Here is a 54,980-nt window from a genome sequence, read left to right as displayed (position 1 = left end):
GAGGACGGCGAACGCGAGGCCGTTGGCGAGCCGGGACGTCTCGGCGAGCTGCGCGGTGACCGCCGCGACGCCCGCGAACACCAGCCCGGTGCCGAACCAGGACAGGCCCAGCGCGGCGGATCCGGCGGCGGGCAGCCCGAAGAGGACCAGCACGGCGGTGACCGCGGCGGCTGCGGCGGCGGCCGCGGCCGCGGCGGTCACCAGCGCGGCGGTCAGCGGCGCGCGGCGCCCGACGGCGGCGGCGCCGACCAGCTCCAGCCGCCCGGTCTCCTCCTCGGCGCGGGTGTGCCGCACGACCAGCAGCACGCACATGACGGCGGTGAACGCGGCGCCGGTCGCGCCGACGCGCCACACGCTGAGCCCGGCGGCCGTGTCGCCGTTCAGGACGGGCCCGTACAGCGCCCGCGTGGACGGGTTGCCGTTGACGCCGCGCGCGAAGTCCGCGATGGCCTCCGGCGTGTCGTACTCGTTCTTGAAGCCGTAGGCGCTGCTGGACACGTACGCGGTCAGCCCGTAGATCCACGCGGGCATCATGATCCGGTCGCGGCGTAGCCACATCCTCAGCAGCGGAGCGGCGCCGGACAGGCCGCCTGCGCCGCGGGCGGCGCGGGCCGGCGGGCGCAGGGTCGTGGCGGTCACGACGCCGCCTCCCGGGCGAGGTCGTCCTCGTAGTGGCGGAGGAAGAGCTCTTCGAGCGTCGGCGGCCGGCTCGTCAGCGCGCGGACGCCGATCCGCGTGAGCTGCTGGAGCGCGGCGTCCAGCTCGGGGGTGTCGACCTCGAACGCGATGCTGTTGCCGTCGATGCGGACGTCGTGCGCCCCGGGCAGCGGGACGCCGCCGGGCGGCCCCGCGAGCTCGGCGCGGACGGACGTGCGGGTCAGGTGCCGCAGCTCGCCGAGCGTGCCGGTCTCGACCGTCCGGCCCTTGCGGATGATGGTGACGCGGTCGCAGAGCGCCTCCACTTCGGACAGGATGTGGCTCGACAGGAGCACCGTCCGGCCGCTGCGCCGCTCCTCCCGGACGCACTCCTGGAATACCTCCTCCATGAGCGGGTCGAGGCCGGAGGTGGGCTCGTCGAGGAGCAGCAGCTCCGCGTCGGACGCGAACGCGGCGACGAGCGCGACCTTCTGCCGGTTGCCCTTGGAGTAGGCGCGGCCCTTCTTGCGCGGGTCGAGCTCGAACCGGTCGAGCAGCTCGGCGCGGCGGCGCGGATCGAGGCCGCCGCGCAGCCGCCCGAGCAGGTCGACGACCTCGCCGCCGGACAGGTTCGGCCACAGCGTGACGTCCCCCGGGACGTAGGCGAGGCGGCGGTGCAGGGCGGTGGCGTCGCGCCAGGGGTCGCCGCCGAGCAGCCGCGCCCGTCCGGCGTCGGCGCGCATCAGCCCCAGCAGCACGCGGATGGTGGTCGATTTCCCCGCGCCGTTCGGGCCGAGGAAGCCGTGCACCTCGCCGGCCTGGACGGTCAGGTCGAGGCCGTCCAGGGCGCGCGTCCGGCCGAACGTCTTGACCAGGCCCTCGGCCGCTATCACGTCATTCATCGTTCCGCTCCTCGGCGAGTGCCGCTTCGTAGGCGTCCAGCGCCGCGTGGCCCCGCGCGGCGATCTCCGGGCTGATCATCCGGCTCGCGAAGACGTCCAGGAGGGCGCGCCGCAGCCGCAGCGAGCCCTCGGTCGTGAAGGTGTCGGCGCCGAGCACCCGCGACAGGTGCTCGTGCAGCACCTCGACGCCGACGGTCATCGCGACGACCGCGGCGGCGAAGGCGTGCGGGTCGCGGGTGCCGGGGACGCCGAACCCCGGCGGGGGGTTGGCGATGTACCGCTCGGTGGTGGCGACGAGGTCGTCGAACAGCCGGGCCGCCGCGGGGGAGCCGTCGACGATCGCGCGGGCGAGGTAGCGGCGCACCGGCAGGCCGAGCCGCTCCGCCCAGGCATGGAAGCCGGGTTCGCCGGCGCCGCCGGTGGCGGCGCTGAGCCGGCGGACCGTGTCGAGCGCGTAGGCGTCGCACGCCTCGCGCAGCTCGTCCTTCGACCCGAAGTGGTGCTGGACGAGCCCGACCGACACGCCGGCGGCCTCGGCGATCCCGCGGAACGTCGCGCCCTTCGTGCCGCGCTCGGCGAACTGCAGGAGCGCCGCGTCCCGGATGCGGGCGCGGGCGGTCAGATCCTCCGGCGCGGGGTTCCTCTCCGCGGTCATCCACTCTCCAATACAAGCGTTCAATCTCCGATAAACATGTATACCATACGTGTGTATTGCCAATGGGCATGTGGAGGACGCCGCTTCCCCCGCGGCCCGGTGGGCGAGATCAGCAAGAAGGCACTGGCGTCCCGCGTCCACTGGCCCCTGGGCATCGGCCGCTGGGGGGCGCCGGTGCTCGCGCGTTCCCCGTCGAGGGGGAGGGCGCGGATGGCTCACGCGATGGATGTGCGGCCGGTCCGCCGGTACCTATCGTGACGGCATGATCACAAAGAAATCCATGCTCAGGCATGCCGCGGTGGTGAGCGCGGCCGTCGCGGTGGCGGCATCCGCAGGCCCGGCGGCCGCGGACGGGCGCGACCGGCTGCGGCCGGTGGTGGAGCGGCTCACCGGGCCGGGCGGGTCCCCCGGGGCCCTGGCGCAGGTCGACGGCCGGGGCGGCCGCCATGTGGCCACCAGCGGCGTGGCCGACATCCGGACGGGCGCCCCGGTCGACCCCCGCAGCCGCTTCCGGATCGGCAGCATCACCAAGACGTTCACCGCCACCGTGGTGCTCCAGCTCGCCGGCGAAGGCTGGATCGACCTCGACGCCCCTGTGGAGCGGTACCTGCCGGGGATGGTGCGCGGCGCCGACAACGACGGCCGGGAGATCACCGTCCGCCAGCTCCTCCAGCACACCAGCGGCCTGCCGGACGTCCTGGACTACCTGTCGCCTCTCGACATCCTCAACGACCCGCTCCGGCACTGGGACGCGCGGGAGCTGGTGGACATCGCCCTGCCGCATCGCCGCGAATTCACCCCCGGCCGGGGATGGGGCTACTCCAACACCAACTACCTGCTGGCCGGGATGATCATCGAGAGGGTGACGGGCCACACCTACGCCCATGAGGTCCGCCGGCGGATCATCGTCCCGCTCGGGCTCGACGACACGTTCCCGCCGAGCGACGCCCCCGGCATCCCCGGGCCGCACCCGCGCGGCTACGTGCGCCCCGCGGCCGACCTGGTGGACATCACGCGCCTCAACCCGACCGTCGCCGGAGCCGCGGGCGGGATGATCTCCAGCGCGTCCGACCTCGACCGCTTCCTGGCGGTGCTCCTGCACGGCGGCCTGCTGAAGCCCGCGCAACTGCGCGAAATGCTGGACACCCGCCCCACCGGGCGCGATTCGGGTTCCGAGTACGGCCTGGGGCTGGAGTGGCTCCCCGCGAAGGACCGCCCGGGCTGCCCCCGCGGCTTCTGGGGCCACGACGGCGACATGCTCGGCTTCAGCGTCCGGGCGGGCGCCGCCGCCGGCAGGCAGGCCACGGTCATGGTCAACCTCAACCCCGGCGGCGGCCAGGCCCTGGACGAGGCCATGGGCGACGCCCTCCCCACGGCCCTCTGCGGCCCCGCCCGCTGACCCCGCGCCCGGCCGCGGGCGCGAGCGGGCGGACCGGCCGCGACTGCCCGGGGCCGGGCGGATGTGACGACCCCGCCGGGGTCCCGGTATTGGCGGCGGCGGTGCTCGCCGCGGCCGCGCTCGGCGCGGGATACGGCGTCTACTTCGCGATCGACCAGGCCCTGGTCACCGAAATCCTGCCCCGGGAGAACGACCGCGGCCGGCGGCTCGGGGCGATGAACACGGCGGGCAGCGGAGCGGTCGCCGCCGCTCCGCTCATCGCGGCGCCGATCATTCCGGCGGCCGGATGTTCGACCCTCTCCGTCTTCGCCGCGTGGCTGCCGCCGTGCTCGTGCGGCCCATCAAGCTCCGTCGCGTGGATCGCACAGCTGTTTTGATCGCACAACGAAAGTGCCAAATGATCATTTTTGAGATTGCCGGGTAGCGGTTCGCGGGGCGCGGCCGCGACAGCGGCGACGAAGCACCGCGGAACGGCATGTCGCATTTCTGGTCGAGACGGTCGGGCCCGCGAAATCAACCCTCAAACGTTGCAGTCAGGAGTGAATAGGACGGTGTTGATGTAGCGGCGGCCGGGGCGGAGGGCTCGGCTGACAAGACTGCGTTGGAGTTGGTGGACGGTGGCTTGCTGGTGGCCGATCAGATCGAATCGGTCGAGGGGGGTCCAGCGGTCGTCGGCGAAGACATGGCCGGTGTAGCCAAGGATGGTGAGCAGGTCGAGCACGAGTGCGACGTCTTGGTGGCGACTTTCGAGTTCGAGGAGCAGATGGGGGAGGTCGCGTTCAATGGTCTGGCGGGCGCCGTGCAGGGCCGCGAGCTCGTGGCCTTCTATGTCCATCTTGATGAAACGGACGTTCTTGAGTTCGAGGCTGTCCAGAGTGATCTCGGGGACGGTGATCGGTGTTCCTGAGATCGTCCGCAGCGTCGAGGTGCCGGGGTAGGGACCGGTGCGCGGAATCCAGATCCGTGTTCGTCCGCACTGGTCGGAGGCGGCGGCCTGGACGACCTGAGCGTGCGGGAAGGTGCGGCGCAGAAGGTCGGCCATGACGGGGACGGCCTCGATGGTCACGACGCGGTCGGCCAGGGTGAGGAGGCGCTGAGTCCAGGGGCCGAACCAGCCGCCGACGTCGACGGCGGTGCCTCCGCGCGGGAGGTAGTCGGAGAGTTTCGCCAGTTCCGGCTCGACGCGCGGGTAGATGGCCCTGACGGCGCGGCCGACGAGGGAGGCGGGCATGCGCGCGGCGAGCGCGTTCCACGTCGGTCTTGCGGCAACCGGGCCGGTGTCCATGGGCGGCGAAGGGGGGTCGTCCGCCGCGGGTGTCGTCGTCATTCAGGCCCGTTCTGCAGCAATGAACACGATGGGAAACGCGTCCCCGCGCCTCTCGTCTGGCTGTGCAGGCAAGATCGTAACAGCCCGCTCGCCCTCCGCTCGCCGGGCGATGCAGAGACACCAAAACGACACATACCAACCAGCCGGTTGGTTATCTAGTCCGCGTGCAGATCGTACGTGTCACCGGAACGAATATTTCGAGACCATTTCGTTGCGGGGAGGGTATTCCGAATCTCTGTGGAAGATCGTCCGCCGGACTATCAAGCGCGAACACGGGTCGCCGTACTCGCTGGACGTGCCGACCTCAGTACGGCGTTGACTCGGCGCCCGGGCGGGACTCCGCCACGGCGACATCACGCTGCGCCTGACACGCGGCGGAAGCCCCCGGGCATGGTCCGCGGCGGCCACGCTGATAGCCCAGGCGGTGGCCGCGTCCATGCCCCGGCGCCGTCGAGCCGCTGCTCCGCGACTACCAGGGACTCAGCCGCGACTACGTGTGCCTCAGCGCCGTCACCGACGTGATCGCCGACACCGCTGTGGCTCCGGCACGGCGCCCAGTTGACGGCGGAACGTCCGCGGAGCACAGTGCGTCTGACCAGAAAGCGTTCGAACTGTCACAGCCTTTGTTGAAAGTGGAACTGATGCGCGATCACACCGAGCTCGGCCCCTACGAGATCGCCTACCTGTGCGGCGGTCCCGAGCGTGTCGCGATGACCGTGCTGGTCAGGTTGGCCGGAGACGGTCAGATCAGGGTCTCGCCGGATCGGCACCGGGTGTACGCGGAACGCCGCGAACCCCGCGACCCCGTCGAGACCGCCGCGCTGAAGGTCGTACCGAAGGTCGGCAGGGTGCTCGGCCGGACCGTGCTGATGATCGCGGCCTCCCCGGCGGTCGAGGAGGTCGGCCGGCGGCTTCGGGCCGAGCGGCTGCTGCCGGGCTCCCGCGTCCGGGCGCTGTGGCAGTGGGGCCGGGTCCGGCGGGCCCGGCGGCTGCGCCGTGCGCTGGACCGGGCGCTGTCGCTGGACGCCCTGTCCCGCGTCGCGGCCACCGGCGCCGCGGGCATCGCCGACCCCGAACTCCGGACGATCTTCGAAACCCACAAGTGGGAGCCACCGGTATCAATCGAGATCAGCATCCCGAAGCCGCGGGTCAACGATCCGCTTCCCGAAGTGCCCTACCGGTCCGGCCTGTACAGCGTGTACTCCGACTTCGGGGGTTTCTGAACCCAGACCCGCGGGGTTGAGCGGTCCGGCGGCGGGTCCCGAACCCGCTGCCCGCCGGTCCTGGCGGACGGCCTGGCACATCTTCTCCAGGGCGGTCTCGCGAGGATCGGACAGGTAGATCTCTTGGCGGCGACCTGCCGCTGGCCGAGCACGATCCTGGCGCGCGTGGCGGCGGCCACCAGGTGCCCAGGGCTGCCGCCGGCCCGGCATCGGTCGCATCGCCGCTGGTCAGCGCGGCCATGTAGCCGGCCGGGTCGTCATCAGGGATGAAGCCGAGCCTTGCCAGCCAGCGCTAAACGTCGTCATGCCGCCGCAGGCAGCATCGGCATCTCGTGCATCGTTCCCCGCCGCCCCGGCCTATTGCGGCTCACCTGCTTCGAGATTCGGCCTGCCAGGCCGTAAGCCACTCAGTGGCGTACTCGGTGGAGTCCTTGACGAGCTGTTCCAGCTCCGCATCATTGAGATCCATCTCAGAGATAAGCCCGAGGAGGAGGTAGATCTGGGCGCGCACCATGGTCACCTGATCAGCGCCGAACGGTGGCCTGCTAATCAGAGTTTTGTCCCCGAGCGCGTACCGAAGAACTCCCTCGGCAACACGTGGGTTCAACTCATGCGCGTCTTCCTCAAGACTGAGACGAAGGTCTGCGACGTACCGGATGATCTGCGGATGGGAAAAGGTGGGCGAGAACCTCCGGTGCGCCGCTTTGGCGAGTGCGCAGTACATCAAGAATAAGAACCCGAGGTCATCCTCGCGCTTGAGTTGCTCCTCGTACCGTTCCGCCCAGACATCGGGACCCTTGATGAGGAACGTGCGCAATGCCGCCACGTGCATATCGCTGAACGTGATGGAAGGACTATCCATCTCCTGCCTCCGGGCTGGTTATCGGCCCTTCAGGCGATATGTGCGTCCGCCTCGGCCCGTGCCTTGGCCAGGAAGGCTTCGAGTTCGGCCTCGCTGAGATCGGCGTCAGCGATCAAAGCCGCAAGCAGCAGGATCTTTGTGCCGAGAAGCGTCTCTCCATCGACGTTCTCGCTTATCGACCCCTTGCCCAAGGCGTGCAGGACGACCTGCTCGGCGACATCCGGATCGAGTTGCTCCGCCGCGACAGGATGGGCGGAGCGCTGATGGGCGATGAAGTCGATCACCTCGGCATTGTCGGCGATCTTGCCGTTGGTGATGAACCTGCGGTCAACGGCCTCGAAGAACGCCCCGGTCACCAGTGCGATATAGCCGGACTGTGCCTCTGGGGTGTCCAGTTGGTCCAGCAAACGTTCGTGCTCGTCCAAGCGACCCGCGAGTTGAGCGCGCAGGGCGGCAACCTGATCATCAGTTATCGGCATGCTCTCTCCGTCTGGAACTCATAAATTTTCGATATGTTTGCATCGCCCAGCCTGCGACTGTGAGCGTGACTATGATGGCGTTGCCTACGGTGTCCGCAGGATTCCCTACGTGAGTATCAGGCGCGTGCATGGTGGTATCGGTTCTGACTTCGGCGTGCCCTGTCGGCGGTGGTTTCGCCTGGAGGTCCTTCACGCCTTTGAGGACCTTGTGGGTAGCCTCAAATGCAGTATTGACGCGGTCGTAGTTCTCCCACCGGCCCCGTCGCCCGTCCTCCGGGTCGGGATTTCGATCGGCGGGATCGTCCTCAGGGGAGATCGGGTCGCCGCGGTCGGGAGTTCCGGCCGGAGTGCGGTCGGGTAGCCGGCGGTATTTGTTTGTTTCGTCGTCGGTTGTGGCCGGGGTTTCCGGTCGTCCCTCGGCATTCCTATCACGGTTCTCGACTCGGGTGCCGGGGTCTCTCCCGCCGACCTGGACGACCGGGGACGCCCAGCGGGTGACGCCTTCTTCCGCCTCCATTGGCCAGGTCATCCCGTTTCCGGGCGTGCCGGACTGTTCGGACGACTCGGCAGGTGTGAATTGCCCGTCTGCGGTCCGCTGCATGTCCCCTTCGGCGGGCGGCTGGACTTCCGAGGTGCCCTCTGGCTGCCCGGCGGGGACGAGCTCGTCTCAGCGACCAAGACCTGCCTCGTGGTCGAAGAGCACATCCAGGAAGACCATGGTTGTGCGGACGTCGTGCTCATCACGCTCACCTACCGGCAGCCCCGGGCCTTGCGGTACGAATACAAGCTCACGAACACGCGCGGGGCGGGCACGCTAGCCCCGGCGTGACCAGTTCGGTACCAACCTCCACCAGGTCAGGCAGCGCCAGAGCCATTCAAGAGGACCATATCGGGCTCGGCGTAGCCACAGCAGGCTGAAAGCGATCTCGATGACGAAGACTCCGGCGCCTACGGAGAGGGCCATTCCGTAGTCGGCTTCGCTCCCGATATGCAGGACGTGATCGGCCGCCAGGATCAGCAGCGTGGCGGCGACGTAACCCGTCAGTGCCATCCGTCCTACGGGCGCCAGCGCGCACAACGCCCGCCGCAGCCGTGTTCGCATGAGCAGCACGACCGCCGCAACGTAGGTCGCGGCCGTCGCCAGCCCCGCCACCGTCGCCGACCATGAGCCGGACTCCGCTTCCATGCCGACCTGCTGAGCATTCAGGGCGATGGCCAGGGCGGCGGTCAGGCCCAAGATGACGCGGATCCGGCTCGTCGGAAGCCTGAGCAGCTTCTCCGCGCCGTATCTCGCTGCCCCGAATCCCACCAGGAACAGCCCGGGAATGAGCATGCTGCCGCCGGCGGTCGACGCGGCCACCGCGGTGGCGACACCACCGAGGGCAAGGATGACGCGCCAGCCGGGCAGGAACGACGCGGGCAGCAGGACGACGATGCCGACAACGGCATACGTCAGCAGCACCTCGCGCGGTTGCAGCAGCCGGTGCAGCGCACCGAAGGGCATCAGAAACCCCAGCCTGGCCAGCATGACCAACCGCGGACTCCGCGTCCGCTCCCGGACCGCGTCCAGGAAAAGCCCGAAACTCAGGCCGAACAAGAACGAGAAGATCGGGAAGAACCGCTGGTGTAGGAGGGTCTCGTAACCCCAGTGCCCGAGACCGCCGGCCGGGCTCGAAGTCGGCATTCCCGTGATGCCCACGGTGTTCACCAAGGTGATGCCGAAGAGCGCGCATCCGCGGAGGACATCAACCTCGGTGATGCGCGCGGGCTTCGAGGGCCGGCCCACGAATTCCGTCGTGGACGCCTGCGAAGGTGTCGACACTGCCCAACTACATCACGACTCCCCGCCGGCACGCTGGAGAGCCGTTCGAGACCAAGACCGGCTGGCCCTTCACTCGCCGCCTACCGGCAGGTCGTCAGCGGGGACGCCGACGCGTTCGTCCCGCTGGACGAGGGCCTGGCGATCCTCAGCAGGCGCGCCGAGGACGCCCTCGGCTACGACGCCCTCATCCTCGACGAGTTGGTCCTGCGGCCGACCACCCACCTCGGCAAGGCCGCGTTGGTCGCCGAGCAGGCCGGCATGAGTCGGTCGGCTGGCGGCGGTCCGCGCCGATCATCAGCTTCGTGCCGCGCCGGCGGGACCTGCGGGTACGCGTGGGGTGGGATGTGGCGGGCGCGCAGCAGACCCGCTGTTCGACACGTTGAAAGCGCCGGGACAGCCGCCCGCCACCTCATGGAACACGGATACCTTGACTGCGACGGTGGCGTTGCCCTTCATCGGTTCCGAGGCGGAGAAACGCTTCGGCCGCACCGCCGTCTTCACGTCCGAGCTCACCGTCCTCAACGGACGCACCGGGGTCGGTCGCGCCGTCCACGCGTCAATTTCTCCGCCGCCTGGCCGAAATAACGCTGGCGGCGCGGCGCCGTGGGGCTGGCGGCGGGCGTGAATAATGTGGCCCGGAAGCATTCGTTCCGCGAGCAAGGGGGTTGTGTGTCGCTGCGCTGCTGCCTCTGTATCGGCGCCACCGAGATCAACATGCTCGGGCCTGGATTCGGGCGGAAGTGTGCTTCTGGGGGCGGCCCTCTGTTCGTTGTGCTCGGCGGCTGACGTCATGGAAGCGGCTCGGAATTGGGTGCCGGGGGACGTCGTGCTCGGCCTCTACGAGGTGCTGGATGTGGTGCACAGCGGCGGGATGGGCGTGGTGCACCGCGTGCGGCATCGCGGCTGGCAGGTGGACATGGCCGTCAAGACGCCGCGTCCGGAGTACGTCCAAGACCCGGAGGACCGCAGGCGCTTCGAAGCCGAGGCGGAGACGTGGGTCGGGCTCGGGCTGCACCCGCACACGGTCGGCTGCGCCTATGTCCGCACCATCGACGGGCTTCCCCGGGTGTTCGCGGAATGGGTCGACGGCGGCAGCCTGGCCCAGGCCGTGGACGGCGGGGAACTCTACGCGGGCGGCCCGGAGGCGGCGCTGGCCCGCGTCCTCGACATCGCCGTGCAGACGGCATGGGGGCTCGCGCATGCGCATGAGGCCGGGCTCGTCCACCAGGACGTCAAACCCGCGAACGTGATGCTGGAACCCGATGGCACGGCCAAGGTGACCGATTTCGGGCTGGCCAAGGCACGGGCGGAGACCGGCGGGACCGCCACGGACCTTCCGGCGTCGGTCAGCTTCGGCGGGATGACGCCCGCCTACTGCTCACCGGAGCAGGCGGCCGCGGCGGCCGGGGCCGGGGGAGTCCGGCTGACGGCGGCGACGGACGTGTGGTCGTGGGCGGTGAGCGTGCTGGAGATGTTCGCCGGGCGGCCGCCGACACGCCGCGGCCAGGAGGCCGGGGAGGCGATGGAGGCGCTCCTGCGGGAGGGCGGTGCGCGGGTGCCGGTCCCGCCGGCGGCGGCGGCGCTGCTGCGCCGGTGCTTCGCCGCGGACCCGGCGGCTCGCCCGGCCGGTTTCGGCGAGGTCGCGGCGGCGCTCATCGAGGTGTACCGCGAGGTCTGCGGCGCCCCCTACGAGCGGCCCGAGCCCAAGGCGGCGCGGCTGCTGTCGGACGGCCTGTCGAACCAGGCCCTCTCGCTGCTCGACCTCGGCCGGACCGAGGAGGCCGAGGAGCTGTGGCGGAGGGCGCTCGGCACCGACCCGCACCATTTGCCGTCGGTGTACAACTTCGGCCTGCACAGGTGGCGCACCGGCCGGGAGACCGGCGAAGAGCTCGTCGCGGACATCGAGGCGGCGCTGGCCGCCGACCGCGGGCGGGCCGGGAACGGCGCCTTCCTCCTCGGCGCCGTCCAGCTGGAGCGGCACGAAGACGAGCGCGCCGGGGAGCTGCTGCGCGAGGCGGTCGCCGCTGATCCGGCCTCGGCGGAGGCCGCCGGGGCGCTGGCCGAGTGGGAGCGCCGCCCGCCGCAGGTGCGTGCGGAGTATGACGGTCACAAGTCCGAGGACGTGTCGGCGGTCGCGGTCAGCGCGGACGGCGGCGTCGTCCTGTCCGGCGATCGCGCGGGACGGCTGCTGCTGTGGGAGCCGCGGCGGCGCACCCTGACCAGGAGCGGGGAGGCGGTCGCCGCCCTGGCGATGGACGATGCCGGGGCCTTCGGGGCCGCCGTCCGGGAGGGCGCCGTCGAGCTGTGGGATCTCCGGCGGGGCCGCCGGCTGCCGAGTCCGCTGCAGCCGCTCGGAGCCGTCGCCGTGGCGGTGAGCGGTGACGGCCGCTACGTGGCGGCGGGGTATTCGCACGGAGTGATCCAGGTGTGGCGGGTCGAGGGGATGCTCATCGTCGCCACCCTCCACGGCCATAGCGGGCCGGTCACCTCGCTGGCGCTCAGCCGGGACGGCCGCACGGCCCTGTCGGCGTCGTTCGGCGGGGATCATGACTGCACCGTCCGCGCATGGGACGTGGCCGGCGGAGAGTGCACCGGCATGCTGGTCGGGCCCGCCCGGGGAACGCTGCACGGCAGGCCGGTGCACGGCAGTCCTCTGGACGTCGGTGCCGTGTCCTCCGACGCCGGGCGCGCCGTGGTCGCCTGGTGGGAGGGACCGCTCACCGTGTGGGACGCGCGCCGGGGCGCCGTGGTCAGCGAGGTGCCGCACTCGTGGCGGCACGTCGAGGCCGTGGCGCCCGCCTCGGCGGCGCCGACCGTGGTGACCTTGGCGGACGGCGGCGGCGACGTGCAGGCGTGGGACGCGTCCACCGGCCGCTGCCTGCGCATCCTCGACCGGGACCTGCCGCGCGACGCCCGCTGGGCGCACGCCCTCGCCGTCAGCGCGGACGGGGGCGTCGCGGTGCTCGGCCTGATCGGAGGCCGCGTCGCCGTCCGGTCACTGCCGGCCGGCGGGTACCGGGCGCCCTGGTGCTACGCGCGGCCGCGGCGGGCGCCGGAACTGGCCCGCGCGGACGAGGCGTTCCGCGAGCTGATGGACCGCGCGGACGAGCTGGCGGGCCGGGAGCGGTTCCAGGCCGCGGCGGAGGCGCTGCGGTCCGCCCAGCGGATGCCCGGGTTCGACCGCCACCCGGCGCTGCGGGCGGCGTGGGCGCGGCTCGGCCGGCACGGCCGCAGGTCCACCCTGCTGAGCGCCTCGCCGCTCTACTCCTACGACGCGGACCAGGTGTTCACGCAGCCGCCGACCGTGGCGGTGCGGGAGGACGGCGCCGTCGCGGCGACCGGCCGGTGGACCGGTGAGGTGGACGTCTGGGACCTCGCCGCGGGCGAGCGGCTGCACACCTTCGACCGCGGCGAGGGCGGCAGTGCCAGGGAGATCCGGTTCGCGGTGGACGGCATGCTGCTCCTGGTGCTGACGTCTGCGGGCACCATCCGCCGGCTGAGCCTTGAAACAGGGCAGAAGCACCTGTTCACCGACGATTTCGGTGCCATCACCGCCTTCGCCGTGAATCCGCCGGGCGACCGGATCCTGATCGGCGACGTGACCGGCACACTGCGCCTGCGCGACCTGCCCGCGGGCGAGATCCTGCGCGCGTGGCCCGCCCACGGCGGCCAGGTCCACGCGGCGGCGCTCAGCCCCGACGGCCGTTACGCGGCCACGCTGGGAGCGAGCATCCGGAGGCGAACCGGTTCGGCGGCCCGTCCAACGAGAACGAGATCCACCTGTGGCGGCTGGGGGAGGACCGTCCCGTATGGACGCTGTCGTCGCGGACGTCCGGGGAGCGCCTCGACTTCAGCGCGGACGGCCGGACCCTCTTCGTCTCCCAGAGCTGGTTCGTCGGCGCGTGGGACGTGGGCACCGGCGAGCTCCGCTACTCCTTCACCAACCGGGCGCCGCGCGGCCCGTCGGACACCGACGTCGCCTTCGGCGCGGGGGGCCGCCTGGCGGCGACACCCGACCCGGAGATGCTGCGGATCTGGGAGACCGCCACCGGGGAGGTCGTCAGGACCCTGTCGATGCCGGAGACCCCGAACGTGTTCGCCCTCAGCGCCGACGGATCGTTCGCGGTCACCGGCGCCGACCGCGCCGTGCGGGTGTGGGACGTCCGCTCCGGGCGCTGCCTGCGCACCCTGGAAGGCCACCAGGGCATGCTCTACGGGGCGGCGCTCAGCCGGGACGGCACGCTGCTGGCCACCGTCGACCTGCACTCGGTCATGTGGGTGTGGGAGATGGCGTGGGACTTCGACTTCCCGTCCGAGGCCGGCGACTGACTGAGGCGGCGGGGCTCGCGCGGTGCGGTACATCCGCAGGTACCCGCCCTCACCGGTGACGGCGAAGTTCCATTGCGAAGTTAGGTGAGCCTAACCTAAGATTCGTGATCGGCAATCCCCGATGAACCCGGAAGGACACCCGTCCGCTATATGCACCTGGACCTCGACCTCGTCGACGAGCCGTACCGGCGCGCCTACGCCGAGAAGGTCGCGGGCGCGGAGCGGCTGCGCGTCCTCAACGCCTCCCGCGTCGCGGACGTCCGGTCCATCGCCCGGCGCTCGGCCCGCGTCACCCCGGTCGCCTAGAAGAGCAGGAGGCATGATGACGAACCCGTTCGACGACCAGGACGCCGAGTTCCGCGTCCTCGCCGACGCCGAGGGCCGGCACTCGCTGTGGCCGGCGTTCGCCGACGTCCCGGCCGGATGGACGACCGTGTTCGGGCCCGCGTCGCGGTCCGACTGCATCGGCTATGTCACCGCCAACTGGAAGGACATCCGCCCCCGCAGCCCGGCCGGCTGACCGCCGGCCGCCCGGCCCGGGCGGGCGGCGTCCCCCGCGCCGCCCGCCCTCCGGTTCCCCGCCTCCCGCCCGTCAGCCTTCCGGCAGCGACGGCCGGGCGGCGAAGAACTCGCCGATCATCTCGCTGGCGTAGGGCGGCCACTCGTGCCCGCCGCGCTGCTCGGTGCACAGCGCGACGAGGAGCGGCCCGGGCCCGGTGCCGACGCAGCCCTCCGGGCCGCCCGGGACCGGCCACGACAGCGCGCCGAGCCCGTCCACCCAGCGCCAGAACTCCATGACGACCTGGACGGGGATGAACGGGAAGTGGACGTCGGCGTCCATGTTCCCGCCGCCGGTGTAGGGGACGGACGGATCCCACGTCCCGTGGAACGCCAGCACCGACACCGGCTTCGACGGCGTGCACCCGATGGCGAGCGCGCCCGACACCACGGCGATCCCGGCGACCCGCTCGGCGCGCTCGCACGCGTAGCGGTAGGCCATCCCGCCGCCGTTGGAGAACCCGGTCATGAACACCCGGCGGCGGTCGGCGAGGCCCTGCCTCACCAGCGTGTCGATGAGCGCGTCGAGGAAGGCCATGTCGTCGATGCCCGCCCAGCGGGCGAACGAGCAGCAGGCCCCGGCGTTCCACGTGCCGAGGAACCCCTCGGGATAGGCGACGAGATAGCCCTGCTCGTCGGCGACCTCGTCGAGCCCGCTCTGCTTCCGGACGTACTCGGGGTCGTTCAGGCCGCCGTGCATGGCCACGATCAGCGGCAGCGGCCTCCCGGGCGCGGCGCCGGGCGGGACGTGCAGGAGGTAGGGGCGGTCCCAGCCGTCCATGGCGATGGTGTGCTTCGTCGTTCCCGGGGCGTCCTCGGACGCCCCGGCGGGCAGGGGGCGGGCGACGAGTGCGACGAGCAGCGCCGCGATCGTCGCCGCCCGCGCAGCGATCTTCATGGCGCCGTTCTAACGCCGCCGCGCCCCCGCGGCTACGCACCGGCGTGCGGAAAAGGCCGGTGTCTTTTTGTGGCGAGATGCGTAGTAAATGAATCTTCTACGATCCCGACCCGGAGCCAGCCTCCGCCGCCTCGGTGATCTCCGCGTCCGCCTCGCCCCGGGCCGCGTGCGCGTCGGTCTCGGCCTGCGCGCGCTCCGCGTTCGCGAGGTCGCGGTGCCCGGTGGCCAGGATCCCGATGCCGAGGACGACCACGCCCGCGCCGATGGCGAACGGGACGTGGATGTCGGTGTGCTCGACGAGCCGCCCCGCCGCGTAGGGGGCGAGGCCGCCGCCGATGAACCGGACGAACCCGTACGCGGCCGACGCGACCGGGCGCTCCACCGGCGAGACCGTCATGACGGCCTGCGTGGTCACCGTGTTGTTCACGCCGATGAAGATCCCCGCGACGACGACCGCGCCGACCAGCACCGTCCGCGAGTTCACGAAGACGGCGATGACCAGCACGTTCACCGCGAACAGCGCGAGGTTGCCGTACAGGGTGCGGGCCAGCCCGAACCGGCGCTGCAGCCAGGGCGCGCCGAACACCGCGAACACCGCGACGAGCAGCCCCCACCCGGTGAACACCAGGCCCAGCTTCATGGCGCTGAGCCCCATCGGGAACGGCGCGTACCCGAGGACGGTGAAAAAGCCCCAGTTGTAGCAGAGCGCCGTCAGGCTCATGACGAGCAGCCCGCGGTGCCGGAGCGCCTTGATCGGGTCGGCGATCGAGGTCCTGCGCGCCGGTCTCGGCTGCGGCTCGACCAGCACGGCGGTGGCCAGCAGCGCGATCGCCATCAGCGCGGCGACGCCGTAGAACGGGCCGCGCCAGCTGATGTCGCCGAGCACGCCGCCGAGCAGCGGCCCGACCGCGATGCCGAGCCCGAGCGCGGACTCGTAGGCGATGATCGCGCCGCCGAGCCCGCCGCTCGCCGACGACACGATCACGGCGAGGGAGGTGGCGATGAACAGCGCGTTGCCGAGGCCCCAGCCGGCCCGGAAGCCGATGATCCCGGAGATGCTGCCGGACGTCCCGGCGAGGGCGCTGAACACCACGATCAGCGTCAGGCCGGCGATCAGCGTGCGCTTCGCGCCGATGCGGCTCGACACGAAGCCCGTCACCAGCATCGCGACCGCCGTCACCACCAGGTAGCTGGTGAACAGCAGCGTGACCTGGCTGGGGGAGGCGTTCAGATCCTCCGATATCGCGGGCAGGATCGGGTCGACGAGGCCGATGCCCATGAACGAGATGACGCAGGCGAAGGCTACGGCCCACACGGCCTTCGGCTGGCGGAACAGGCTCTGCGCCGCCCTGTCGTCGGTGACTGGTCTCATCCGTGCTCTCTGCGTTTCGGGTCTCCGGGGACGCCGAGGGCGGCGCCGGCCAGCCGGTCGAGCGCCGGCAGCGCGGCCGCGATCGCCTCCCGGTCGGCGGCGGGCAGCCCGGCGAGCAGCCCGGCCAGCCGCTTCGCCTGCGCCGCGCGCCGCCGCGCCAGCTCGGCGCGTCCCGCTTCGGTGATGTGCACCGCGACGACCCGGCGGTCACCGGGCAGCGCGCGGCGTTCGGCCATCCCCTCCCGCTCCAGCCGCGACACCAGCTGGGTCATCGCGGGCTGGGTGACGCCCTCGAACACGGCGAGCTCGGTCACCCGGCGGGGGCCGAAGCGCTCCAGCGTGGCCAGCGTCGACACGGTCGTCATCGACAGGTCGCGGGGCTGGGACAGCGCGCGCATCAGCGAGTACAGGCGCCCGAGGCCCGCGGCGAGCTCCAGCTCGTCGGCAGGGGACGGCGAATCCACGCGTTCCGGTGTATCACAGACTTATATGTTTGACAAGCTAAGTACTTTCCCGGCGGGACGCGCCGAGCCCCCGGCAGGGGGGAGGGCCCGGCCGGGGGCTCGTGTTCCGCGATGGTCCGTGGAGGTCAGTCCCTGCCGAGCGCCGCCAGCTCCTTCTCGATCGCGCGCTGGTGCGCCTCGGCGTCCTCGCGGGCCCGCCTGGGGCTCCAGCGCCCCGTCATGACGAAGATGAACGGCAGGAAGACGATCTGGCCGCCCAGGCAGACGTACCACCACGTCCGCCACTGGCCCGGGCCCTCCTCCGACGCCTTCTCGACCTCGGCGCCGTGCTCCTTCAGCACCTGCAGGTGCGGCTGCGCCTTCTGCACGGTCGCGAGGCCGGGGAGGCCGACCTCCTGCGCGGCGCGGGCCTGCAGCTCGGGCGGTGCCTGGCCCTCCGGGTACTTGCCCAGCTCGGCGAACAGCTGCGGGTGCTGGTTCACGATGGCCAGCGCCGGCGCCGCCTCCTCGGAGGCGACCTGCACCTCGTGCCCGTGCTCCACGAGCGGCGTCACCGACGTCACCACCACCGGGACGAAGGCCGCCGACCCCGCCACGACGAGCCGCAGGATCCACCCCCAGACGGCGAGCCCCGTCGCGGTGGCCGCCGGGTTGTGCTTCTCGACGGTCTCGGTGAAGCCCGCCATCCACGGTGGCGCGGCCGAGCTGCGGCGAGAAGTCCCGGATCAGCGCCGGGGTCGCGACGAGGACGATGCCCTCGATGAAGCTGAGCAGCGTGAACAGCGCGAGGAAGACGTGCCTGTCCGGCGAGTGCGGCAGCACCAGCACCAGCAGGCCGGCGACCAGCAGGCCGTACACGACGAGGTTCGCGCGGCCCCAGCGGTCGGCGAGCCCGGCGAGCAGCGAGGCGAACGCGCCGACCGCGTTGCCGACCACCGACAGCAGGATGAAGTAGGCGAACGACATCGAGTAGTGCGTCATGATCGACGTCGCGACCGCGTACTGGATGTAGAGCAGGTAGTACAGGACGATCGTGGTGGCGACCACGATCGCCAGATAGCCGTAGCGGCGCCCCGTCTCCGGGTAGCGCGGAAGGTCGCGGCGCCACAGCCGGGCGGCGGCGCCCGGTGCGGCGGCGCCCTCGGCGGCGGTGCCGGTGGTCGAGGAAACGGACATGCGGGGACTCCTCCGGGCGGTGTTCTCCCCCGAGAACCGGTCCTGAGCGGAGCGGCGAAGTGCGTCTTCACCGCCGGCCGTCCGGACACGTTAGACCCGCGAAGCATCAATGGCAATAACTCCAGACCATTGAAACCGACCAGTCGGTATGGTCTTATCTACGTGCCGAGACCTGCCCGGGAGCGGTGCGGGCCGGGACTTCGCCATGCGCGTCCGCCGCGCGTCCATCCCGGCATACCGCGCCATACCGACCGGACGGTAACAAGGCTTTGGACGGCCTGAGGAGAGACAGTGCGGGCATTCGAGGAGAGCGGCGTCCCCGGGCTCCCGCTGGACCGGTTCGGGGAGTTCTTCGCCCGCGTCCGCCCGGACGCGGGCCGCCCCCTGCGCGCTCGGCTGGTCGACGGCGGGCGGTCCAACCTCACCTACGAGGTGACCGACGGGCGCTGCTCCTGGATCGTCCGGCGGCCGCCGCTCGGCCACGTGCTCGCGACCGCCCACGACATGGCGCGCGAGCACCGGGTGATGACCGCGCTGGCCGGCACCGCCGTCCCCGTGCCGGAGACCTACGCCCTGTGCGAGGACCCGGACGTGATCGGCGCGCCCTTCTACGTCATGCAGATGGTCGAGGGCACCCCGTACCGGAGCGCCGCCGAGCTGGCGCCGCTCGGCCCGGACCGCGTCGCGCGGATCGCCGACCGGATGATCGACACGCTGGTCGAGCTGCACGCCATCGACCCCGCCGCCGTCGGCCTCGACGGCTTCGGCCGCCCCGAGGGATTCCTCGCCCGCCAGGTGCGGCGCTGGAAGAAGCAGCTGGACGCGTCGCGCAGCCGCGACCTCCCGGTCGCCGACGAGCTGCACGCGCTGCTGGCGGCGAACCTGCCGGCCCGGTCGGCGGCCGCGATCGTGCACGGCGACTACCGGCTCGACAACCTCCTCGTCGACTCGCGGGACCGCATCGCCGCCGTGCTCGACTGGGAGATGGCGACGCTCGGCGACCCGCTGACGGACCTGGCGCTGCTGCTGGTCTACATGGGGCGCGGGACCCCGGTTCCCGGCGCGCGCGACGCCTCCGCCGCGCCCGGCTTCCCCGCGCCGGACGAGGTGGTGGCCCGCTACGCCGAGCGCAGCGGCCGGGACCTGTCCGCCATCGGCTTCTACGTCGCGCTGGCCTGCTTCAAGCTCGCCGTGATCTCCGAGGGCATCCACTACCGCTACATCCACGGCCAGACGGTGGGGGAGGGGTTCGACTCGGTCGGCGCGGCCGTCGAGCCGCTGCTGCGCGCGGGCCTCGCCGCCCTGTCCGGCTGACGCGCTGGTCCACGGAAACGCCCGCAACGCATCGCTGCTGGTAGACCACGGTACCGCCATCGTGTGTGACGCATCACGGGCTGTGCGCGCTGTACAGGGTGAAGCCGGATCTCGCAGCGGTGCCGGCGGGCGCGGAGGGGAGCCCGCGCGTCACACCCGCGCCGGCGACCAGCCGGCGGGCTGGACGGTTCCGCGGCGCCGGGGCGGACGCCGCGGAACCGTCCCGTCCGCCGGCCTTCCTCCGGGCATTGCATACCAACCAGTCGGTATGTTGTCATCGAGGCGCGCGCCCGCGCGGGCGGGCGCCCGGACGGAGGTCATCCCGATGCGGACGTTCAGCGGCGTCGACGACTACGAGAAGGCCGTCGGAACCCACCTCGGCCACAGCGACTGGCACACGATCACGCAGGAGCAGGTGGACCTGTTCGCGGACGCGACCGGCGACCACCAGTGGATCCACGTCGACCGGGAGCGCGCCGCCGCCGGCCCGTTCGGCGGGACGATCGCGCACGGCTACCTCACGCTCTCGCTCATCCCGATGCTCGTCTCCCGGATCTACCGGGTCGAGGGCCTGCGGATGGGCGTCAACTACGGCGCGAACAAGGTGCGGTTCCCCGCGCCGGTCCCGGTCGGCTCGCGGGTCCGCGCGGGCGCCGAACTGCTGTCGCTGGACCGCGGGCCCTCCGGCGCCCGCGCCGCCGTCCGCGTGACGATCGAGCGCGAGGGCGGCGACAAACCCGTCTGCGTCGCCGAAATCCTCTCCGTCCTCGTCGGCTGATTGACGGCGGCCGGACCAGGAAATTATGGTGAACCGACCGGTCGGTATGTGCGGTGTCCCCGTGCCGCGCCGGCCTTTTCCCTCGCGTGTTCTCGGAGAAATGCCATGATCCCCAGCACGATGCAGGACTTCCCGCTGTCGGTCGCCGCGATCCTGCGGCACGGCGCGCGCGTCTACGGCGGCAGCGAGTGCGTCACCTGGACGGGCGGCGGCGCCCCGCGGCGGGCGACGTTCGCCGAGATCGCCCGCAACGCCGAGCGGCTGGCGTCCGCGCTGGCCAGGCTGGGCGTCCGCCGCGGCGACCGGGTGGCGACCTTCTGCTGGAACAACCAGGAGCACCTGGAGGCGTACTTCGCGGTGCCGGCCATGGGCGCGGTGCTGCACACCTTGAACATCCGGCTGTTCCCCGAGCAGCTCTCGCACATCGTCAACCACGCCGACGACCAGATCGTCATCGTCGACGACAGCCTCGTCCCGCTGCTGGCGCGGGTCGTGAAGGAACTCCCCGCCGTGGAGGCGTACGTCGTGGTGGGCGACGGCGACGCGTCGGCCCTGGAGGCCAACGACAACGGCGCCCCGGTCCTCCGCTACCACGATCTCCTCAACGCGGAGGAGCCCGGCTACGAGTGGCCCGACGTGGACGAGCGATCCGCCGCCTCCATGTGCTACACCAGCGGCACCACGGGCGACCCCAAGGGCGTGGTGTACTCGCACCGCTCCACCTTCCTGCACGCGATGGCCGTGCAGTCGGCGTCGATGGTGGGCATCACCGAGGCCGACCGCGTCCTGACCATCGTCCCGATGTTCCACGTCAACGCCTGGGGCCTGCCCTACGGCGCGTTCCTGTCCGGCGCGACGCTGCACATGCCGGGCCCGTTCATGCAGCCGGAGCACCTGACCGCGTTCATCGCCCAGGAGAGGAGCACGCTGGCCTCCGCCGTCCCCACCATCTGGAACGGCATCCTGGCCTACGGCGAGCAGCACGAGATCGACCTGTCGTCCCTGCGCTCCGGCACGTCCGGCGGCGCCGCCGCGCCCCGCTCCCTCCTGGAGCGGTTCGAGCAGCGCTACGGCCTGCGCATCATCCAGGGCTGGGGCATGACCGAGACCAGCCCTCTCGGCGGCATGGCCTTCCCGCCGCCCGGAGTGGAGCCGGGCACCGAGGAGGACATGGAGTGGCGGCTGAAGTCCGGCCGCGTCGCCGCGGGCGTGGAGATGCGCATCGTGGACGACTCCGGCGCCGAGCTCCCGTGGGACGGCGAGTCCGTCGGCGAGATCGAGGTCCGCGGCCCCTGGATCACCGGCTCCTACCACCGCGACCCGGCGCCGGAGAAGTTCGACGGCGGGTGGCTCCGCACCGGCGACATCGGCACCATCGACGGGCGCGGCTTCTTCCAGATCACCGACCGCGCGAAGGACGTCATCAAGTCCGGCGGCGAGTGGATCTCCTCCGTCGAACTGGAGAACCACCTGATGGCCCATCCCGCCGTGGCCGAGGCCGCCGTCATCGGCATCCCGGACCCGCGCTGGGACGAGCGCCCCCTCGCCTGCGTCGTCCTGCGCCCCGGCGCCACCGCGACCGCCGAGGAACTGGCCGCCTTCCTGGACGGCAAGGTCGCCCGCTGGCAGGTGCCCGAGTACTGGACCTTCATGGACGAGATCCCCAAGACGACCGTGGGCAAGTTCGACAAGAAGCCCCTGCGCGCCCACCACAAGAACGCGGCCTTGAAGATCGAGCACATAGCCCGCTGACACCGTGGTCGGCCGGCGCCGGCCGCCGGCCGACCACACCGATCCCCGCCCTCTTAGAGGTGACCCGCTCCCGCCCCTAGGACCAGATCCGGGCCACTCAGCTCTTCAAGCCGTTCAGGAACAGGTCTACGTAGTGTTCGCTGATCGCTTCGGTTTTCAGGGTGCCGCCGGGGCGGTACCAGACGCCGATCTGGTGGACGGTGCCGAAGAAGAAGTGGACGGCGATGTCGGCGGGGGTGGAGGTGCGGAAGGTGCCTTCGCGCTGGCCTTCTTCGACGAGGGCGCGGAAGCGCTCGTGGTAGCGGCGGCGTTCGGCCCGGACGGCTTCGCGGCGGTCGCGGGGCAGGAGGTGGGTGGAGCGGAAGAAGACGGTGAAGTCGTCGAGGTAGAGGAACGAGGTGTTGAGGACGTCGACGGCGGCGGCGCGGAGGCGCTCTTCGGCGGTGCCGGGGCCGTCGGCGATCTGCTCCAGGCGCGACATCTGCAGGCCGAGGAGCCGGTGGTAGATCTCGTACAGGAGGTCGTCCTTGGAGCCGAAGTAGTGGTACATGGCTCCTTTGGTGACGCCGGCGGCGTTCACGATCTCCTGGACCGAGGTGTTCTCGAAGCCCTTCTCGGCGAACATGCGGGTCGCCACGGCCAGCAGCCGGTCGGGCAGCGGCAGGTTTGCGGGCAGCCGGCCCACGGGCGCCTGCGTCATGACTCCACCTCCGTTCCGGGATTGCCCCCGGGGTCTCGCGCCGTCCCGGCCACGGCCGCCCGCAGATCGCCGACAGCCTACCGGCGACGCCGGGTGCTGCGCGGGGACCTGCGCATCGGCTGTTGACCGGGAGCGCCCGATGATTCTATCTTCGTGGAATCCGACCAGTCGGTATGTGCATTTCGGCCTCGGGGGATTCACGCTGTTTCATCGGCGAGGTGAGGCGTTATGTCCGGCTCCTCCAAGAATCTGGAACTACGAGACGTGACCGTCCGCTTCGCCGGGCTGGTCGCACTGGACGGCGTGTCGCTCGCCGCCCCGCAAGGCCGGGTCACCGGCGTGATCGGCCCGAACGGCGCCGGCAAGACCACGCTGTTCAACGTCGTGTGCGGATTCGTCCGGCCGGAGTCCGGCGAGGTCCGGTGGCGGGGGAGAGTACTTGGCCGACATCGGCCGCACGATCTGACCCGGCTCGGCATCGCCCGCACCCTGCAGGGGCTCGGGCTCTTCCCCGGCCTCACCGTGCTGGAGAACGTCATGGTCGGGGCCGACCGGCGGGCCAGGGCCGGGTTCTGGTCCGGGCTGCTCGCGCTGCCGCGCGCCGACCGGGACGAGGCCGCGCTGCGGGAGCGGGCGATGGCGCGGCTGGCGGAGCTGGGCGTCGCGGGTGAGGCGCAGCGGCTGCCCGGCCAGCTGCCCTACGGGGTGCAGAAGCGGGTGGCGCTCGCGCGGGCGCTGGTCGCCGAGCCCGAGCTGCTGCTGCTGGACGAGCCGGCCGCGGGGCTGTCGGCGGGGGAGATGGACGAGCTCGCCGAGCTGATCCGCGGGCTGCGCGGCGGCCCGGCGGTCGTGCTGGTCGAGCACCACATGGACCTCGTGATGAACGTCTGCGACCGGGTCGTCGTGCTGGACTTCGGCAGGGTCATCGCCGAGGGCGCGCCGGCGGACGTCCGCGACGACCCGGCCGTCCTCGACGCCTACCTGGGCGAGGAGGTCGCCGGTGCTTGAGGTGAAGGACCTCACGGTCCACTACGGGGCCGTCCGGGCGCTCGCCGGCGTCGAGCTCTCGGTGGACGAGGGGTCCCTGACCGCGGTGCTCGGAGCCAACGGGGCCGGGAAGACCACGCTGATGCGCGCGGTCTCCGGGCTGCTGCGGCCCCGGGCGGGGCGCGTCGAGCTGGACGGGAGGGACATCACCCGGCTGCCGGTCGAGGACATCGTCCGGCTGGGCGTCGCGCACGTCCCGCAGAGCGGCGGCGTCATCACCGAGCTGACCGTGGAGGACAACCTGCGGCTCGGCGGGCTGTGGCGGCGCGACCGGGCCGCGCTCGCGCGGCGGGTCGCCGAGATGTACGAGCTGTTCCCGGCGCTCGCGGAACGCCGGGCGAAGACCGCCGCGACGCTGTCCGGCGGGGAGCGGCAGATGCTCGCGCTGGCCCGCGCGCTCACCGGCGGGCCGCGGCTGCTGCTGGTGGACGAGCCGTCCCTCGGCCTCGCGCCGCGCGTGGTCGCCCAGCTGATGGCCGTGCTGCGGCGGCTGTGCGACGAGGACGGCCGCACCGTCCTGCTCGTCGAGCAGAACGCCCGCAGCGCGCTGTCCGTCGCCGACCGCGCGGTCGTGCTCGACCTCGGCGCGGTCGTGGCGGCGGAGAACGCCGCGACCCTCGCCGCCGACGACCGCCTCCGCCACGCATACCTGGGGTTCTGATGGTGCGCTTCATCAATCTCACGCTCGCCGGCATCACGTCTGGCATGGTCTTCGCGGCGGTGGCGCTCGCGCTGGTGCTGATCTGGCGGGCCACCCGGATCGTGAACTTCGCGCAGGGCGGCATGCTGATGTTCACGACGTTCCTGGCCTGGAGCGTCATCGACGGCGGCGGCTCCTACTGGCTCGCGCTGGGCGTCGCGCTGGCCTCCGGCCTCGTGCTCGGTGCCGTCCTCGAACGGGTCGTGGTCCGGCCGGTCGAGAACAAGCCGCCGCTGAACGCCGTGATCGTCACGCTGGGGCTGTACGTGCTGCTGCAGGCGGCGGCGGGCATGATCTGGGGCGACACGCCGCACTCCTACCCGCCCGCGTTCACGATCAGGGGGCTGGCGGTCGCCGGGACGCGGCTGCTGCTGTCGCCGTTCGACCTGTTCGTCATCGGCGCGGTCGCCGCGGTCATGGTGCTGCTGACGCTGCTGTTCGTCCGCACCGACCTCGGGCTGCGGCTGCGCGCGTCGGCGTTCGCCCCGGAGATCGCCCGGCTGCAGGGCGTCCGCGTCGGCCGGATGCTGACGCTCGGGTGGGCGCTCGCCGCCCTCGTCGGGTCGCTCGCCGGGGTGCTGATCGCGCCGTCGGTGTTCGTGGGGCCCGCCCAGTTCGACGCGATGCTCGTGTTCGGGTTCACCGCGGCGGTGATCGGCGGGCTGGACAGCCCGGCCGGCGCCGTCACCGGCGGGCTGCTGCTCGGCTGCGCGCTCAGCTACGTGTCCGGCTACGTCAGCACGGACCTGGTCACGTTCGGGGCGCTCGCCGCGCTCATCACCGTCCTGATGATCAGACCCAACGGCCTGTTCGCGGCGACCACGGGACGGAGGGTGTGACGCGGTGGACACCGTCCTGAACGCCCTGCGCCGGTCCACGCTGGCGCGGCACTCCGCCGGGGCCCTCGCGGCGATCGCCGCGCTGTACTTCCTGACGACCGCCGTCGGCCCCTACCGGGACCTGCAGATCGCGCAGGTCGCCTACCTCACCTGCGCCGTCGCGGGCCTCACCGTGCTGACCGGGCTCGGCGGGCAGATCTCCCTCGGGCACGGCGCCTTCATGGCGGTCGGCGCCTACACCGCCGCGCTCGTGATCGGGCACTGGGGCTGGCCGCTCGCCGCCGTCCTCGCGGCCGCGGCCGGCGTCACCGCCGTCACGGGAGTGCTGGTCGGCGCGGTCGCCGCCCGGCTGCACGGCCCCTACCTGGCCGGCGCCACCCTCGCGTTCGCGGTCGGGCTGCCCGGCCTCGCCAACTACGAGCCGCTCACCGACCTGCTCGGCGGGCAGAACGGGCTGACGCTCGTCCCGCCGATCCCGCCCGAGGCGCTCGGCGAGACGTTCCCGCTGGAGCGCTGGCAGGCGTGGATCTCCTGCCTCGGCGCGGTCATCACGCTGTTCCTGCTCGCCAACCTGACCCGCGGCCGGTTCGGCCGGACGCTGCGGGCCAGCCGCGACGACGAGATCGCCGCCGCGCTCAGCGGGGTCCGCGTCGCCCGGCTGCGGATCGCCGCGACCGTCGTGTCGGCGGCCTGCGCCGGCCTCGGCGGCGGGCTGCTCGCCGTGGTCGCGACGCTCGCCGCGCCGGGCGCGTTCCCGCTCACGCTGTCCCTGCAGCTGATCGCCGCGATCATCATCGGCGGCCTCGGCAGCCTCACCGGCGCCGTGTGGGGAGCGCTGATCCTGGTGTACGCGCCGACGTGGGCGTCCGACCTGTCGTCCTCGTCCGGCCTGTCGCACAACATCGCGTCGAACCTGCCCCTCGCCATCTACGGCCTCGTCCTCATCGTCGTGACGCTGGCCTTCCCGCGCGGTCTCCAGGGCGGACTGCGCGACCTCGGCGGCGCCGTGCGGCGCCGCGTGCGCACGAGGCGCGACCGGGCTCCCGGGCCGCGCGACCCCGCATCGACAGCCATTTCGGGGCCCACCACCACGCACCCAGGAGGAGCAGATGAAGCGATTGCGGACCAGGGCGATCGCCCTGATGACCGCGGCGACGCTGGCGGTCGCGGCGAGCGGCTGCGGAGGTGACGGCGGGGACGGCGGCTCGTCGAGCACGCCCGGCGTGACCGCCACCACCGTCACCATCGGCAGCCACCAGCCGCTGACCGGTCCGGCCGCGCCCGGCTACAGCGCCAACTCCGCGGCGTCCAAGGCGTTCTTCGACTACGTGAACGCCAACGGCGGCATCCACGGGCGGAAGATCGTCTACAAGTACGTGGACGACGCCTACAACCCGACCCAGACCGTCAGCGTCGTGCAGAAGCTCGTCCTCCAGGACAAGGTCTTCGCGATCTTCAACGGGCTGGGCACCCCGACGCACTCCAAGGTCGTCGACTACCTCAACGCGCAGCGGGTCCCCGACCTGTTCGTCGCGTCCGGCTGCGGCTGCTGGGACGAGCCGGAGAAGCACCCGCAGACGTTCGGCTGGCAGGTCGACTACATCCGCGAGGGCAAGATCCTCGGCGACTACATCAAGAAGAACTTCGCCGGCAAGAAGGTCGCCTACTTCTACCAGAACGACGACTTCGGGCAGGACGGGGTGAAGGGCCTCGACAAGTACGTCCCGAAGGACGACGTGGTGTCGCGGCAGTCGTACCAGCCGGGCAGCACCGACATCGGCGCGCAGGCGCAGGCGATCGCCCAGTCCAAGGCGGACGTCGTGGTGCTGTTCAGCATCCCCACCTACACCGCGCTGTTCCGGCTCGCCGCGCTGAAGCTGAACTACAAGCCGACGTTCGTCGTCAGCAACGTCGGGTCCGACCCGATCACCCTCACCGGGCTGCTGGAGAGCTTCGCCAAGCAGGGCGGCAGCGAGGTCAAGGGCAGCCCGCTCATCCAGGGCATGATCACCGACGGCTACCTCGCGCCGCCCGGCGACGAGTCCAACAGCTGGACGCAGCTGTTCAAGAAGGTCCACGACCAGTACATCCCGAAGCTGCCGTTCAACGGCAACATCGTCTACGGCATGTCGGTCGCCTACACCTTCGTCCAGGCGCTGGAGGCGGCGGGGAAGAACCCGACCCGCAAGAGCCTCGTCGAGGCGCTGGAGAAGTCGCACTTCACCGGTCCGGGCGTCGTCCCGTTCGCCTACAGCAAGGAGTCCCATGCCGGGTACACCGGCGCGGTGATCGGCAAGATCGACGGCGAGAACGTCGTGCCCGAGGGGCAGCCGATGACCACCGACGACGGTGACGGGCCGATCCAGCCCTACACGACACCGCAACCGCAGGCGCCCGCCAACGGCATCCCCTCGGCCGGCTGACGGGCACCGCCGCCGTCCCGCGCGCCCGCCCCACCGGCGCGGGGCGGCGGCGCCTCCCGCCGCCGGTCAGGCGCGGACGATCTCCGGGCCGGCGGCGGCGAGGTCCGCGGCGAGGTCGGTGTCCAGCCCGGTGTCGGTGATCAGCACGTCGATGTCGGACAGGTCGCCGAACCGCACCAGGTGGTCGTGCCCGATCTTGGTGCGGTCGGCGAGCAGCACCCGCCGCCGCGACGAGGCGATCATCGCTCGCTTCACCGCCGCCTCCGCCTGGTCGGACGTGGTCAGCCCGCGCTCGACCGAGCATCCGTTGGTCGCCATGAACGCCACGTCCACCCACAGGTCGGCCAGCGGCCGCAGCACCCAGTCGTCGACCGTGGCGAGCGTCCGGCCGCGCACCCGGCCGCCCAGGATGATCACGGTCAGGTTGGGGCGGGTGGCGAGCACCGACGCGTGCGGCGGCGAGTTCACGATCACGGTCAGCTCGCGGTCGGTGGGCAGCAGCTGGACGAACCTGGCCGTGGTCGTGCCCGCGTCCACGATGATCGACCCGTCGGCGGGCAGCTCCTCCAGCGCGGCCTTGGCGATGCGCTGCTTCTCCTCGGTCATCACCGCGTCCCGCGCCGCCAGCTCCGGCTCGAACCCGAGCCGCTCGACCGGCATCGCGCCGCCGTGCACCCGCCGCACCGTCCCGGCCCGCTCCAGGACGGTCAGGTCCCTGCGGATCGTCTCGGTCGTGACCGAGAACTCCTCGGCCAGCGCGACCACGTCCACCCGGCCCTTCGAGCGCGCCAGCGCAAGGATCGCCTGCTGTCGTTCCTCGGCGTACATGAGCGTCCCACCCGTCCCGCGTCAGCTCCGTCCGCGTTCATTGTGGCGGGTCCGGGCGATCTCCCGCGCCTCGGCCGGGCCGTCGGCGGCGAGGACGCGCTCGGCCAGGTCGGCGCACTCGGCGAAGGTGAACCGCAGCAGGGCGGCGCGGACGGCCGGCAGCGCGCGCGGCGACATCGACAGCCGGGTCACCCCGAGCCCCGCCAGCACCGGCGCCAGCAGCGGGTCGGCGGCGGCCTCCCCGCACACCCCGACCGACTTGCCGGCCGCGCCGCCCGCCTCCGCGCACCGGGCGATCAGGTCGAGCACCGCGGGCTGCCACGGGTCGAGCAGCTCCGGGAACCCGCTGTGCTGCCGGTCCGCGGCGAGCGCGTACTGGCTGAGGTCGTTCGTGCCGATGCTGAGGAACTGCGCCTCGCGCAGGATCCGCGCGGCCCGCAGCGCCGCGGACGGGACCTCGATCATCACCCCGGCGGCGGGCAGCCCGTGCGCGCGGGCGCGCGCCACGAACCCGTCCGCCTCCTCGGGGGTCGCCACCATCGGGGCCATCACCGCGACCCGCGCGGGCGTGCCCGCGGCGGCGCGGGCGATGGCCGCGAGCTGCGTCTCCAGGACGTCCGGGCGCTCCCGCGCGACGCGCAGGCCGCGCACGCCGAGCGCCGGGTTCGGCTCGTCCGGCAGGCGCAGGAACGGCAGCGGCTTGTCGGCGCCCGCGTCCAGCGTCCGGACGACGACCGTCCGGTCGCCGGCCGCCGCGAACGCCTTCGCGTAGGCCGCGGCCTGCTCGTCCAGGCCGGGTTCCTCGTACCGGCCGAGGAAGAGGAACTCGGTGCGGAACAGCCCGACGCCCGCGACGCCGGTCAGGTCGACGCCGTCCAGGTCGGCGGCGGAGCCGATGTTGACCATCAGGTCGACGCCGCGCCCGTCGGCGGTGCGGCCCGGGGCCGCGGGCGCGGACTCCTCGGCCGCCCGCCGCGCCGCGGCCGCGTTGACCTCCGCGGCCTCGGCCTCGGTGACGGGCGTCCGGACGGCGCCGCCGGTGCCGTCCACCGCGGCCAGGCCGCCGGAGGCCGCCGCGTCCAGGATCCCCCTGCAGCCCACGACGGCGGGCAGCCCGAGCGACCGGGCGAGGATCGCGGTGTGCCCGGTCGGCCCGCCGCGCTCGGTGACCAGCGCGAGGACGGCGGCCGTGTCGAGCGCGGCGGTGTCGGCGGGCGACAGGTCGTCCGCGACGAGGACGAACGGGCGGCCGGGGGAGGGCACGCCCGGCATCGGCCGGCCGAGCGCGGCGGCGACGGCGCGGCCGGACAGGTCGGCCAGGTCGGCGACCCGCTCGGCGAACCGGCCGCCCGCCGCCAGCAGCAGCCGCGCCTGCTCGTCGAACGCGCCGTGCAGCGCGTGCGCCGCGTCCGCGCCCTGCTCGACGCGGCCGCGGACGCCGGCGGCCAGCATCGGGTCGCCGGCGATCGCCGCCTGGGCCTGCAGGATGTCGCGGGCCTCGGGCGTCGGCGCGGCCAGCGCGCGCTCCTCCAGTTCGGCCTCGACCGCCTCCAGCGCCCGCAGCGCCAGGCGCGCCTCCTCCGCGGCGTCGGCGACGGGACGCGGCGGCGGAAGCTCGGGCGGCGGCGCCATCACCTCCACCGGGCCCGCCGCCGCCCCGGGGCTGACGCCGAGGCCCCGGAGCTCGGCGGCGGCCGGTTCACGCATGGTCGGGCTCCTCGGCGTCCAGGTCGCGGGAGAGCAGGTCGGCCAGCTCGTCCAGGACCTCGGCGGCGCCGTCCCCGTCGGCGGACAGCGTCACCTCCGTCCCCTGCGCGGCGCCGAGCGACAGGACGCCGAGGATGCTGCTCGCCGGGACGGGGGCGCGGTCCCCGACCCGGATGGACACCGGGACGGGCTGCTGCGCGGCGATGTGCACGAAGATCTTCGCGGGGCGGGCGTGCAGGCCCTGTGCGGAGCCGATGACGACGCTGCGTTCGGGCACGGCTGCCTCCTTCGGGGACGGGGGTCAGGGTTCGATCGTGACCTTGATGGCCGCGCCGCGGGTGACGAGGTCCAGGGCGTCGTGCAGGGCGTCGAGCGGGAGCCGGTGGGTGATGAGGTCCTCGACCGGGACCTGCCCGGAGCCGATGAGCTCCAGGGCGCGCGCGTTGTGCGCGGGGCTCGACCCGTTCGCGCCGACCAGCGACAGCTCCCGGTAGTGGACCCGGTTGGCGTCGACGGAGATCACCGGGTCGTCCTTCGGCAGGCCGCCGAACAGGCTGACCCGGCCGCCCGGCGCCATCAGCCGCTGCGCCTGCTCCTGCGCGGCGCCCGACGCGGCGGCGGTGATCGCGACGTCGGCGCCGCGCCCGCCGGTGCGGGCGAGGACCTCCTCGACGGCGTCGGTGACGCCGCCGTCGATCGCGGCGTCCGGCTTGACGAGCGCGGCGGCCTGGTGCAGCCGCTCGGCGTTGACCTCCACGAGGAACACCCGGGCGGCGCCGCGCGCCCGCGCGACCCGCACGTGCAGGCAGCCGACCGGGCCGGAGCCGAACACCACGACGTCGTCGCCCTCGCCGACCCGCGCCAGCTCCTGGCCGTTGAGGACGCAGGCGAGCGGCTCGGCCACCGACGCCTCGGCGAACGACACGCCGTCGGGGATGCGGTTCACCCCGTCCACCGCGAGGACCTTCGCCGGGACGATCATGTACTCGGCGAACGCGCCGTCGTAGTGGTACCCCATCGACTCCTGCGCGGTGCAGACCGTCATCCGGCCGCGGGCGCACTCCGAGCACGTCCCGTCCGGGATCGCGGCGATGACCTGGACGCGGTCGCCGCCCGCCCAGCCCTCGACGCCGTCGCCGGCCGCGACGACCTCGCCGGCGATCTCGTGCCCCATCACCCGCGGCGGGACGATGTGGTGGTGCCCGAAGCGGGAGATCTTGACGTCCGTCCCGCAGGTGGAGCAGTTCCGGACGCGGATCTTCAGCTCTCCGGGGCCGGGCTCGGGCTCCGGCGCGTCCTCCAGCCGGATGTCGCCGGGTGCATAGAAACGGGCGACCTTCATACGGTGTGTCCTTGTTCTGTCGGCTGCTTGGTATCTGTCGGTGCTTCCTGCGCCCGCGGGGCGAGCAGCGCGAGGACCTGCTCGGGCTCGGCGGCCTCGCGCAGCGCGCGGGCCCGGTCCGGGTCCATGAGGATCTCGGCGAGCTCGGCGAGGATCTCCATGTGCCCGCCGCCGCGCGCGGCGATCGCGATGCACACCGTGACCTCGTTGCCGTTCCAGTCCGCCCCGTCGGGGAACCGGACGACGGCGAGGGCGTCCCGGTGGATGAGGTCGCGGCCCTCGTTGGTGCCGTGCGGGATCGCCACGCCCTCGCCGAGGTAGGTGGAGATGGAGCGCTCCCGCTCCAGCATCGCGTCGATGTAGCCGGGCTCGACGGCGCCGATGTCCACCAGGACCTGCCCGCACAGCCTGACGGCGTGGTCGCGGCCGGTGGCGCGCGCGTCCAGCCGGATCGCCTCCCGGCTGAGCAGGCCGGCGGCCCGGTCAGACACCGACCTCACCGCCGTCCTTGATCGCCTTGACCAGGCGGTCGACGGCGGGGTCGCCGATGTAGACCTCGAAGGCGATCACCGGGATGTCGCCGGCGCCGCGCCGGGCCCGCTCGGCGAGCCCGGTGTGGGTGACGACCACGTCGGCGTCGCCGGGGATCGAGTCGACGGGCGTGTGCTCGACCGCCACGTCGTTCTTCTTCAGCTTCTTGCGCAGCTGGCCGGCGAGCATGACGCTGCTGCCCATGCCCGCGTCGCAGGCGATGACGACCTTGCGGATGTCCTTGCCGTTCATCGTGGATGTGCCTTCCATCGGACGGGTTGGTGGGTGACGAGCCGCGGCTCAGGAGGCGGCCGCCTCCTCCTTCGCGGTGCCGCCGGCCGCCTTCTTCGCGGCCGCCTTGTTCTCGGCCGTCCTGCTCTTGGCCTCCTCCAGCTCGTCCTCGGCGGCGGACTCCTCGTCCTTGGCCTCGGCGAGCCTGCCGAACCCGAGCAGCGCCGCGCCGACGCCGAAGGACACGGCCGCGGAGGCGAACAGGCCGGTGTAGACGCCGATCCAGTTTCCGACGCCGCGCGGCGTCTGGGCGAGGTAGGCGAAGATGCTGCCGGGGGACGGGGTGGCCACCAGCCCGACGCCGGTCGCGACGAAGATCGCCACGCCGGTCATGCCGCCGGCGATCGCGGCCAGGATCATCCGCGGCTTCATCAGGATGTACGGGAAGTAGATCTCGTGGATGCCGCCGAAGAAGTGGATGATGGTGGCCGCCGGGACGCTCGGGCGCAGCCGCCGCGGGCCGAAGAACCAGTAGGCGAGCAGGACGCCGAGGCCGGGCCCGGGGTTGGACTCCAGCATGAACAGCACCGACTTGCCGTGCTCGGCGGCCTGCTGCACGCCGAGCGGGCCGAGTACGCCGTGGTTGACGGCGTTGTTCAGGAAGAGCACCTTCGCGGGCTCGATCAGCAGCGAGGTGAGCGGCAGCACGTCGTGGTCGACGAGCCAGCTCACCCCGTCCCCGGCCCAGTCGGAGAAGGTGTTCATGATCGGGCCGATCACCGCATGGCCGGCGACCGCCATGGCGCCGCCGATGATGCCGGCGGAGAAGTTGTCCACCAGCATCTCGAACCCGGTCCGGACGCGCTCCTGGACGAGGCCGTCGAACAGCTTGATCAGGTACGCGGCGAGCGGACCCATGATCATCGCGCCGAGGAACATCGGCACGTCCGCGCCGACGACGATGCCGACGGTGGCGACGGCGCCGACCACCGCGCCGCGCTGGCCGTGCACCATCCGGCCGCCGGTGTAGCCGATCAGCAGCGGCAGCAGGAACTTGATCATCGGGTCGACCAGCTCGGCCAGGTCCTTGTTGGGCAGCCAGCCGGTCGGGATGAACAGCGCGGTGATGAGGCCCCAGGCGATGAAAGCGCCGATGTTGGGCATCACCATCCCGGCCATCTTGCCGCCGATGCGCTGGACGGTCGCCCGGAGCCCGCTCCCTGTGGGCTCCGGGGTGTACGTGGTGGCCATCTCGGGCCTCCTGTCGATCGGGGGTGGGTACTGGGGTTCGTCAGGTGAGGAGGGGCCGGGTGAGGTCCGGCCGGGGGTGGATCCGTACGATGTCGCGCCGGACGTCGGCCGCGCCCGGCATCCGGCTCGCCGGCATCCGCACGGCCGCGGCGCCCCAGGCGAGCGCCTCGGTGAGCGCGCGGGCCCCGCGGGCGCCGGCGGCGAGGAACCCGGCGAGCAGGGCGTCGCCCGCGCCGACCGTGCTGCGCGGGACGGCGACCGGGGCCTCGCCGGTGAGGACGCCGTCGTCGTCGACGAGCACCGCGCCCTCGGCGCCGAGGCTGACCAGGACGGCGCGGGCCCCCCGCGCCCGCAGCTCCCCGGCGGCCTCCACGACGTCGGCGACGGTGTCCACCGGCCCGCCGACGGCCTCGGCGAGCTCCTCGCGGTTCGGCTTGATCAGGTCGGGGCCGGCGGCGACGGCGGCGCGCAGCGCCGGGCCGCTGGAGTCGACCGCGACGCGGATGCCGTCCGGCGCGAACCGGCGGCACAGCGCGGCGTAGGTGTCGTCCGGGACGCCGGGCGGCAGGCTCCCGCAGCCGACCACCCAGCTCGCCCCGGCGGCCTCGGCCGCCACGACCGCGCCGATCTCGTCCAGCTCCGCGGCGGACAGCGGCCCGCCCGGCTCGTTGAGCTTGGTGTCGACGCCGCCCGGCTCGACGATCGTCACGTTGGACCGGGTGCGTCCCGCGACGCGGACGGCGCGCACCCGCATGGCCTCGGCGGTCAGCAGCCGGTGCAGCTGGTCGCCGTCGGCGCCGCCCACCGCGACCACGGCGGTGGACTCGACCCCGTTGGCGAGCAGTGCCCGGGACACGTTGACCCCCTTGCCGCCCGGGTCCAGCCGCGCCGACCGGGCGCGGATCACCGCGCCGCGGGTCAGCACGTCCACCTCGATCGTGCGGTCGAGGCTCGGGTTGAGCGTCACCGTCACGATCATGCGCGCGCCGTTCCCCGGTGCATGTGGCTTCCCTTCCGTTTGATTTTGTTTCCCTTTTATTTATGCCCGTTTGTCGCCGTCGTCAAGACCTGCCGCCGAGTTTTCGCAGGAGAGAACCGCATCGGCTCCTTCCGAAGCCGATGCGGCCATGTGGGAATCCCTCGCCGCCGCCTGTCGCTCTTATGAGGGTTCACCCGTCGGTGGACGCCGGCCCGGCCTCCGCTCCGCGTCCTCGCGGCGGCGCGGGAGGCGGCGCGGTGCCGGAAGGCCCGGGCGGGCGGTAGGGATGGGGGAAGTCGAGTGCACGTTCATGGTCGTCTCGTCCGAAGGTGGGGAGGATGATCGGGAGGGGGTGGAGCGATGCACGAGGCGGGAGAGGCGCCGTGATACGGGGCGGGTCGGCCGTGTCCGAGACGGGGGACGAGGACGGGGGGCGGGCGGGGTCGGCCGCGCGGGAGATCGTCACCGCGCTGGCCGTCCTGGTCGTGTACCTGGTGTTCACCCACGCGTTCAGCGGGGACCGGGCGGCCAGCGACGCGCACGGGCGGGCCCTGCTGGACTTCGAGCGGTGGGCCGGCCTCGACGTCGAGCGCCCGGCGAACGAGCTGCTCGTCCGGCACGGATGGCTGGGCGCGGCGGCCGCGTGGGAGTACGCGACGACGTACGTGATCGGCACCTTCGGGTTCCTGATCTGGCTGTGGTGGCGGCGGAACCCGGCCTACGAGTGGGCGCGGAACACGCTGATCCTGGTGACGCTGATCGCGATCTGCTGCTTCGCGGTCTGGCCCACGACGCCGCCGCGGCTGCTGCCGGGGGAGGGCTTCACCGATGTCATCGCGATGCACCACCCGCCGGCGACCTGGGGCAGCGAGGTCGTGTCCGCGGGCGCCAACCCCTACGCGGCCATGCCGAGCCTGCACATCGGGTGGGTCGCCTGGATCGGGGCGGCCGCCGTCCGGGCCCGCTGCCGCCCGTGGTTCGCCTGGCTGTGCGCCCTGCACCTGGTGGTGACCGGGCTGGTGATCGTCGCGACCGCCGCCCACTACGTCGTGGACATCCCCGGCGGGCTGCTGCTCATCCCGGCCGCGGCGGTCGCCGAGCGGGCGCGGGCCGGGCTGGTGCGCGGGCGCCGGCCGGCGGAGCCCGCGCGCCCCGGCAGGGAGCAGCGGATCGCCGCCGCCGACGCCTTCTTCCTGTACGTCGAGAGCCGCGATGTCCCGCAGGTGGTGGGCGGGGTCGCCGAGTTCGCCGGGCCCGGGCCGTCGGCCGAGCGGGTGCGCGCCCTGTTCGCCGAGCGGCTGCCCCGGCTGCCGCGGCTCACCCAGCGGGTCCGGCCCGGCGGCGCGTTCCGGCGGCCGCGCTGGGTGGAGGCCGGCGCCGTGGACCTGCGCCGGCACGTCCTGGAGGTGGACCTGCCGGCGGCCGGCGGGCGGCGCGCGCTGGACGCCCTCGTCGCCCGCCTCATCGCCGAACCGCTGGACCCCGGCCTCCCGCTGTGGCGGTTCTTCCTCGTCCGCCGCGGCCCCGCCGGTCCGGACGCCGTCGTGGTCCTGTTCCACCACGCCATCGCCGACGGGATCGGCGTCGTCGACATCCTGCGCGGGATCCTGGACCCCGCGCTCCCGGAGGCCGGCCCGGTGCGCGGCCCGGGCGGGCTGCGGCGCGCCGCCGCCGTCCTGCCCGGCCTGGTCCAGCTCGGCCTCGACGGCGCGGCCCGGACCGTGTCCGTCACCGGGGCGCTCGGCCCCGAGCGCGTCTTCGGCACCGCCACGCTGCCGCTCGACCGGGTCCGCGCGGTCGCCCGCGCCGGCGGGGCCCGGGTCACCGACGTGCTGCTCGCCCTGGTCGGCGAGGTCGTCGCGGACGTGCTGGAGGAGCGCGGCGAGCCGGCGGACGGCCGGCCGCTGCGCGCCGCCGTCCCGATGACGCTGCGCGCCCCCGAGCCGCCCGGCCGGGGCCGCACCGCCGTGCCCGGCAACCTGACCGCCGCGCTGCGGCTGGACGTGCCGGTCGGCCCGATGCCCGTCCGCGACCGGCTCGCGGCCGTGCACGCGGCGGCCGAGCGGCGCCGCCGGTCCGGCCGGGCGGTCGCCAGCACCGCCGCGATGCGGCTCATGGGCGCGCTGCCGCCGCCGCTGCACGCCCGCGTCGCCCGCGCCACCTACCGCGCGAGGTTCTTCGGTGGGATCGTTTCCAACATGCCGGGACCGCCGCTGCCGATGTCGCTCGCGGGCGCGCGGCTCGCGGACGTCCACCCGGTCCTGCCGCTCGCGGACGGCGTGCCGTTCGCCGTGGGCGCGCTCAGCTGGGACGGCGACCTGCACATCTCGGTGACCGCCGAGCCGGCGGTGCTCCCGGAGGGCGCCGCGTTCCCGGACGGGCTGCTGCGGGCGTTCGAGCGGCTGGCCGCCGCCGTCCGCGCGGACAGCGGTGCGGGCAGCGGCGCCGGCAGCGGGGCGCAGAGCGGGACGGTCTGATGGCGTGGTCCGTGGGCTTCGCCCTGCTCGCGGCGTTCCTGTTCGCCGCCGCGGCCGCGCTGCAGTACCGGGCCGCCCGGCGGGCGGTGCACGGCGGTTCGGACGCCGGCGCCGCGCAGGGGCTCATCCGGCGGCTGGTCCGCGACCCGGTGTGGCTGACCGGGTGGGGCGTGAACCTGGCCGGGTTCTGCACGCAGGCGATCGCGCTGCACTTCGGCTCGACCGCGATCGTCCAGCCGCTCCTGGTCAGCCAGCTGGTCTTCACCATCGCGCTCGGCACGGTCGGCACGGGGCGCCGCCCCGCGCGGATGGACCTGCTCGGCGGGGCGGCCGTGTCGGCGGGCCTCGCCGTGCTGTTCACAGTGCCGGGCGCGATCCCCCCGGAGGGCGAGCCGTCCCGCCCCCGGATCATCCTCGCCGGCCTGATCGCGGCGCCGCTCGTCGTCGTGCTGTCCCGCGCCGCGTGGCTGCGCGCCGGGCCGGTGCGGGCCGCGCTGCTCGGCGTCTGCGCGGGCCTGTTCTTCGCGGCCACCGCCGTGCTGATCAAGCTCACCACGGCCGACCTCGTCGACCGCGGCGTCGCGGCCACCGCGGTCGACTGGCCGGGCTACGCGCTCGCGGGCAGCACGCTGCTCGGGCTCATCCTGGAGCAGCGGGCGTTCGCCGCCGGGTCGCTGCCCGCCGCGATGACCGCGATGACGATGACCAACCCGATCGCCTCGTACCTGGTGGCCGCCTTCGCCTTCGAGACGCTGCCGCCCCGGACCGCCGCGGCGTTCACCGCCGTCTCGTTCAGCGCCGTGCTGCTCACCAGCGGGGTCGCGCTGCTCTCCCGGTCCGCGCACGCCGCGCGCGGACATGACGATCCCCACGCCGTCCCGTCGTTGTGAGGCGCTCGATGCGCCCGCCCGCCGCTTCGGCACCGTGGACGCTATCCGCGCTCGCCGCCCGCGTCGCCGTCCACCTCTGACGGCGCCCAGGGGGCAGGCGGCGGGGGGCAGGCGGCGGGGGTCAGGCGGTGCGGGCTTCGGCGCGGCCGGTGCGGACCAGCCAGCTGAGCATCAGCATGACGTCGAGCCGGCCGTCCAGGTCGGAGAACCGCCCGCCGGTCAGCTCGGCGATGCGGCGCAGCCGGTACCGGACGGTCTGCTCGTGGATGTGCAGCCGCTCCGCCGCGATCACCGCGTTGTCGCCGCACTCCAGGTAGGTCAGCAGCGTCTCGGCGAGCGGCTGCCGGCGCGCCGGCGCCAGCTCCAGCAGCGGCCCGAGGACGGTCCCGGCGGTCGCGCCGACAAGCTCGTCCGCGGCGTGTACGGCGAGCGCCGCGATGTGGTCGACGCACCGGACGGGGCCGTCGCACGGCAGCAGGCCCCGCTCGGCCAGCGTCAGCGCGTGCCGGGCCCAGCGCAGCGACACGGCCCCCCGCCCTACCGGCACGGTCGGGCCGAGCGCGGCGGTGCCGAGCCTGCGCAGCACCGGCCACAGCCGGTCCTGGCCGGGGCCCTCCGGGTCGGGCACCACGAGGAACGGGACCGGCGCGTCCCAGTCGGCGAGCACGGCGGGCGGCAGGATCCGCGCGCCGGGCGGCGCGCCGGCCGGCAGCGCGACCAGGGCGATGCTCTTCGGCAGCTCCCAGCGGGCCGCGACCGCCAGCTCGGCGATCGCCCCGGCCGCGGGCGGCGGCTCGGCGACCAGCAGGTCCCGCAGCCGATCGCGGCGCCGCTCCCGCTCGGTCGCCAGCTGCCCCTGCTGGCGGGCGTAGCCCTGCGCGGCGGCGTCGGCGACCCGCGCCAGCAGCATGAACAGCGAGTCGGTCAGCCGGCTGAGCGTCTCCCGCGACCAGCCGAGCCGGTAGGCGTCCTTGATGAACCGCCGGCAGGCGACCTGGCTGCTCACCCGCATCGCGTTCTGCAGCGCGGCGAGGCTGCGGCCCTGCCGGGCCTCCTCCTCGCCGAGCCGCATGTACAGCTCGGTCAGCTTGCGCGCGTCGGCGTTCGGGTGGTCGACGGAGTCGACGAAGAACGCGACGGTGTCGCCGACCGCGCGCTCCACCCGCCGGGCGTACTCGCCGCCGTCGTCGCCCGCGTACTCGGGGACCTGGTCGCGGATCTCCCGCTCCATCTCCTCGACGGCGGCCTGGAGGTGCTGCCGCAGCATCTCCGGCAGCTCGGCCGGCATCGGCCCCTGTGTCATCCGGTGTCCGTTCGCGCGTTCGGGGACGAATCCGCCTCACCATAGGCAAAGAAGGGAGCGCTGTCACCACTCGCCCCCCGCCCGCCGCGGGGCCGCGGTCAGGGCCGCGCGGGCTGCGGCGCGGCGGCCGGAGCGCCGGGGCGCCGCGCCGTCAGGCGGCGCCCGAGGCGCTGCGCCGGTCGTTCGACGTACCGGTGCGTGAGGGCCGCGGACACCAGGACGCCCGCGACCAGGACGGCGCCCCACGCCGCCCGGACGGGGACGGGCAGCCCCCAGGTGTCCTGCCCCGCCGCGTACCAGACCACCTGGACGACCAGCGGGTGCAGCAGGTAGACGGAGTAGCTGACCAGCCCCGACCACACCAGGAACCGGGGCATGCGGCGGTGCCGGAGCGCGAGGCCGGCGAGGAAGGTCAGCCACGCGGCGGCCACGGCGATGGACCAGTCCCGCCCGAGCGGGTTCGGGTTGGCGTACAGCGCCCAGGACGTCGGGGTGCGCATGCCGGCCACGATCGACAGGACCGGCACGACGGCGACCATCGCCATGGCCGGGCGGCGGGGGAGCCGCCCCTCCTGGATCGCGCGGACCGCCGTCCCGGCGAACATGGTGGCGATGATGCACAGGCTCTCGATCGCGCCGATCCGGCTGTTGAACAGGACCAGCGTGAGGGCGAGCGCCGCGACGAGCCCGACCCCGGCCCGGCGCGCCGCGCGCCGGCCGCTGAGCATCGCGGCCAGCCCGCCGGCCAGCAGCAGCGCGGCGGCGAGGATCGTCCCGCCCGGCCACCGGGAGGCCAGCAGCCCGGACGGCAGCGCCACGCCGAGGATCGCCGCGCCCACCCCGAAGCCGAGCGCGACGCGCGCGCTGGAGCGGTGCACGCCGGCGACGAACATCGCGGTGATGAGGAGGTAGAACACCATCTCGTAGGACAGCGTCCAGAGGACATTGACGGCGTTCGGCACGCCCAGCAGGTCCTGCAGCATCGTGAGGTGGGCGAGGGCGGACGCCCAGGGCCGGTCGCCGAGCGCGGCGGGCAGCCCGTAGGTCACCCCGGCCGCGCCGAGCGGCAGCGCCAGCCCCAGCGACACGGCCCAGGCCGGGTACAGCCGGAAGAAGCGCCCGGCCCAGAAGTGCCGGACGTTGCCGCGCCGCTGCAGCGAGAACGGCACGACGTAGCCGCTGACGAGGAAGAACACGAACACCCCGTACCGGCCGAAGTCGAACCAGGGGCTGGCCGTCCGCCGCACCTCGGGGAGCAGCACGTCCAGGGAGTGCTCGAACACCACCACCAGGGCCGCCAGGCCCCGCAACGCGTCCAGCCACCCCATCCGGGAGGCCCGCTCCGCGGGAGAACCGATCTTCGTCTGGACTGAAGGCAGGGTGTTCGTCGGCATCGCAGGCCACCATAGGGGCCGAACCGTTACCGTCTCTAACGGGCGAATGAGATTTCTGTGAGCTAGCGGCCCGGCGGCTGACGCACCGTGACGAGACGGGGACAGCCGCACGACCTGCCGGAGCAGGGGCGCGGGGACCGAAGCGGAAGGCCGCTCCGGCGGTGCCCGTGTGACCAATGACACACCAGGGGCGGACGGTTCAGCGGACGCCGACCACCCCGTACAGGACCGGACACTCGGCGAACGTCCCGCCGGCCAGCGGCACCACACCGGGCGGGAGCGGGCGGAACGGTCCCATCAGGCGCGCCACCTCCGCCCCGCCCCGCGGGTACAGCGGGACGCCGGTCGCCTCCCGGTAGCGCCGCGCGCCCTCGGCGACCGCGGCCGGCGCGAAGTCGGCGGTGAGATGCGAGACGACCAGGGCGCTGCCCGGCGGGGCCGCGGCCGCCAGGGAGGCGACGACGTCGGCGGCGCCGGGCAGGAAGTGCAGCACGGAGGAGAGCACCAGAGCCACCGGCTCCGCCGGGTCGATCAGCCGGCGCACCTCGGGGCTGCCCAGGACCGAGGCCGGGTCGCGGATGTCGGCGCGCAGCGCCGCGACGTTGCCGCCGTCGATCAGCAGCGCGCGGGCGTGGGCGATGACGAGCGGGTCGTGGTCGACGTAGACGACGCGGGTGCCGCCGATGCGGCGGGCGGCCATCTGGTGCAGGTTGTCGGACCGGGGCAGCCCGCAGCCGAGGTCGACGAACTGCCGGACGCCGCGCTCGGCCAGCAGCCGCACCGCGCCGGAGAGGAACGCGCGGGCGGCGTGCGCGGCCTCCGCCGACTGCGGGAGGACCTCCAGGATCCGGTGCGCGAGCCGGCGGTCGCAGGAGTAGTTGTCCTTCCCGCCGAGGAGGTAGTCCTGGACCCGCGCCGACCCCGGCCTGTGCAGGGCGAGCGGGGTCTCCGGCGCCCGTGACCCGGCCATGGTCATGTCGTTCACCTATCGCCTTCCCTGGGGCAGGAGTGCAATGGCTCCCTCCCGACGGTAGGCGGCGCGGCCGGGGGAGGCGCACCGGGGGCCGTCGATCGGCGGCGGGGGCCGGACCCCCGGTGGCCGCATCGGGCCAACCGGGTTTGGCGCCCGCCCGCCGCGGCGCGGACCTCCGGTGACGCGTATCAGGAACGCGGCAGGCGAACGGAGGGTCGCCGCCCGCTCACCGCTCCGTGCGGACACCGGCGCTCAATGGCCGCTTCCGGCCATGACACGGACCTGACCGAAGCGGTCGATCCGTTGTGGAGAGGCCCGGTTCAGGAACCCTGCCCGGGTTCCCGCCACATGAGCCAGACCGGCGGGCAGCCCCGGCCCGGCAGCGCCAGCTCCCGGGTCACCCGGAACCCGAACCGCTCGTAGTAGGGGACGTTCCGCTCCTTCGAGCTTTCGAGGTAGGCGGGCAGCCCCGCGGCGTCGCAGCGGTCCAGCCGGGAGCGCAGCAGCGCGCCGCCGAGGCCGCCGCCCTGCGCCGGCGGGTCGGTGCCGAGCACCGCCAGGTACCAGTGCGGCTCCCGCGGATGGTGCCGCTCGATCTCGCCCAGCGTGCGCAGCGTGATCGGCACCCGGGTGCCGAGGATCCGCAGCAGCGGCAGCGCCTGCGCCGCCTGCAGCCGGACCGGCACCCGCCAGTGGCCGGGCGGGTCCCACAGCGCCGCCGCCTCGGTGCCGCCGTCCCGCCCGGTCGCCTCCGTCGCGCCGTGCCGCAGGTGCACCCGCCGCAGCAGGACGCCGAAAAGCCCGGTCAGCCGGCGCACCCGGGACGCGTCGTCCGGCAGCAGCCAGCGCCAGACCGGGTCGTCGTCGAAGGCGCGGCCGAGGAGCGCCGCGATCGCGTCGGCGTCGGCGTCGGCCGCGGTGCGGACCAGCGGGGACGGCTGCGAGGGGGATGTCATGGCGCGGCCTCCTGGTGGGACGCGCCGATCCTCACCGCGCGGGCGGCCCCGCGTCAAGGAGCCGGATCACACGGGCGGGATCACGTGCAGCGGCGGCGCCGCTCGCGCCACCGGGTCAGCTCCTCCAGGACGAGGGAGACGCCCGCCCCCACCAGCCAGGTGTCCTTGGCGAGCGCGATGCCCTCCTGGGTCGGGCGGAGGCTGCCCTCCTGCCGCATGCCCGGCAGCCGCAGGTAGAGACCGGTCAGCCCGGCGGAGAACGCGGTCAGCGCCGCGCCGGCGAGCAGCGAGGGCACGAACGGCGCCAGCAGCGCGCCGCCGATCGCGACCTCGGCCCTGCCGAGGTTGCGGGTGAAGGTCCGCGCGTCCTGCGACTCCAGGAACGGGTAGGCGGTCTTCGCCATGCCGTGGGTCGCCTCGGCCGACTCGTCCAGGGCCTGGAGCTTCGACAGGCCCGAGTTCAGGACGAAGGCCCCCACCGCCAGCCGGATCGGGATCTGGTGAGGACGAGCAAGAATGCGCATGGTTCCCCATTGAAGATCGGGATGTTCGGGCGCAGGCATCATTCCCGCCGTCCGCCGCCTACACCTGGGCCCGGGTCAAGTCTCGGGCTGCCGGGGCCGCCTACTTGCGCAGGTAGACGCGGGTCGTGGTGCCGTCCGGGCCGGTGTGGACGCGGACGAGGTCGGCGAGGTGGTGGACCAGCAGGATGCCGCGCCCGCCGTACGGGCTCATCCTCGCGGGGAGCCGGCCGGCGAGCGGGTCGGTGATCGTCCCGGCGTCGCGGATCTCCCCGACGACCTGGCCGTCCTCGGACCAGAACCGGAGGGTGCCGGCCCCGCCGCCGTGCAGGCAGGAGTTGGCGGCCAGCTCGCTCACGGCGAGCTCCATGTCCCCCGCGGCGTCGCCGTCCAGGCCGAAGTGCGCCGCCCAGCGGCACGCGAACTCGCGGACGAGGGGGAGCGCGTCCAGGTCGAAGCTCATCGAGACCGCGCCCGCCGGTTCGGGCAGCGGCCGGTTGTAGGCGCGGATCACCCGGTGGGGCGCGTAGTCGGCGCTGGCCCGCTCGCCGTCCCGGTCGATCACGACCGGGTGGGTGGCGCGCGCGTCGGCGAGCGCGACGGCGTCCAGCCCGGTCTCGTCGTAGGGGCACAGGATCGACGCGCCGCGGCCGGCGAACGCCAGGTTGATCAGCGCCTCGTGCTGGGCGCACGCGGGGTACTCGGCGGCGGTGCGGCCGGGCCAGATCGGCTCGCCGATGATCCGCACCCGCGCGCCGGCGTGCCGGTCGGCGAAGTCGCGCAGGACGCCGGGGATGATCCGGCCGGGGTTGCGTCCCGCCTCGGCCATGTCGAGCCAGGCGACCTCGCGGGACGTCTCGCCCAGCGCGTCGCGCAGCAGCCCCAGGCGCGGGGCCGGGACCGCGACGGCGACCGGTTCGCCCGCCGCGCGCCCGCCGCGGACGAACGGGACGGTGCCGGCGAGGTACTCCGCGTCGTCCCGGTAGAAGAGGGCGGGGTGGTGGAACGGCCCCCGTGTCGTCACGCCCGGTGCGCCGGGCCCGGGACTCATCGTGAGGTCGCTCCGTCCGAACTCGCTGTGCGCACCCGCATCGGTCGAGGGTACGCGCCCGCGGGGCGGCCGTGCCGCCGGCCATGGCCCCGCGGTCCCCCGGATGCCGCCGGTGACCGGTCCAGACCCAGAGGTACCCGCGGCTGACCGGGGAAAACGGGCGAAATGTGCAAAGTTTGCTTTCCGAACCGGCGGGAGGCCGGGCGGCTCAGCGGTCCGGCAGCAGCGCGGCGTCGACCACGTCGGCCAGCCGGCCGCGCCTGCGGTAGGCGGCGCGCTGCCGCTCGGCCCCCGTCCCGCCGGTGAGCAGCCGCCGGACGCCGCGGGTGACGAAGCCGGCGTCGCCGGCGTCGCCGAGCGCGGGCAGCGCGTGCGCCAGCAGGTCGCCGGCCAGTTCCCGGAAGCCCGCCGGGCGGCCGGTGCGCAGGTCCACGCCCCGGCCCGCGAGCCCGTCCCGGGCCGCCAGCCAGTACGCGGCGCGCAGCATCTCCTGCGGCGGGTCGGGCGCCGGCTCCCCGGCGTCCACCGCGCGGGACGACACCCGCACCAGCGCCCGCACCAGCGCGGCGAGGACGGCCGCGTCGCCGGCGGTGGGCGCGACGTCGGCGAGCCGGACCTCCACCGTGGGCAGCCGCGCCGACGGCCGGACGTCCCAGAAGATCGTGCCGGTGTCCATGAGCGCGCCGCAGCCGAGCAGCGTCCCGACGAGGTCGTCGTAGTGGGCGGCCGACGCGAAGAACGGCGGCGGGCCCGCCACCGGCCACCGCGCCCACGCCATCGCGCGCCAGCAGGCGTGCCCGGTGTCGCGCCCCGCCCAGTACGGGGAGTTCGCCGTCAGCGCGAGCAGCACCGGCAGCCACGGCCGCAGGTGGTTGCCGACCTGGACGGCGTGCTCCCGGTCGGGCATCTCGACGTGGACGTGGCACGAGCAGATGCTCTGCTCGTCGTCCAGGGCCCGGTAGACCGCGAGGCTCTCGGCGTAGCGGGGACCGGTGCCGATCGGGGCGGGCACCACCTCGCCCAGCACGGGCGTGCCCGTGGCCGCGAGCCGGACGCCCTCCGCCGCGGCGGCGGCCGCCATCGCCGCCCGCATCGCCCGGATCTGCTCGCGGAGCTTGTCGAGGTCGTCGCACGGCGAGGTCTTCGCCTCGGCGAGGAACGCGACCAGCTCCGTGGAGGCCCGCTCGCCCAGCGCCGCGCCCGCCCGCCGCACGACGGCGGGGGCGCGGGGGACGACCTCCCGGGAGACGGGATCGACGACGAAGTACTCTTCCTCGACTCCGAATCGCAGGGTCGTCCACCACCTCGGGTTCGGGCGACGCGGCGGGCGGAGTCCGCCTCGCCGTTCCCCTCGACGGTACGTGGCCGCCGCCGCGAGCGCATCTGCCGGTCCGCCCGTAAACGGCGGTAAGGGATCTTCTTGACGTTCTTTTGACCCGCCGCCCGGCGGGCAGAGTCCCGGGAGGAGAGGCGGACGTGGGAACGAGGTGGCCCCCATGACCGGATCGACCGTCGTCGGCGTGCTCGTCCTGCTGCTCGCCGTCGCCGTCTTCTTCCTGGTGGGGCTGTTCTATCTCGGGGACAAGCGGAAGGGCCCGCCCAACGGCTCGGACAGGGGCCGTTGAGGCGGACCCTCGGCGCCTCCGGGTGGACGCGGCGCACGCGTCCCGGCGGTGCTAGCGGCCGGGGCCGGCGTCCACGAAGTACATGCACAGGGCGATGACGTGGGTGACCACGACCACGCCCATGCTGACGAAGAACAGCATCTTCGCCGGGGCGTGCGGGAAGACCCTCCCCGGCGTCAGATCGCCCCGCTCGCGGAGCCGCTCGGCGATCCGCTCCTCGATGGGAGGACGGCCGAACACCGCCGCCGCCCTCTAGGCCCGCGGGTCGTCGACGATGACGTCCGTCATGATGTCGACGGCCAGCGCGACGATTCCGCCGATCGCGATCAGCGCGGCGCCCACCCCGAAGACGGTCCAGTTCGGGCCGAGGGTGAGGCCGACGCCGCCGACGACGAAGCCGGCGAAGATGATGGTCACGGCGACCCAGGACTTCGGGCGCCCGGCGTGGCTGCCAGTCGACATGTGGTGGTCTACCTCTGCGCGGTTCCGGTGGGGCTGTACGAGGCCGAACTCTAGCAACGCCCCTAGACAGAGGGCTCTCCGGGGTGCCCCGCGGACCGTCCCGGGGATCTTCCGGGCGGGGGAGGCGTCAGACGAACGCTCCCATTCCGGTCGCCGCGCGGCCGACGATCAGCGTGTTGATCTCCCGCGTGCCCTCGTAGGAGTACAGCGCCTCGGAGTCGGCGACGAAGCGGCCGATGCCGTAGTCGAGGACGATCCCGTTGCCCGCCATCAGCTCGCGCGCCCAGCCGACGACCTCCCGCATCCGGGTGGTGCAGTACGCCTTGGCGAGCGCCGAGTGCTCGTCGCGGTACAGGCCGCCGTCCTGGAGCTGGGCCAGCCGCACCACCATGCCGAGGCAGGCGGTCGCGTTGCCCAGCATCTTGACCAGCAGGTCCTGCACGAGCTGGAACTTCGCGATCGGCCGCCCGAACTGCCGCCGCTCCACCGCGTAGTCGCGGGCGATCTCGTACGCGGCCAGCATCACGCCGACGGCCTGCCAGGCGACGCCGCTGCGGGTCCGGCGCAGGATCGCGGCGGTGTCCTTGAAGCCGTTCGCCCCGGCGAGGCGGTCCGCTTCGGGGACGCGGCAGTCCCGCAGCTCGATGTCGGCGTTCTGGACGGTCCGCAGCGCGATCTTGTGCTCGATCGGGGTGGCGGTGAAACCGGGCGTGCCCTTGGCGACGACGAACCCCTTGACCTGGTCGTCCGCCTCGTCCCGCGCCCACACGACGGTGCAGTCGGCGAACGTGGCGTTGCCGATCCAGCGCTTGGCGCCGTTCAGCACCCAGTGGTCTCCGTCGCGGCGCGCGGTGGTGCGCAGGCCGAGCGCGACGTCCGACCCGCCCTCCGGCTCGGTGAGCGCGAACGCGCCGATCTTCTCCATCCGCCCCATCGCGGGCAGCCACCGCTCGCGCTGCTCCGGCGAGCCGCACCGGCCGATGCTGCCCATCGCGAGGCCGGTGTGCACGCCGAAGAACGTCGCCATGGACGGGTCGACGCGCGCCATGTCCATCGCCAGGAAGCCGGTCAGCAGGCTGCTCGGCTTCTCCCCGGGGCACTCGTCGTGGGCGAGCCCGGCGATGCCGAGCTCCCCGTACTGCGGGATCAGGTGGAACGGGAACTCGGCGCGCCCCCAGCAGTCGTTCGCGATCGGCGCGACCTTCGACTCCAGGAAGCCGCGCACCCGCTCGACGATCTCCTTCTCGCGCTCGTCGAGGAGTTCCTGCATGTGGTAGAGGTCGCCGGGGAGCGGATCCAAGGCCATGGGGCTGCTCTTCCCGGACGCCGCGCCGCTAACCGGCGGACGGGCCGCCCGCCGCGCGTTCCGGACGGCGCGCGTTCTGTCCAGTGGGACCCGCTTCAGGGCGGCTTTCGGTCGCTCACCTACGATCCAGGGCATGACGGTGCCGCCTGAGGAACTCGAACTGGCCGCCGCCTTCCCCCCGGCCGAGCGCGACCGGTGGCGGGAGATGGTGAAGGGGGTGCTGCGCAAGTCCGGCGCGGCGACCGACGACACCCCCCTTGAGGAGATCGAGGGTCTGCTGACCCGCACGTCGTACGACGGGGTGCCGATCGCGGCGCTCTACACCCGCGACGACGCCCCGCCGGGCCGTCCCGGCCTCGCCCCCTGCGTCCGCGAGGTCCGCCCGGACGGGGAGGGCATCGCCGGATGGGACGTCCGGCAGCGGCACGCCCACCCCGACCCCGCCGCCGCCCGCGAGGCGATCCTCGCCGACCTGGAGAACGGCGCCACCTCCGTCTGGCTGCGGCTCGGCGAGGGCGGCCTCCCGGTCGCCGGCCTCGCGGACGCGCTGCGCGGCGTCCTGCTCGACCTCGCACCCGTCGTGCTGGACGCCGGGGCGGCGACGGCCGAGGCGGCGGACGCGTTCCTCGCACTGGTCACCGAACGCGGGAACGCCGCGGACGCGTCGGGGAACCTCGGCGCCGACCCGCTCGGCCTCCAGGCCCGGACCGGCGCCGCCGGGCCGCTCGACGGCGCGGCCGCGCTGGCCGTCCGGTGCGCCCGCGAGTTCCCGGGGCTGCGCGCGGTCACCGCCGACGGCACCCCGTACCACGACGCGGGCGGCGCCGACGCCGAGGAGCTGGGCGCGGCCGCCGCCGCCGGGGTCGCCTACCTGCGCGCCCTCACCGGCGCGGGGCTGAGCGTGGACGAGGCGTTCGGGCAGATCGAGTTCCGCCTCGCCGTCAACGCCGACCAGTTCTCCTCGATCGCCAAGCTCCGCGCGATGCGCCGGCTGTGGACGCGGATCGCCGAGGTCAGCGGCGCCGCGGACGGGACGGCCGCCCGGATCCACGCGGTCACCTCGTCGGCGATGATGACGCGCCGCGACCCGTGGGTGAACATGCTCCGCACCACCATCGCCGCGTTCGCGGCCGGGGTCGGCGGCGCCGACGCGGTCACCGTCCAGCCGTTCGACGCCCGCCTCGGGCTGCCGGACGACTTCGCCCGCCGCATCGCCCGCAACACCCAGACCCTGCTGCTGGAGGAGTCGAGCCTCGCCCGCGTCGTCGACCCGGCCGGCGGCTCCTGGTACGCCGAGAGCCTCACCGAGGGCCTCGCCCGGGCCGCATGGGACTGGTTCACCGAGATCGAGCGGGCCGGCGGCCTCGGCGCCGCTCTGCGCTCCGGCCTCGTCGCCGACCGGATCGCCGCGACCTGGGCGCGGCGGCGCGCGGACATCGCCCGGCGCAAGGCCCCGCTCACCGGCGTCAGCGAGTTCCCCGACCTCGCCGAGAAGCTCCCCGAGCGCGACCCCGCGCCGGCCCCGCCCGGCGGCGGCCTCCCGGTCGTCACGTACGCGCAGGACTTCGAGGCGCTGCGGGACCGCTCCGACGCGCACCTGGACGCGACCGGTGCGCGTCCCAGGGTGTTCCTGGCGACGCTCGGCCCCGCCGCCGTCCACACGGCGCGCGCGTCGTTCGCCGCCAACCTCTTCCAGGCGGGCGGCGTCGAGACGGTCGCCGGGCCGCCCGAGGAGTTCGGGACGTCCGGTACGAGCGTCGCCTGCATCTGCTCCAGCGACCGGCTGTACGAGGAGCGGGCCGCGGACGCCGCGCGGATTCTGCGCGAGGCGGGCGCGGTGAAGGTGTGGCTCGCGGGTAAGGGAACCTACGAGGGGGTCGACGCCAACGTGTACGCCGGATGCGACGCGATCGGGGTCCTGGAGACCACCCTCCGTGATCTGGGAGTGAACGAATGATCCCCGACTTCACCGAGATCGAGCTCGGCGCCGCGCCCCCCGCCGACGAGGCCGCCAAGCGGTGGCGCGCCGCCGTCGCCGACGCCACCGGCAAGGACCCGGAGGCCCAGACCTGGGAGACGCCGGAGGGCATCGGCGTCAAGCCCCTCTACACCGCCGACGACCTGGCCGGGGTCGACTTCCTCGACACCCTCCCGGGCATCCCGCCCTACCTGCGCGGCCCCTACCCGGCGATGTACGCCACCCGGCCGTGGACGATCCGGCAGTACGCCGGCTTCTCCACCGCCGAGGAGTCCAACGCCTTCTACCGGCGCAACCTCGCGGCCGGGCAGAAGGGCCTGTCGGTCGCGTTCGACCTCGCGACCCACCGCGGCTACGACTCCGACCACCCGCGCGTCGCCGGCGACGTCGGCATGGCGGGCGTCGCGATCGACTCCATCTACGACATGCGCCAGCTGTTCGACGGCATCCCGCTCGACCGGATGAGCGTGTCGATGACCATGAACGGCGCCGTCCTGCCCGTCCTGGCCCTCTACATCGCCGCGGCCGAGGAGCAGGGGGTGAAGCCCGAGGCGCTGGCGGGGACCATCCAGAACGACATCCTCAAGGAGTTCATGGTCCGCAACACCTACATCTACCCGCCGCAGCCGTCGATGCGGATCATCTCCGACATCTTCGCGTACACCTCGCAGCGGATGCCGAAGTACAACTCCATCTCGATCTCCGGCTACCACATCCAGGAGGCCGGGGCCACCGCCGACCTGGAGCTGGCCTACACCCTGGCCGACGGCGTCGAGTACATCCGCGCCGGCCGCGAGGCCGGCCTCGACATCGACGCGTTCGCGCCGCGCCTGTCGTTCTTCTGGGCGATCGGCATGAACTTCTTCATGGAGGTCGCCAAGCTCCGCGCCGCGCGGCTGCTGTGGGCGCGGCTCGTGAAGTCGTTCGGGCCGCGGAACCCCAAGTCGCTGTCGCTGCGGACGCACTCGCAGACGTCCGGCTGGTCCCTGACCGCGCAGGACCCGTTCAACAACGTCGCCCGCACCTGCATCGAGGCCATGGCCGCCACGCAGGGCCACACCCAGTCGCTGCACACCAACGCGCTGGACGAGGCCCTGGCCCTGCCGACCGACTTCTCCGCCCGCATCGCGCGCAACACGCAGCTCGTCCTGCAGCAGGAGTCGGGGACGACCCGGACCATCGACCCGTGGGGCGGCAGCGCCTACGTCGAGCGGCTCACCTACGATCTCGCCCGCCGCGCCTGGGGCCACATCACGGAGGTCGAGCGGGCCGGCGGCATGGCGAAGGCGATCGACGAGGGGCTGCCCAAGCTGCGCATCGAGGAGGCGGCGGCCCGCACGCAGGCCCGCATCGACTCGGGGCGGCAGCCGGTCATCGGGGTGAACAAGTACCGCCCGGACTCCGAGGAGGAGATCGAGGTCCTGAAGGTCGACAACGCCGCCGTCCGGGCCCGGCAGATCGAGAAGCTGCGCCGCCTGCGCGAGGAGCGCGACGAGGCCGCGACCCGGTCCGCGCTGGAGGCGCTGACCCGCGCCGCCGAGGCCGCCCAGAACGGCACCCGCGAGCCCGGCCTGGAGCAGAACCTGCTCGCGCTCGCCATCGGCGCCGCCCGCGCCAAGGCCACCGTCGGGGAGATCTCCGACGCGCTGGAGCGGGCGTTCGGGCGGCACGCGGCGCAGATCCGTACGATCTCCGGTGTGTACCGGGAGGAGGCGGGACAGGTGGCCGCCGTCGAGAGGGCGCGCGCCGCGACCGCCGCGTTCGAGGAGGCCGAGGGGCGCCGCCCACGCATCCTCGTCGCCAAGATGGGCCAGGACGGCCACGACCGCGGCCAGAAGGTGATCGCGACCGGGTTCGCCGACCTCGGCTTCGACGTCGACGTGGGCCCGCTGTTCCAGACCCCGGCGGAGGTCGCCCGGCAGGCCGTCGAGGCCGACGTGCACATCGTCGGCGTCAACTCCCTCGCCGCCGGCCACCTGACGCTGGTGCCCGCGCTGCGCGAGGAGCTCGCCGCGCTCGGCCGCGACGACATCATGATCGTCGTGGGCGGGGTCGTCCCGCCGCAGGACTTCGACGAGCTGCGCGCGGCCGGCGCCTCGGCGATCTTCCCGCCCGGCACCGTCCTCGCGGACGCCGCGATCGGCCTCCTGGACGAGCTGACCGCGCGGCTGGGGCACGCCGCCAAGTGAGGCCGGGGCTCGACGACTACGCCACCGGGGTGCGGGAGGGGTCGCGCGCGTGGATCGCCCGGGCGATCACGCTCGTCGAGTCGACCCGCCCCGACCACCGGGAGCTGGCGCAGAAGCTGCTGGTCGAGCTGACCCCGCACACCGGGAACGCCCGCCGCGTCGGGATCACCGGTGTGCCGGGCGTCGGCAAGTCGACCTTCATCGACGCGCTGGGCACCCGCCTGACCGGCGAGGGGCACAAGGTCGCGGTGCTCGCCGTCGACCCGTCCTCCACCCGGACGGGCGGCAGCATCCTCGGCGACAAGACCCGGATGCGGCGCCTCGCGGCCGACCCGAACGCGTTCATCCGCCCCTCGCCCACCGCGGGCACGCTCGGCGGCGTCGCCAAGGCCACCCGCGAGGCCATGGTGGTCATGGAGGCGGCCGGCTACGACATCGTCCTCGTCGAGACCGTCGGCGTCGGCCAGTCGGAGACCGCGGTCGCCGAGATGGTCGACTCCTTCCTGTTCCTCACCCTCGCCCGCACCGGCGACCAGCTCCAGGGCATCAAGAAGGGCGTCCTCGAACTCGCCGACGTCATCGCGGTCAACAAGGCCGACGGCGAGCACAAGATGGAGGCCAGGCGGGCGGCCCGCGAGCTGTCGGGGGCGCTGCGGCTGCTGCGCGGCGACGAGCGCGTCCGCGACACCCCCGTCCTCACCTGCAGCGCCCGCGAGGGCACCGGGCTGGACGAGGTCTGGGACAAGATCGTCGAGCATCAGGAGCGGATGCGCGAGTCCGGTGAGCTGGAGAAGCGGCGCCGCCGCCGGCAGGTCGGCTGGACGTGGGCGATGGTGCACGACCGGCTGCTCGGCGAGCTGCACGCCCACCCGGACGTCCGCGCGCTGGCGCCGTCGCTGGAGCGGCAGGTCGCGGACGGGACGCTCACCCCGGCGCTCGCCGCCGACCGCATCCTGGCCGCGTTCACCCGGGAGCGCTGAGCCCGGTTCCCGGCATGCCCGGTCGCGGCGGGCCGCCATCCGGTACAAAAGTCGGATGGACGTCATCGCGCTCGACGCTCCGACGGACGCGCAGATCCGCGCGTGGCACGAGGTGCTCGCCGCCGTCCACGCCGCCGACCCGGCCGGGGAGCCCGCCCCCGACCCGGACGGCGCGGCGCGCCGGCTGCTGTCCGCCGAGCCCGGCGCGCGGCAGCGCCACTGGGCGGTCGCGGACGGCGGCCGGATGGTCGCGGTCGCGTCCCTCCGGCTCGCCGGCGAGCCCGGCACCGCCCGCCCCGGCGAGGTCGACGTGCAGGTCCATCCGCGGCACCGCCGCCGCGGCCACGGCCGCCGCCTCCTCGCGGCCGCCGCCGAGGGGCTGCGCGCCGACGGGCGCACCAGCGTGATCGCGCAGGTCCTCGCGGGAACCCCCGCGGTGCCCTTCCTGGAGTCGCAGGGGTTCGAGTGCGTCCTCACCCTGCGCGGCATGCTCCTGCGCCTGGACGAGGTCCCGCCCGGACGCATCGAGCGCCTGCTGGCCGAGGCGCCCGCCGGGTACGAGCTCGTCCGCTGGCGGGGTACGGTCCCGGACGGGCACGCGGCGGCGCTGGCCCGCGCGAAGCACGCCATGGCCGACTTCGCCGAGTACGAGGGGGCCCCCTGGGACGCGCGCCGCGTCCGCGAGATGGCCGAGGTCGTCGCCAAGCGCGGCGACGACCTGTACACGGTGGCCGCGCTGCACGGCGGCGCGATCGCGGGCTTCACCGAGATCGTCGTCCCGCACGACTCGGCGGGCCGCGCCGCCCAGTACGACACGGCCGTCGTCCCCGAGCACCGCGGCCGCCGCATCGGCATCTGGGTGAAGGCCGCGATGCTCGCCTGGCTCACCGCCGAGCGCCCCGACGTCCGCGAAATAGAAACGGACAATTCCGGCGACAATGCCCACATGATCGCCGTCAACGAGGAACTGGGCTTCCGCACCGAACGCGAATCCCTCGAATACCAGGCTCCGGTGACCGCCCTCCCCTGAAGGTCTCTGGCGCGATCCGCTTCGCGGACGGCCCTGGCTGCTCGACGTCGGCGTTCGAGGGCGGCGCGGCGTTTTCCACAGATGCGAGATCCCGAGCGCTCCTGCCCGCCGTGGCCGAGGCTGGGATGCGGCGCCCGTCCGGGCGCGTCTCGACGGGGAGGCGGGGAAATGGGGGAGCGGTTCGTCCTGACGGTGCCCGAGACGGTCACCGCGCGTTTCCTGGTGGCGGCCAGGACACGGCTCGTCCCGGGTACGGACTGCCTGCGGGACGCGGTCGGCGCCCGGGGCGTGGGGCGCTTCGCGGCGACAATGCTGGAATCGTCCCAGCTGACGATAGAGCCGGTAACGGAGATCACCGCGGAACTGAAGGCCCAGTTGCACCGGCTCGGCGGATCCGAAGACCGCCTCCGGGACGTGCTCGGGGCGCCGCGCCACATCACGGTGACCGCGACCAGCGCACCTGCCGACCTGCCCCGCCATGCGCAGGCGGCCCGCCTCACCGCCCGCACCCTGGCCGCGGCCCTGCACGGCACGGCCGCCGACCTCGACACAGGCCAGATCCTCCCGCCCGACAAGGCCCCACCCACCGAACCGGAAGACTTCGCTCTGGGCCGTGACTGGGCACCGGTCTACATCACCCTGGAACCGGAAGACGCCACACGAACCAGAGCCGAGACGGCCGGCCTGCACCGCTTCGGCCTCCCCGAGGTGACGGCGAGGCACGTCCCCTACGCGAACATGCTCACCGCCGCGAACCTGGTCCGAGCCCTGGCCTGGCAGCTGTTCGCCGAGCAGACCGCCCACATCAGGAGAACCGCCACCACCGGACCGCGCGAAATCCGCACCGAAAGACCCGTCCACGAGAACGACGTCCTGCGCTTCTGGGGCGCCCCCGCAAGAGCATCGAGGCCCAGCACGCGCGTCCAACTGGCCTGGACGGACACCCCATGCCCAGGCTGCCCGGCGTCGATCGAGGCCAGGCCGGCAGACCCCGACCACGAAAAATGGTGGGCCGAGTGCGCCGCCGCGATGCCCGAACAAATCCGCACGCCGGACCCCTCCACCCCCTGACCACGGCCATACGCCCCACGGCCGGCCAGCCTGTTCTTCCAGCCGCTGCCGACGCGCCCCTCTGGTGGGTGACCAGCCCGCCCGGAGGAGCGCACATGGTCCCGCGACCTGTCTGAGGCGACGCCTCCGTTCCACGGGCTGCCCGGGCTGCCCGGTGGCCTTGGGAGCCACATCGGCCCGTACGCGTCCTCGAACTCCTCGCCGACTTCCTGGAGATCGGGATCACCGGCCGCCCGAGCCCGGTGGACGA

General features: G+C 73.5%; 54 protein-coding genes and 1 pseudogene (1 of these 55 only partly in view). 24 read left to right on the top strand and 31 right to left on the bottom strand.

Annotated elements, in window-relative coordinates:
* The 3 genes in view from ACIWVC_RS03670 to ACIWVC_RS03660 are tightly spaced (each overlapping or abutting the next) and all read right to left on the bottom strand, a layout consistent with a single transcriptional unit that may run on beyond the window.
* On the bottom strand, positions 1–639 hold the beginning of the coding sequence (locus ACIWVC_RS03670; RefSeq protein WP_396448583.1) for an ABC transporter permease. 999 nt of this gene lie to the left of the window's left edge; 639 of the gene's 1,638 nt are visible here — the first part of the coding sequence; its start codon is at positions 637–639; the stop codon falls past the left edge of the window.
* The gene (locus tag ACIWVC_RS03665) at positions 636–1,538 is read right to left on the bottom strand and encodes an ATP-binding cassette domain-containing protein (RefSeq protein WP_396453789.1); all 903 of its coding nucleotides are present in this window, start codon (positions 1,536–1,538) and stop codon (positions 636–638) included. Before ACIWVC_RS03665 ends, ACIWVC_RS03670 begins: the two co-directional genes overlap by 4 nt.
* Positions 1,531–2,193 carry a TetR/AcrR family transcriptional regulator gene (locus ACIWVC_RS03660; protein ID WP_396452999.1) on the bottom strand — a complete coding sequence of 221 codons (663 nt, stop codon included), beginning with the start codon at positions 2,191–2,193 and terminating at the stop codon, positions 1,531–1,533. The genes ACIWVC_RS03665 and ACIWVC_RS03660 overlap by 8 nt, the downstream gene beginning before the upstream one ends.
* 262 nt (positions 2,194–2,455) lie before the next feature.
* Here ACIWVC_RS03660 and ACIWVC_RS03655 point away from each other — a divergent pair, with 262 nt between their 5' ends.
* Together ACIWVC_RS03655 and ACIWVC_RS03650 are read left to right on the top strand one after the other, a co-directional pair.
* A complete protein-coding gene (locus tag ACIWVC_RS03655; protein WP_396453001.1) occupies positions 2,456–3,592 on the top strand; it encodes a serine hydrolase domain-containing protein in 1,137 nt (378 codons plus the stop codon).
* 89 nt (positions 3,593–3,681) lie between these two features.
* Entirely contained in the window at positions 3,682–3,969 is a 288-nt protein-coding gene (locus ACIWVC_RS03650; RefSeq protein ID WP_396453003.1) for a hypothetical protein, read from the top strand.
* A 143-nt stretch (positions 3,970–4,112) separates the two neighbouring features.
* Here ACIWVC_RS03650 and ACIWVC_RS03645 read toward each other — a convergent pair whose 3' ends face one another.
* Positions 4,113–4,877: an FkbM family methyltransferase gene (locus ACIWVC_RS03645; RefSeq protein ID WP_396453005.1), complete on the bottom strand. Its 765-nt coding sequence runs from the start codon at positions 4,875–4,877 to the stop codon at positions 4,113–4,115.
* A 683-nt stretch (positions 4,878–5,560) separates the two neighbouring features.
* On the opposite strand from ACIWVC_RS03645, the gene ACIWVC_RS03640 reads away from it, so the two are divergent.
* Positions 5,561–6,142, top strand: a complete 582-nt coding sequence (locus tag ACIWVC_RS03640; RefSeq protein WP_396453007.1) for a TIGR04222 domain-containing membrane protein — start codon at positions 5,561–5,563, stop codon at positions 6,140–6,142.
* A 367-nt stretch (positions 6,143–6,509) separates the two neighbouring features.
* Here ACIWVC_RS03640 and ACIWVC_RS03635 read toward each other — a convergent pair whose 3' ends face one another.
* From ACIWVC_RS03635 to ACIWVC_RS03620, 4 genes are all read right to left on the bottom strand, one after another.
* Positions 6,510–7,004: a hypothetical protein gene (locus tag ACIWVC_RS03635; protein ID WP_396453009.1), complete on the bottom strand. Its 495-nt coding sequence runs from the start codon at positions 7,002–7,004 to the stop codon at positions 6,510–6,512.
* Positions 7,005–7,033: 29 nt separating this feature from the next.
* Entirely contained in the window at positions 7,034–7,483 is a 450-nt protein-coding gene (locus ACIWVC_RS03630; protein WP_396453011.1) for a hypothetical protein, read from the bottom strand.
* On the bottom strand, positions 7,470–8,000 hold the full coding sequence (locus tag ACIWVC_RS03625) for a hypothetical protein (protein WP_396453788.1): 531 nt from the start codon (positions 7,998–8,000) through the stop codon (positions 7,470–7,472). The genes ACIWVC_RS03630 and ACIWVC_RS03625 overlap by 14 nt, the downstream gene beginning before the upstream one ends.
* A 297-nt stretch (positions 8,001–8,297) precedes the next feature.
* A complete protein-coding gene (locus ACIWVC_RS03620; protein ID WP_396449075.1) occupies positions 8,298–9,305 on the bottom strand; it encodes a DUF418 domain-containing protein in 1,008 nt (335 codons plus the stop codon).
* A 628-nt stretch (positions 9,306–9,933) separates the two neighbouring features.
* Here ACIWVC_RS03620 and ACIWVC_RS03615 point away from each other — a divergent pair.
* The 4 genes and pseudogenes from ACIWVC_RS03615 to ACIWVC_RS03600 all read left to right on the top strand — a co-directional run.
* Positions 9,934–11,865, top strand: a pseudogene (locus ACIWVC_RS03615) (protein kinase); the annotation flags it as partial.
* Between the two features lie 1,463 nt (positions 11,866–13,328).
* On the top strand, positions 13,329–13,634 hold the full coding sequence (locus ACIWVC_RS03610) for a WD40 repeat domain-containing protein (protein WP_396453791.1): 306 nt from the start codon (positions 13,329–13,331) through the stop codon (positions 13,632–13,634).
* A gap of 150 nt (positions 13,635–13,784) precedes the next feature.
* Positions 13,785–13,940 carry a hypothetical protein gene (locus tag ACIWVC_RS03605; RefSeq protein ID WP_396449076.1) on the top strand — a complete coding sequence of 52 codons (156 nt, stop codon included), beginning with the start codon at positions 13,785–13,787 and terminating at the stop codon, positions 13,938–13,940.
* A gap of 16 nt (positions 13,941–13,956) precedes the next feature.
* Positions 13,957–14,154, top strand: a complete 198-nt coding sequence (locus ACIWVC_RS03600; RefSeq protein WP_396449077.1) for an MbtH family protein — start codon at positions 13,957–13,959, stop codon at positions 14,152–14,154.
* A gap of 72 nt (positions 14,155–14,226) precedes the next feature.
* Here ACIWVC_RS03600 and ACIWVC_RS03595 read toward each other — a convergent pair whose 3' ends face one another.
* The 4 genes from ACIWVC_RS03595 to ACIWVC_RS03580 form a co-directional block, all read right to left on the bottom strand.
* On the bottom strand, positions 14,227–15,090 hold the full coding sequence (locus ACIWVC_RS03595; RefSeq protein WP_396449078.1) for an alpha/beta hydrolase family esterase: 864 nt from the start codon (positions 15,088–15,090) through the stop codon (positions 14,227–14,229).
* A gap of 97 nt (positions 15,091–15,187) precedes the next feature.
* Positions 15,188–16,462, bottom strand: coding sequence for an MFS transporter (locus ACIWVC_RS03590; protein WP_396449079.1), 1,275 nt, complete (start codon positions 16,460–16,462; stop codon positions 15,188–15,190).
* The gene (locus tag ACIWVC_RS03585; RefSeq protein ID WP_396449080.1) at positions 16,459–16,926 is read right to left on the bottom strand and encodes a MarR family winged helix-turn-helix transcriptional regulator; all 468 of its coding nucleotides are present in this window, start codon (positions 16,924–16,926) and stop codon (positions 16,459–16,461) included. The genes ACIWVC_RS03590 and ACIWVC_RS03585 overlap by 4 nt, the downstream gene beginning before the upstream one ends.
* Before the next feature lie 125 nt (positions 16,927–17,051).
* Entirely contained in the window at positions 17,052–17,612 is a 561-nt protein-coding gene (locus ACIWVC_RS03580; protein ID WP_396449081.1) for a hypothetical protein, read from the bottom strand.
* A 74-nt stretch (positions 17,613–17,686) separates the two neighbouring features.
* Between ACIWVC_RS03580 and ACIWVC_RS03575 the strand changes: the two genes are divergently transcribed.
* The 4 genes from ACIWVC_RS03575 (at position 17,687) to ACIWVC_RS03560 (ending at position 21,946) form a co-directional block, all read left to right on the top strand.
* The gene (locus ACIWVC_RS03575; protein ID WP_396449082.1) at positions 17,687–17,881 is read left to right on the top strand and encodes a hypothetical protein; all 195 of its coding nucleotides are present in this window, start codon (positions 17,687–17,689) and stop codon (positions 17,879–17,881) included.
* A gap of 512 nt (positions 17,882–18,393) precedes the next feature.
* Positions 18,394–19,416, top strand: a complete 1,023-nt coding sequence (locus ACIWVC_RS03570) for a phosphotransferase family protein (protein WP_396449083.1) — start codon at positions 18,394–18,396, stop codon at positions 19,414–19,416.
* Between the two features lie 325 nt (positions 19,417–19,741).
* Entirely contained in the window at positions 19,742–20,194 is a 453-nt protein-coding gene (locus ACIWVC_RS03565; protein WP_396449112.1) for a MaoC family dehydratase, read from the top strand.
* Between the two features lie 105 nt (positions 20,195–20,299).
* The gene (locus tag ACIWVC_RS03560; protein WP_396449084.1) at positions 20,300–21,946 is read left to right on the top strand and encodes a long-chain fatty acid--CoA ligase; all 1,647 of its coding nucleotides are present in this window, start codon (positions 20,300–20,302) and stop codon (positions 21,944–21,946) included.
* Positions 21,947–22,043: 97 nt separating this feature from the next.
* On the opposite strand, the gene ACIWVC_RS03555 is transcribed toward ACIWVC_RS03560, so the two are convergent.
* Complete coding sequence (locus tag ACIWVC_RS03555) at positions 22,044–22,646, bottom strand: TetR/AcrR family transcriptional regulator (protein WP_396449085.1); 603 nt, start codon at positions 22,644–22,646, stop codon at positions 22,044–22,046.
* Positions 22,647–22,874: 228 nt separating this feature from the next.
* On the opposite strand from ACIWVC_RS03555, the gene ACIWVC_RS03550 reads away from it, so the two are divergent.
* The 5 genes from ACIWVC_RS03550 to ACIWVC_RS03530 are packed head-to-tail and all read left to right on the top strand — an operon-like array spanning position 22,875 to position 27,655.
* Positions 22,875–23,654, top strand: coding sequence for an ABC transporter ATP-binding protein (locus ACIWVC_RS03550; RefSeq protein WP_396449086.1), 780 nt, complete (start codon positions 22,875–22,877; stop codon positions 23,652–23,654).
* Complete coding sequence (locus ACIWVC_RS03545) at positions 23,647–24,354, top strand: ABC transporter ATP-binding protein (protein WP_396449087.1); 708 nt, start codon at positions 23,647–23,649, stop codon at positions 24,352–24,354. The genes ACIWVC_RS03550 and ACIWVC_RS03545 overlap by 8 nt, the downstream gene beginning before the upstream one ends.
* Entirely contained in the window at positions 24,354–25,232 is an 879-nt protein-coding gene (locus ACIWVC_RS03540) for a branched-chain amino acid ABC transporter permease (protein WP_396449088.1), read from the top strand. The genes ACIWVC_RS03545 and ACIWVC_RS03540 overlap by 1 nt, the downstream gene beginning before the upstream one ends.
* 4 nt (positions 25,233–25,236) lie before the next feature.
* Positions 25,237–26,421, top strand: a complete 1,185-nt coding sequence (locus ACIWVC_RS03535) for a branched-chain amino acid ABC transporter permease (RefSeq protein WP_396449089.1) — start codon at positions 25,237–25,239, stop codon at positions 26,419–26,421.
* Positions 26,342–27,655, top strand: a complete 1,314-nt coding sequence (locus tag ACIWVC_RS03530) for an ABC transporter substrate-binding protein (protein ID WP_396449090.1) — start codon at positions 26,342–26,344, stop codon at positions 27,653–27,655. Before ACIWVC_RS03535 ends, ACIWVC_RS03530 begins: the two co-directional genes overlap by 80 nt.
* Positions 27,656–27,721: 66 nt before the next feature.
* On the opposite strand, the gene ACIWVC_RS03525 is transcribed toward ACIWVC_RS03530, so the two are convergent.
* Genes ACIWVC_RS03525 through pfkB form a run of 8 tightly spaced genes read right to left on the bottom strand, consistent with a single transcriptional unit; the run spans position 27,722 to position 34,524 of the window.
* Positions 27,722–28,483, bottom strand: a complete 762-nt coding sequence (locus ACIWVC_RS03525; protein WP_396449091.1) for a DeoR/GlpR family DNA-binding transcription regulator — start codon at positions 28,481–28,483, stop codon at positions 27,722–27,724.
* Between the two features lie 21 nt (positions 28,484–28,504).
* Positions 28,505–30,190 carry a phosphoenolpyruvate--protein phosphotransferase gene (ptsP, locus tag ACIWVC_RS03520; protein WP_396449092.1) on the bottom strand — a complete coding sequence of 562 codons (1,686 nt, stop codon included), beginning with the start codon at positions 30,188–30,190 and terminating at the stop codon, positions 28,505–28,507.
* A complete protein-coding gene (locus tag ACIWVC_RS03515) occupies positions 30,183–30,467 on the bottom strand; it encodes an HPr family phosphocarrier protein (protein ID WP_396449093.1) in 285 nt (94 codons plus the stop codon). Before ACIWVC_RS03515 ends, ptsP begins: the two co-directional genes overlap by 8 nt.
* Positions 30,468–30,491: 24 nt before the next feature.
* A complete protein-coding gene (locus tag ACIWVC_RS03510; RefSeq protein ID WP_396449094.1) occupies positions 30,492–31,532 on the bottom strand; it encodes a zinc-dependent dehydrogenase in 1,041 nt (346 codons plus the stop codon).
* Positions 31,529–32,032 (bottom strand): PTS sugar transporter subunit IIA, encoded by a 504-nt coding sequence (locus tag ACIWVC_RS03505; RefSeq protein WP_396449095.1) that lies wholly within the window; start codon positions 32,030–32,032, stop codon positions 31,529–31,531. The genes ACIWVC_RS03510 and ACIWVC_RS03505 overlap by 4 nt, the downstream gene beginning before the upstream one ends.
* Positions 32,016–32,333: a PTS lactose transporter subunit IIB gene (locus tag ACIWVC_RS03500; protein ID WP_396449096.1), complete on the bottom strand. Its 318-nt coding sequence runs from the start codon at positions 32,331–32,333 to the stop codon at positions 32,016–32,018. The genes ACIWVC_RS03505 and ACIWVC_RS03500 overlap by 17 nt, the downstream gene beginning before the upstream one ends.
* Before the next feature lie 30 nt (positions 32,334–32,363).
* A complete protein-coding gene (mtlA, locus tag ACIWVC_RS03495; protein WP_396449097.1) occupies positions 32,364–33,545 on the bottom strand; it encodes a mannitol-specific PTS transporter subunit IIC in 1,182 nt (393 codons plus the stop codon).
* 40 nt (positions 33,546–33,585) lie between these two features.
* Positions 33,586–34,524 carry a 1-phosphofructokinase gene (gene pfkB, locus ACIWVC_RS03490; protein WP_396449098.1) on the bottom strand — a complete coding sequence of 313 codons (939 nt, stop codon included), beginning with the start codon at positions 34,522–34,524 and terminating at the stop codon, positions 33,586–33,588.
* A gap of 404 nt (positions 34,525–34,928) precedes the next feature.
* Between pfkB and ACIWVC_RS03485 the strand changes: the two genes are divergently transcribed.
* Positions 34,929–37,001: a phosphatase PAP2 family protein gene (locus tag ACIWVC_RS03485; protein WP_396453786.1), complete on the top strand. Its 2,073-nt coding sequence runs from the start codon at positions 34,929–34,931 to the stop codon at positions 36,999–37,001.
* Positions 37,001–37,891 carry a DMT family transporter gene (locus ACIWVC_RS03480; protein WP_396449100.1) on the top strand — a complete coding sequence of 297 codons (891 nt, stop codon included), beginning with the start codon at positions 37,001–37,003 and terminating at the stop codon, positions 37,889–37,891. The genes ACIWVC_RS03485 and ACIWVC_RS03480 overlap by 1 nt, the downstream gene beginning before the upstream one ends.
* A gap of 121 nt (positions 37,892–38,012) precedes the next feature.
* On the opposite strand, the gene ACIWVC_RS03475 is transcribed toward ACIWVC_RS03480, so the two are convergent.
* The 7 genes from ACIWVC_RS03475 to ACIWVC_RS03445 form a co-directional block, all read right to left on the bottom strand.
* Positions 38,013–39,194 (bottom strand): PucR family transcriptional regulator, encoded by a 1,182-nt coding sequence (locus tag ACIWVC_RS03475; protein ID WP_396449101.1) that lies wholly within the window; start codon positions 39,192–39,194, stop codon positions 38,013–38,015.
* Positions 39,195–39,292: 98 nt separating this feature from the next.
* Positions 39,293–40,588: an acyltransferase family protein gene (locus tag ACIWVC_RS03470; protein ID WP_396449102.1), complete on the bottom strand. Its 1,296-nt coding sequence runs from the start codon at positions 40,586–40,588 to the stop codon at positions 39,293–39,295.
* 199 nt (positions 40,589–40,787) lie between these two features.
* Positions 40,788–41,564 (bottom strand): SAM-dependent methyltransferase, encoded by a 777-nt coding sequence (locus tag ACIWVC_RS03465; protein ID WP_396449113.1) that lies wholly within the window; start codon positions 41,562–41,564, stop codon positions 40,788–40,790.
* Between the two features lie 317 nt (positions 41,565–41,881).
* Positions 41,882–42,517, bottom strand: a complete 636-nt coding sequence (locus ACIWVC_RS03460) for a GNAT family N-acetyltransferase (protein WP_396449103.1) — start codon at positions 42,515–42,517, stop codon at positions 41,882–41,884.
* Positions 42,518–42,597: 80 nt separating this feature from the next.
* Positions 42,598–43,041 carry a hypothetical protein gene (locus tag ACIWVC_RS03455; RefSeq protein WP_396453785.1) on the bottom strand — a complete coding sequence of 148 codons (444 nt, stop codon included), beginning with the start codon at positions 43,039–43,041 and terminating at the stop codon, positions 42,598–42,600.
* Positions 43,042–43,141: 100 nt separating this feature from the next.
* Positions 43,142–44,089, bottom strand: a complete 948-nt coding sequence (locus tag ACIWVC_RS03450; RefSeq protein ID WP_396449105.1) for an anti-sigma factor RsbA family regulatory protein — start codon at positions 44,087–44,089, stop codon at positions 43,142–43,144.
* Between the two features lie 208 nt (positions 44,090–44,297).
* Complete coding sequence (locus tag ACIWVC_RS03445; RefSeq protein WP_396449114.1) at positions 44,298–45,380, bottom strand: glutamate--cysteine ligase; 1,083 nt, start codon at positions 45,378–45,380, stop codon at positions 44,298–44,300.
* Between the two features lie 205 nt (positions 45,381–45,585).
* Here ACIWVC_RS03445 and ACIWVC_RS03440 point away from each other — a divergent pair, with 205 nt between their 5' ends.
* Positions 45,586–45,714 carry a hypothetical protein gene (locus tag ACIWVC_RS03440; protein WP_255205683.1) on the top strand — a complete coding sequence of 43 codons (129 nt, stop codon included), beginning with the start codon at positions 45,586–45,588 and terminating at the stop codon, positions 45,712–45,714.
* 51 nt (positions 45,715–45,765) lie between these two features.
* Here ACIWVC_RS03440 and ACIWVC_RS03435 read toward each other — a convergent pair whose 3' ends face one another.
* The 3 genes from ACIWVC_RS03435 to ACIWVC_RS03425 form a co-directional block, all read right to left on the bottom strand.
* Positions 45,766–45,954 (bottom strand): hypothetical protein, encoded by a 189-nt coding sequence (locus ACIWVC_RS03435; RefSeq protein WP_396449106.1) that lies wholly within the window; start codon positions 45,952–45,954, stop codon positions 45,766–45,768.
* A gap of 12 nt (positions 45,955–45,966) precedes the next feature.
* Positions 45,967–46,176 (bottom strand): HGxxPAAW family protein, encoded by a 210-nt coding sequence (locus tag ACIWVC_RS03430; RefSeq protein ID WP_396449107.1) that lies wholly within the window; start codon positions 46,174–46,176, stop codon positions 45,967–45,969.
* Positions 46,177–46,303: 127 nt separating this feature from the next.
* Positions 46,304–47,482, bottom strand: a complete 1,179-nt coding sequence (locus ACIWVC_RS03425; RefSeq protein WP_396449108.1) for an acyl-CoA dehydrogenase family protein — start codon at positions 47,480–47,482, stop codon at positions 46,304–46,306.
* 133 nt (positions 47,483–47,615) lie between these two features.
* Here ACIWVC_RS03425 and ACIWVC_RS03420 point away from each other — a divergent pair, with 133 nt between their 5' ends.
* The 5 genes from ACIWVC_RS03420 (at position 47,616) to ACIWVC_RS03400 (ending at position 54,730) form a co-directional block, all read left to right on the top strand.
* Positions 47,616–49,439, top strand: coding sequence for a methylmalonyl-CoA mutase family protein (locus ACIWVC_RS03420; protein WP_396449109.1), 1,824 nt, complete (start codon positions 47,616–47,618; stop codon positions 49,437–49,439).
* Positions 49,436–51,649: a methylmalonyl-CoA mutase gene (gene scpA, locus ACIWVC_RS03415; protein ID WP_396453783.1), complete on the top strand. Its 2,214-nt coding sequence runs from the start codon at positions 49,436–49,438 to the stop codon at positions 51,647–51,649. The genes ACIWVC_RS03420 and scpA overlap by 4 nt, the downstream gene beginning before the upstream one ends.
* Positions 51,646–52,629 (top strand): methylmalonyl Co-A mutase-associated GTPase MeaB, encoded by a 984-nt coding sequence (meaB, locus tag ACIWVC_RS03410; RefSeq protein WP_396449073.1) that lies wholly within the window; start codon positions 51,646–51,648, stop codon positions 52,627–52,629. The genes scpA and meaB overlap by 4 nt, the downstream gene beginning before the upstream one ends.
* Positions 52,630–52,684: 55 nt before the next feature.
* The gene (locus tag ACIWVC_RS03405; RefSeq protein WP_396449072.1) at positions 52,685–53,659 is read left to right on the top strand and encodes a GNAT family N-acetyltransferase; all 975 of its coding nucleotides are present in this window, start codon (positions 52,685–52,687) and stop codon (positions 53,657–53,659) included.
* A 168-nt stretch (positions 53,660–53,827) separates the two neighbouring features.
* On the top strand, positions 53,828–54,730 hold the full coding sequence (locus ACIWVC_RS03400) for a hypothetical protein (RefSeq protein WP_396453782.1): 903 nt from the start codon (positions 53,828–53,830) through the stop codon (positions 54,728–54,730).
* Positions 54,731–54,980: the final 250 nt, after the last annotated feature.

This window comes from Actinomadura sp., assembly GCF_044508335.1.
Lineage (GTDB): Bacteria > Actinomycetota > Actinomycetes > Streptosporangiales > Streptosporangiaceae > Spirillospora.
The sequence above is the reverse complement of the archived record's forward strand: the minus strand, read 5'-3'. Positions and strand labels throughout refer to the sequence as shown.

What these genes read in the sequence shown, in the direction of transcription:
- ACIWVC_RS03665 (WP_396453789.1), bottom strand. Translation starts at nt 1,538, where the DNA reads ATGAATGACGTGATAGCGGCCGAGGGCCTGGTCAAGACGTTCGGCCGG.
- ACIWVC_RS03660 (WP_396452999.1), bottom strand. Translation starts at nt 2,193, where the DNA reads ATGACCGCGGAGAGGAACCCCGCGCCGGAGGATCTGACCGCCCGCGCC.
- ACIWVC_RS03655 (WP_396453001.1), top strand. Translation starts at nt 2,456, where the DNA reads ATGATCACAAAGAAATCCATGCTCAGGCATGCCGCGGTGGTGAGCGCG.
- ACIWVC_RS03645 (WP_396453005.1), bottom strand. Translation starts at nt 4,877, where the DNA reads ATGGACACCGGCCCGGTTGCCGCAAGACCGACGTGGAACGCGCTCGCC.
- ACIWVC_RS03640 (WP_396453007.1), top strand. Translation starts at nt 5,561, where the DNA reads ATGCGCGATCACACCGAGCTCGGCCCCTACGAGATCGCCTACCTGTGC.
- ACIWVC_RS03635 (WP_396453009.1), bottom strand. Translation starts at nt 7,004, where the DNA reads ATGGATAGTCCTTCCATCACGTTCAGCGATATGCACGTGGCGGCATTG.
- ACIWVC_RS03630 (WP_396453011.1), bottom strand. Translation starts at nt 7,483, where the DNA reads ATGCCGATAACTGATGATCAGGTTGCCGCCCTGCGCGCTCAACTCGCG.
- ACIWVC_RS03625 (WP_396453788.1), bottom strand. Translation starts at nt 8,000, where the DNA reads ATGGAGGCGGAAGAAGGCGTCACCCGCTGGGCGTCCCCGGTCGTCCAG.
- ACIWVC_RS03610 (WP_396453791.1), top strand. Translation starts at nt 13,329, where the DNA reads ATGCTGCGGATCTGGGAGACCGCCACCGGGGAGGTCGTCAGGACCCTG.
- ACIWVC_RS03605 (WP_396449076.1), top strand. Translation starts at nt 13,785, where the DNA reads ATGCACCTGGACCTCGACCTCGTCGACGAGCCGTACCGGCGCGCCTAC.
- ACIWVC_RS03600 (WP_396449077.1), top strand. Translation starts at nt 13,957, where the DNA reads ATGACGAACCCGTTCGACGACCAGGACGCCGAGTTCCGCGTCCTCGCC.
- ACIWVC_RS03595 (WP_396449078.1), bottom strand. Translation starts at nt 15,090, where the DNA reads ATGAAGATCGCTGCGCGGGCGGCGACGATCGCGGCGCTGCTCGTCGCA.
- ACIWVC_RS03590 (WP_396449079.1), bottom strand. Translation starts at nt 16,462, where the DNA reads ATGAGACCAGTCACCGACGACAGGGCGGCGCAGAGCCTGTTCCGCCAG.
- ACIWVC_RS03580 (WP_396449081.1), bottom strand. Translation starts at nt 17,612, where the DNA reads ATGGCGGGCTTCACCGAGACCGTCGAGAAGCACAACCCGGCGGCCACC.
- ACIWVC_RS03575 (WP_396449082.1), top strand. Translation starts at nt 17,687, where the DNA reads ATGAAGCTGAGCAGCGTGAACAGCGCGAGGAAGACGTGCCTGTCCGGC.
- ACIWVC_RS03565 (WP_396449112.1), top strand. Translation starts at nt 19,742, where the DNA reads ATGCGGACGTTCAGCGGCGTCGACGACTACGAGAAGGCCGTCGGAACC.
- ACIWVC_RS03560 (WP_396449084.1), top strand. Translation starts at nt 20,300, where the DNA reads ATGATCCCCAGCACGATGCAGGACTTCCCGCTGTCGGTCGCCGCGATC.
- ACIWVC_RS03555 (WP_396449085.1), bottom strand. Translation starts at nt 22,646, where the DNA reads ATGACGCAGGCGCCCGTGGGCCGGCTGCCCGCAAACCTGCCGCTGCCC.
- ACIWVC_RS03550 (WP_396449086.1), top strand. Translation starts at nt 22,875, where the DNA reads ATGTCCGGCTCCTCCAAGAATCTGGAACTACGAGACGTGACCGTCCGC.
- ACIWVC_RS03540 (WP_396449088.1), top strand. Translation starts at nt 24,354, where the DNA reads ATGGTGCGCTTCATCAATCTCACGCTCGCCGGCATCACGTCTGGCATG.
- ACIWVC_RS03530 (WP_396449090.1), top strand. Translation starts at nt 26,342, where the DNA reads ATGAAGCGATTGCGGACCAGGGCGATCGCCCTGATGACCGCGGCGACG.
- ACIWVC_RS03525 (WP_396449091.1), bottom strand. Translation starts at nt 28,483, where the DNA reads ATGTACGCCGAGGAACGACAGCAGGCGATCCTTGCGCTGGCGCGCTCG.
- ptsP (WP_396449092.1), bottom strand. Translation starts at nt 30,190, where the DNA reads ATGCGTGAACCGGCCGCCGCCGAGCTCCGGGGCCTCGGCGTCAGCCCC.
- ACIWVC_RS03510 (WP_396449094.1), bottom strand. Translation starts at nt 31,532, where the DNA reads ATGAAGGTCGCCCGTTTCTATGCACCCGGCGACATCCGGCTGGAGGAC.
- ACIWVC_RS03500 (WP_396449096.1), bottom strand. Translation starts at nt 32,333, where the DNA reads ATGGAAGGCACATCCACGATGAACGGCAAGGACATCCGCAAGGTCGTC.
- mtlA (WP_396449097.1), bottom strand. Translation starts at nt 33,545, where the DNA reads ATGGCCACCACGTACACCCCGGAGCCCACAGGGAGCGGGCTCCGGGCG.
- pfkB (WP_396449098.1), bottom strand. Translation starts at nt 34,524, where the DNA reads ATGATCGTGACGGTGACGCTCAACCCGAGCCTCGACCGCACGATCGAG.
- ACIWVC_RS03480 (WP_396449100.1), top strand. Translation starts at nt 37,001, where the DNA reads ATGGCGTGGTCCGTGGGCTTCGCCCTGCTCGCGGCGTTCCTGTTCGCC.
- ACIWVC_RS03475 (WP_396449101.1), bottom strand. Translation starts at nt 39,194, where the DNA reads ATGACACAGGGGCCGATGCCGGCCGAGCTGCCGGAGATGCTGCGGCAG.
- ACIWVC_RS03470 (WP_396449102.1), bottom strand. Translation starts at nt 40,588, where the DNA reads ATGCCGACGAACACCCTGCCTTCAGTCCAGACGAAGATCGGTTCTCCC.
- ACIWVC_RS03465 (WP_396449113.1), bottom strand. Translation starts at nt 41,564, where the DNA reads ATGACCATGGCCGGGTCACGGGCGCCGGAGACCCCGCTCGCCCTGCAC.
- ACIWVC_RS03460 (WP_396449103.1), bottom strand. Translation starts at nt 42,517, where the DNA reads ATGACATCCCCCTCGCAGCCGTCCCCGCTGGTCCGCACCGCGGCCGAC.
- ACIWVC_RS03455 (WP_396453785.1), bottom strand. Translation starts at nt 43,041, where the DNA reads ATGCGCATTCTTGCTCGTCCTCACCAGATCCCGATCCGGCTGGCGGTG.
- ACIWVC_RS03450 (WP_396449105.1), bottom strand. Translation starts at nt 44,089, where the DNA reads ATGAGTCCCGGGCCCGGCGCACCGGGCGTGACGACACGGGGGCCGTTC.
- ACIWVC_RS03440 (WP_255205683.1), top strand. Translation starts at nt 45,586, where the DNA reads ATGACCGGATCGACCGTCGTCGGCGTGCTCGTCCTGCTGCTCGCCGTC.
- ACIWVC_RS03430 (WP_396449107.1), bottom strand. Translation starts at nt 46,176, where the DNA reads ATGTCGACTGGCAGCCACGCCGGGCGCCCGAAGTCCTGGGTCGCCGTG.
- ACIWVC_RS03425 (WP_396449108.1), bottom strand. Translation starts at nt 47,482, where the DNA reads ATGGCCTTGGATCCGCTCCCCGGCGACCTCTACCACATGCAGGAACTC.
- ACIWVC_RS03420 (WP_396449109.1), top strand. Translation starts at nt 47,616, where the DNA reads ATGACGGTGCCGCCTGAGGAACTCGAACTGGCCGCCGCCTTCCCCCCG.
- scpA (WP_396453783.1), top strand. Translation starts at nt 49,436, where the DNA reads ATGATCCCCGACTTCACCGAGATCGAGCTCGGCGCCGCGCCCCCCGCC.
- ACIWVC_RS03405 (WP_396449072.1), top strand. Translation starts at nt 52,685, where the DNA reads ATGGACGTCATCGCGCTCGACGCTCCGACGGACGCGCAGATCCGCGCG.
- ACIWVC_RS03400 (WP_396453782.1), top strand. Translation starts at nt 53,828, where the DNA reads ATGGGGGAGCGGTTCGTCCTGACGGTGCCCGAGACGGTCACCGCGCGT.